Annotated in this window: 51 protein-coding genes, 2 tRNA genes and 1 pseudogene (1 of these 54 running past the window's edge); 22 read left to right on the plus strand and 32 right to left on the minus strand. The window is 67.6% G+C overall.

Annotated features, from left to right (window positions below; translation table 11 throughout):
* Positions 1–256: 256 nt before the first annotated feature.
* Positions 257–502 (minus strand): hypothetical protein, encoded by a 246-nt coding sequence (locus ACF1FZ_RS16190; protein WP_391774033.1) that lies wholly within the window; start codon positions 500–502, stop codon positions 257–259.
* A 344-nt stretch (positions 503–846) separates the two neighbouring features.
* The gene (locus ACF1FZ_RS16195) at positions 847–1,059 is read right to left on the minus strand and encodes a hypothetical protein (RefSeq protein WP_391774034.1); all 213 of its coding nucleotides are present in this window, start codon (positions 1,057–1,059) and stop codon (positions 847–849) included.
* 161 nt (positions 1,060–1,220) lie between these two features.
* On the opposite strand from ACF1FZ_RS16195, the gene ACF1FZ_RS16200 reads away from it, so the two are divergent.
* Positions 1,221–1,385 carry a hypothetical protein gene (locus ACF1FZ_RS16200; RefSeq protein ID WP_391774035.1) on the plus strand — a complete coding sequence of 55 codons (165 nt, stop codon included), beginning with the start codon at positions 1,221–1,223 and terminating at the stop codon, positions 1,383–1,385.
* Positions 1,386–1,557: 172 nt separating this feature from the next.
* Here the strand turns inward: ACF1FZ_RS16200 and ACF1FZ_RS16205 are convergent.
* Positions 1,558–1,630, minus strand: a tRNA-Ala gene (locus tag ACF1FZ_RS16205).
* A gap of 170 nt (positions 1,631–1,800) precedes the next feature.
* Here ACF1FZ_RS16205 and ACF1FZ_RS16210 point away from each other — a divergent pair.
* Both ACF1FZ_RS16210 and ACF1FZ_RS16215 read left to right on the plus strand, forming a co-directional pair.
* Positions 1,801–2,349, plus strand: a complete 549-nt coding sequence (locus ACF1FZ_RS16210) for a helix-turn-helix domain-containing protein (RefSeq protein WP_391774036.1) — start codon at positions 1,801–1,803, stop codon at positions 2,347–2,349.
* 98 nt (positions 2,350–2,447) lie between these two features.
* Positions 2,448–3,887: a serine/threonine protein kinase gene (locus tag ACF1FZ_RS16215; protein WP_391774037.1), complete on the plus strand. Its 1,440-nt coding sequence runs from the start codon at positions 2,448–2,450 to the stop codon at positions 3,885–3,887.
* A gap of 6 nt (positions 3,888–3,893) precedes the next feature.
* Here ACF1FZ_RS16215 and ACF1FZ_RS16220 read toward each other — a convergent pair whose 3' ends face one another.
* The gene (locus tag ACF1FZ_RS16220) at positions 3,894–5,231 is read right to left on the minus strand and encodes a hypothetical protein (protein WP_391774038.1); all 1,338 of its coding nucleotides are present in this window, start codon (positions 5,229–5,231) and stop codon (positions 3,894–3,896) included.
* Positions 5,232–5,611: 380 nt separating this feature from the next.
* Entirely contained in the window at positions 5,612–5,746 is a 135-nt protein-coding gene (locus ACF1FZ_RS16225; protein WP_325750935.1) for a DLW-39 family protein, read from the minus strand.
* Positions 5,747–6,027: 281 nt separating this feature from the next.
* On the opposite strand from ACF1FZ_RS16225, the gene ACF1FZ_RS16230 reads away from it, so the two are divergent.
* The gene (locus ACF1FZ_RS16230) at positions 6,028–6,387 is read left to right on the plus strand and encodes a DUF6344 domain-containing protein (protein ID WP_391774039.1); all 360 of its coding nucleotides are present in this window, start codon (positions 6,028–6,030) and stop codon (positions 6,385–6,387) included.
* 205 nt (positions 6,388–6,592) lie between these two features.
* Here ACF1FZ_RS16230 and ACF1FZ_RS16235 read toward each other — a convergent pair.
* The 9 genes from ACF1FZ_RS16235 to dnaA all read right to left on the minus strand — a co-directional run bounded on the left by ACF1FZ_RS16235 (position 6,593) and on the right by dnaA (position 19,268).
* A tRNA-Ile gene (locus tag ACF1FZ_RS16235) sits at positions 6,593–6,669 on the minus strand.
* A 71-nt stretch (positions 6,670–6,740) separates the two neighbouring features.
* On the minus strand, positions 6,741–7,337 hold the full coding sequence (locus tag ACF1FZ_RS16240; protein ID WP_391774040.1) for a DUF3566 domain-containing protein: 597 nt from the start codon (positions 7,335–7,337) through the stop codon (positions 6,741–6,743).
* 93 nt (positions 7,338–7,430) lie between these two features.
* Positions 7,431–10,058 (minus strand): DNA gyrase subunit A, encoded by a 2,628-nt coding sequence (gyrA, locus tag ACF1FZ_RS16245; protein WP_391774041.1) that lies wholly within the window; start codon positions 10,056–10,058, stop codon positions 7,431–7,433.
* A gap of 46 nt (positions 10,059–10,104) precedes the next feature.
* Positions 10,105–12,174, minus strand: coding sequence for a DNA topoisomerase (ATP-hydrolyzing) subunit B (gyrB, locus tag ACF1FZ_RS16250; protein WP_391774042.1), 2,070 nt, complete (start codon positions 12,172–12,174; stop codon positions 10,105–10,107).
* 413 nt (positions 12,175–12,587) lie between these two features.
* Entirely contained in the window at positions 12,588–13,148 is a 561-nt protein-coding gene (locus ACF1FZ_RS16255; RefSeq protein WP_391774043.1) for a DUF721 domain-containing protein, read from the minus strand.
* Entirely contained in the window at positions 13,145–14,275 is a 1,131-nt protein-coding gene (recF, locus tag ACF1FZ_RS16260; RefSeq protein ID WP_391774044.1) for a DNA replication/repair protein RecF, read from the minus strand. The genes ACF1FZ_RS16255 and recF overlap by 4 nt, the downstream gene beginning before the upstream one ends.
* 78 nt (positions 14,276–14,353) lie before the next feature.
* Positions 14,354–15,232 (minus strand): phosphogluconate dehydrogenase (NAD(+)-dependent, decarboxylating), encoded by an 879-nt coding sequence (gene gnd, locus ACF1FZ_RS16265; protein ID WP_391774045.1) that lies wholly within the window; start codon positions 15,230–15,232, stop codon positions 14,354–14,356.
* Positions 15,233–15,378: 146 nt separating this feature from the next.
* On the minus strand, positions 15,379–16,509 hold the full coding sequence (dnaN, locus tag ACF1FZ_RS16270; RefSeq protein ID WP_391774046.1) for a DNA polymerase III subunit beta: 1,131 nt from the start codon (positions 16,507–16,509) through the stop codon (positions 15,379–15,381).
* A 977-nt stretch (positions 16,510–17,486) separates the two neighbouring features.
* Positions 17,487–19,268, minus strand: coding sequence for a chromosomal replication initiator protein DnaA (dnaA, locus tag ACF1FZ_RS16275; RefSeq protein WP_391774047.1), 1,782 nt, complete (start codon positions 19,266–19,268; stop codon positions 17,487–17,489).
* 382 nt (positions 19,269–19,650) lie between these two features.
* Here dnaA and rpmH point away from each other — a divergent pair, with 382 nt between their 5' ends.
* The 9 genes from rpmH (at position 19,651) to ACF1FZ_RS16320 (ending at position 26,577) form a co-directional block, all read left to right on the plus strand.
* Positions 19,651–19,788 (plus strand): 50S ribosomal protein L34, encoded by a 138-nt coding sequence (gene rpmH / locus ACF1FZ_RS16280; protein ID WP_014047156.1) that lies wholly within the window; start codon positions 19,651–19,653, stop codon positions 19,786–19,788.
* 18 nt (positions 19,789–19,806) lie between these two features.
* Positions 19,807–20,178, plus strand: coding sequence for a ribonuclease P protein component (rnpA, locus tag ACF1FZ_RS16285; RefSeq protein ID WP_391774048.1), 372 nt, complete (start codon positions 19,807–19,809; stop codon positions 20,176–20,178).
* Complete coding sequence (gene yidD, locus ACF1FZ_RS16290) at positions 20,175–20,534, plus strand: membrane protein insertion efficiency factor YidD (protein ID WP_391774049.1); 360 nt, start codon at positions 20,175–20,177, stop codon at positions 20,532–20,534. The genes rnpA and yidD overlap by 4 nt, the downstream gene beginning before the upstream one ends.
* A 3-nt stretch (positions 20,535–20,537) precedes the next feature.
* Entirely contained in the window at positions 20,538–21,812 is a 1,275-nt protein-coding gene (gene yidC / locus ACF1FZ_RS16295) for a membrane protein insertase YidC (protein ID WP_391774050.1), read from the plus strand.
* A gap of 14 nt (positions 21,813–21,826) precedes the next feature.
* Complete coding sequence (locus ACF1FZ_RS16300; protein WP_391774051.1) at positions 21,827–22,336, plus strand: protein jag; 510 nt, start codon at positions 21,827–21,829, stop codon at positions 22,334–22,336.
* A gap of 99 nt (positions 22,337–22,435) precedes the next feature.
* The gene (gene rsmG / locus ACF1FZ_RS16305) at positions 22,436–23,152 is read left to right on the plus strand and encodes a 16S rRNA (guanine(527)-N(7))-methyltransferase RsmG (protein WP_391774052.1); all 717 of its coding nucleotides are present in this window, start codon (positions 22,436–22,438) and stop codon (positions 23,150–23,152) included.
* Between the two features lie 306 nt (positions 23,153–23,458).
* On the plus strand, positions 23,459–24,556 hold the full coding sequence (locus ACF1FZ_RS16310) for a ParA family protein (protein WP_391774247.1): 1,098 nt from the start codon (positions 23,459–23,461) through the stop codon (positions 24,554–24,556).
* Positions 24,553–25,653, plus strand: coding sequence for a ParB/RepB/Spo0J family partition protein (locus ACF1FZ_RS16315; RefSeq protein WP_391774053.1), 1,101 nt, complete (start codon positions 24,553–24,555; stop codon positions 25,651–25,653). The genes ACF1FZ_RS16310 and ACF1FZ_RS16315 overlap by 4 nt, the downstream gene beginning before the upstream one ends.
* A gap of 306 nt (positions 25,654–25,959) precedes the next feature.
* Positions 25,960–26,577, plus strand: a complete 618-nt coding sequence (locus tag ACF1FZ_RS16320; protein WP_391774054.1) for a GNAT family N-acetyltransferase — start codon at positions 25,960–25,962, stop codon at positions 26,575–26,577.
* A gap of 86 nt (positions 26,578–26,663) precedes the next feature.
* Here the strand turns inward: ACF1FZ_RS16320 and trxA are convergent, their stop codons facing one another.
* The 8 genes and pseudogenes from trxA to ACF1FZ_RS16360 form a co-directional block, all read right to left on the minus strand.
* Positions 26,664–26,999: a thioredoxin gene (gene trxA / locus ACF1FZ_RS16325; protein WP_203181424.1), complete on the minus strand. Its 336-nt coding sequence runs from the start codon at positions 26,997–26,999 to the stop codon at positions 26,664–26,666.
* A 45-nt stretch (positions 27,000–27,044) separates the two neighbouring features.
* Positions 27,045–28,016: a thioredoxin-disulfide reductase gene (gene trxB, locus ACF1FZ_RS16330; protein WP_391774055.1), complete on the minus strand. Its 972-nt coding sequence runs from the start codon at positions 28,014–28,016 to the stop codon at positions 27,045–27,047.
* Between the two features lie 126 nt (positions 28,017–28,142).
* Complete coding sequence (locus ACF1FZ_RS16335; protein ID WP_391774261.1) at positions 28,143–28,670, minus strand: hypothetical protein; 528 nt, start codon at positions 28,668–28,670, stop codon at positions 28,143–28,145.
* Between the two features lie 279 nt (positions 28,671–28,949).
* A pseudogene (locus ACF1FZ_RS16340) lies at positions 28,950–29,063 on the minus strand (hypothetical protein); the annotation flags it as partial.
* Positions 29,060–29,764: an RNA polymerase sigma factor SigM gene (sigM, locus tag ACF1FZ_RS16345; RefSeq protein WP_391774056.1), complete on the minus strand. Its 705-nt coding sequence runs from the start codon at positions 29,762–29,764 to the stop codon at positions 29,060–29,062. The gene sigM and the pseudogene ACF1FZ_RS16340, both read right to left, overlap by 4 nt.
* 24 nt (positions 29,765–29,788) lie before the next feature.
* Entirely contained in the window at positions 29,789–31,492 is a 1,704-nt protein-coding gene (locus tag ACF1FZ_RS16350) for a serine/threonine protein kinase (RefSeq protein WP_391774057.1), read from the minus strand.
* 129 nt (positions 31,493–31,621) lie between these two features.
* Positions 31,622–33,781 (minus strand): murein biosynthesis integral membrane protein MurJ, encoded by a 2,160-nt coding sequence (murJ, locus tag ACF1FZ_RS16355; protein ID WP_391774058.1) that lies wholly within the window; start codon positions 33,779–33,781, stop codon positions 31,622–31,624.
* A gap of 49 nt (positions 33,782–33,830) precedes the next feature.
* Positions 33,831–36,128, minus strand: coding sequence for a DUF6049 family protein (locus ACF1FZ_RS16360; RefSeq protein WP_391774059.1), 2,298 nt, complete (start codon positions 36,126–36,128; stop codon positions 33,831–33,833).
* Positions 36,129–36,308: 180 nt separating this feature from the next.
* On the opposite strand from ACF1FZ_RS16360, the gene ACF1FZ_RS16365 reads away from it, so the two are divergent.
* Positions 36,309–37,751: a CCA tRNA nucleotidyltransferase gene (locus ACF1FZ_RS16365; protein ID WP_391774060.1), complete on the plus strand. Its 1,443-nt coding sequence runs from the start codon at positions 36,309–36,311 to the stop codon at positions 37,749–37,751.
* 155 nt (positions 37,752–37,906) lie between these two features.
* On the opposite strand, the gene ACF1FZ_RS16370 is transcribed toward ACF1FZ_RS16365, so the two are convergent.
* From ACF1FZ_RS16370 to ACF1FZ_RS16380, 3 genes are all read right to left on the minus strand, one after another.
* Positions 37,907–39,202, minus strand: a complete 1,296-nt coding sequence (locus tag ACF1FZ_RS16370) for an MFS transporter (protein ID WP_391774061.1) — start codon at positions 39,200–39,202, stop codon at positions 37,907–37,909.
* A 92-nt stretch (positions 39,203–39,294) separates the two neighbouring features.
* Positions 39,295–40,377, minus strand: a complete 1,083-nt coding sequence (locus tag ACF1FZ_RS16375) for an inositol-3-phosphate synthase (protein ID WP_391774062.1) — start codon at positions 40,375–40,377, stop codon at positions 39,295–39,297.
* A 62-nt stretch (positions 40,378–40,439) separates the two neighbouring features.
* Entirely contained in the window at positions 40,440–41,141 is a 702-nt protein-coding gene (locus tag ACF1FZ_RS16380; RefSeq protein WP_391774063.1) for a helix-turn-helix transcriptional regulator, read from the minus strand.
* 386 nt (positions 41,142–41,527) lie between these two features.
* Between ACF1FZ_RS16380 and ACF1FZ_RS16385 the strand changes: the two genes are divergently transcribed.
* Positions 41,528–44,221, plus strand: coding sequence for a transglycosylase domain-containing protein (locus ACF1FZ_RS16385; protein ID WP_391774064.1), 2,694 nt, complete (start codon positions 41,528–41,530; stop codon positions 44,219–44,221).
* A gap of 161 nt (positions 44,222–44,382) precedes the next feature.
* The gene (locus tag ACF1FZ_RS16390; protein ID WP_391774065.1) at positions 44,383–45,897 is read left to right on the plus strand and encodes a glycosyltransferase family 87 protein; all 1,515 of its coding nucleotides are present in this window, start codon (positions 44,383–44,385) and stop codon (positions 45,895–45,897) included.
* Positions 45,898–45,909: 12 nt separating this feature from the next.
* Here the strand turns inward: ACF1FZ_RS16390 and ACF1FZ_RS16395 are convergent, their stop codons facing one another.
* The 3 genes from ACF1FZ_RS16395 to ACF1FZ_RS16405 all read right to left on the minus strand — a co-directional run bounded on the left by ACF1FZ_RS16395 (position 45,910) and on the right by ACF1FZ_RS16405 (position 48,680).
* Positions 45,910–46,941: an alanine racemase gene (locus ACF1FZ_RS16395; RefSeq protein WP_391774066.1), complete on the minus strand. Its 1,032-nt coding sequence runs from the start codon at positions 46,939–46,941 to the stop codon at positions 45,910–45,912.
* 80 nt (positions 46,942–47,021) lie between these two features.
* Entirely contained in the window at positions 47,022–48,140 is a 1,119-nt protein-coding gene (locus tag ACF1FZ_RS16400) for a lipid II:glycine glycyltransferase FemX (protein WP_391774067.1), read from the minus strand.
* 183 nt (positions 48,141–48,323) lie between these two features.
* A complete protein-coding gene (locus tag ACF1FZ_RS16405; RefSeq protein ID WP_391774068.1) occupies positions 48,324–48,680 on the minus strand; it encodes a hypothetical protein in 357 nt (118 codons plus the stop codon).
* A gap of 286 nt (positions 48,681–48,966) precedes the next feature.
* On the opposite strand from ACF1FZ_RS16405, the gene rpsF reads away from it, so the two are divergent.
* The 4 genes from rpsF (at position 48,967) to rplI (ending at position 50,671) form a co-directional block, all read left to right on the plus strand.
* Positions 48,967–49,257, plus strand: coding sequence for a 30S ribosomal protein S6 (gene rpsF, locus ACF1FZ_RS16410; protein ID WP_006604399.1), 291 nt, complete (start codon positions 48,967–48,969; stop codon positions 49,255–49,257).
* Positions 49,258–49,328: 71 nt separating this feature from the next.
* A complete protein-coding gene (locus tag ACF1FZ_RS16415) occupies positions 49,329–49,925 on the plus strand; it encodes a single-stranded DNA-binding protein (RefSeq protein WP_391774069.1) in 597 nt (198 codons plus the stop codon).
* Between the two features lie 44 nt (positions 49,926–49,969).
* Positions 49,970–50,206 (plus strand): 30S ribosomal protein S18, encoded by a 237-nt coding sequence (rpsR, locus tag ACF1FZ_RS16420; RefSeq protein ID WP_003967857.1) that lies wholly within the window; start codon positions 49,970–49,972, stop codon positions 50,204–50,206.
* A gap of 18 nt (positions 50,207–50,224) precedes the next feature.
* Entirely contained in the window at positions 50,225–50,671 is a 447-nt protein-coding gene (gene rplI / locus ACF1FZ_RS16425) for a 50S ribosomal protein L9 (RefSeq protein ID WP_014155197.1), read from the plus strand.
* Between the two features lie 108 nt (positions 50,672–50,779).
* Here rplI and ACF1FZ_RS16430 read toward each other — a convergent pair whose 3' ends face one another.
* Entirely contained in the window at positions 50,780–52,117 is a 1,338-nt protein-coding gene (locus ACF1FZ_RS16430) for an MATE family efflux transporter (RefSeq protein ID WP_391774070.1), read from the minus strand.
* A 475-nt stretch (positions 52,118–52,592) separates the two neighbouring features.
* On the opposite strand from ACF1FZ_RS16430, the gene dnaB reads away from it, so the two are divergent.
* Both dnaB and ACF1FZ_RS16440 read left to right on the plus strand, forming a co-directional pair.
* Positions 52,593–54,050: a replicative DNA helicase gene (gene dnaB, locus ACF1FZ_RS16435; RefSeq protein ID WP_391774248.1), complete on the plus strand. Its 1,458-nt coding sequence runs from the start codon at positions 52,593–52,595 to the stop codon at positions 54,048–54,050.
* 54 nt (positions 54,051–54,104) lie between these two features.
* A complete protein-coding gene (locus tag ACF1FZ_RS16440; protein ID WP_391774071.1) occupies positions 54,105–55,484 on the plus strand; it encodes a serine hydrolase domain-containing protein in 1,380 nt (459 codons plus the stop codon).
* Positions 55,485–55,541: 57 nt separating this feature from the next.
* Here ACF1FZ_RS16440 and ACF1FZ_RS16445 read toward each other — a convergent pair whose 3' ends face one another.
* The 3 genes in view from ACF1FZ_RS16445 to ACF1FZ_RS16455 are tightly spaced (at most 48 nt apart) and all read right to left on the minus strand, a layout consistent with a single transcriptional unit that may run on beyond the window.
* On the minus strand, positions 55,542–56,705 hold the full coding sequence (locus ACF1FZ_RS16445) for a winged helix DNA-binding domain-containing protein (protein WP_391774072.1): 1,164 nt from the start codon (positions 56,703–56,705) through the stop codon (positions 55,542–55,544).
* Between the two features lie 48 nt (positions 56,706–56,753).
* Positions 56,754–57,206 carry a GNAT family N-acetyltransferase gene (locus ACF1FZ_RS16450; protein ID WP_391774073.1) on the minus strand — a complete coding sequence of 151 codons (453 nt, stop codon included), beginning with the start codon at positions 57,204–57,206 and terminating at the stop codon, positions 56,754–56,756.
* A 28-nt stretch (positions 57,207–57,234) separates the two neighbouring features.
* Positions 57,235–57,671: the 3' portion of a MarR family winged helix-turn-helix transcriptional regulator gene (locus ACF1FZ_RS16455; RefSeq protein WP_103760691.1), read on the minus strand. 22 nt of this gene lie beyond the right edge of the window; the window shows 437 of its 459 coding nt (coding positions 23–459); its start codon lies beyond the right edge, outside the window; it ends in the stop codon at positions 57,235–57,237.

The raw sequence follows: 57,671 nt of genomic DNA on the forward strand, positions 1-57,671 counted from the left end.
GTTCCGATCGCTGACCCTGGGCCGGGCTCAGCGCCCCGGGGGTGCTCTGGGCCCACCCCCGGGCCCGCGGCCCCCCCCCCCCCCCCCCCCCCCCCCCCCCCCGGGGGGGGGGGGGGGGGCGCGCCCCCCGCCCCCCCCCCCCGCCCCTCTGCGTTTCACGTGAAACCGACGGGCTCACCAGGCCTCCGCACGGCCGTCCGCACTTCCGTCAGCACGGTGTGGAGCCCTGCTGGCGGCAGATGCGTGTTCACCTCTCTCACCCCGCCCGGCACGGCTTTGGGAGGTTGTTGCGCACGCCTGCCGGTGCATGCTGCTCAGCTCGGTGGAAACGGAGGCCGCGTGCGATGCGCAGGGCCTCGCGGTAGTGTTCCGCAGCCTCGCGGGGGTAGCCGAGCGCGGACATCGCACGTCCCGCCGCATGACGGCACCCCACCCGGGTCCAGGGGACACCGAGTTCCTCCATGGCCTTGTTGCCGGCCAGGCAGAGGGAACGGGCGGCCACACGCTCGCCGCCTTCGCCTCCAAAGCCTCCGGACAGGCCTGGGACAGTGCTTCGGGACGCCGGAGTCCGCGGTTGACCCCGCTGAACGCGAGGCCCGCTTCGAGGGAGACAGACGCGGTGTGCGGGTGATCCAGCGCCTCAGGCGTCAGGCCCAGCTCGACGAGGGTCATGGCTTCGGCCTCGCGGTGCGACTGCGAGCCGCTCAGCCGCAGATGACGGGAGGAGAGACGACAGGCGGCGTCCGGCGCCCCGGCCGGAGTCCGGTTCGACCCGGGCGAGCGCGCCGTGCGCGAGGACGGTCCGCAGATGGCCGGTGCCTGCCGAGTAGAGCCGGATGAATTCCGTCAGATGCCGGCGCGCCTCGTCCAGCGCGCCCGCTCCAGTTCCTGCCGGGAGGCGGCCGGCGGAGCCGGCCAGTCATGGAACTTGCTGAGCCGGAGGGAGCCCTGGACGTGCTGCTCCGCGGTATCGACGCGACCCGCGGCGAGGAAGGCATCGAAGAGACTGAGGGAGAGTTCGTCTCCGCGCGCGGAGACGAACCGCGTTGCGCGGCTCACAGCCCGGCCCGCGCGACGGCGAGCCGTTCGGGGACCCGCGCTCGGCGGCCGGGACACCGGTCGGCCGGTCGTCCTCACGACACACCAGCCCGTGATGGGCGAGGAAGCCGGCCCGGCACGGGGTCGACCTCCAGTTGCCGGGTCACACCCACGGCGGCCAGATGTTTCCGCTCACGGAACTGACCGAGCTCGGCAACCCCGTCCTCTCCGGCCCCGGAAAGATCGACGGCACCCAGCTGTACGTCACCAGCGGCGCTGGAGTCTTCGGCCCGCCGGTGCGGGCCGGCGCCGAGCCGGAGATCACTGTGATCGGACTGCGTGCCTGACGGAATGCCCACGACCCCGCGTCTTTGGGTGGCACCTTTGCACCGGCCGTCCGGCTGAACAGCGCTCCGGGCCCGGAACGACCTGCCACGGCCTGGGAAAGGGCGGCCGAGGGCCCCGATCACAGAAGTGCCCCCCGGACCGCGTTTCCGCGGTCCGGGGGGCACTCGGTCGTGGAGCCTAGGAGATTCGAACTCCTGACATCTGCCTTGCAAAGGCAGCGCTCTACCAACTGAGCTAAGGCCCCGAAAAGCGGACACCGCAGGACACATCCATGCCGCGACGTCCGTCGCAGAACAGAGTACCGGGTGATCCCCCGGATCCTGCAAAAGGATCGGGACTCCCGGCCCGCAACGGCTCTCCGTAAGATGCACGACGAGGTTCGCAGCAGCGAAGCCGCAGCGAAGGGGAGACGCAATGGACGCAGCACAGCAAGAGGCGACGGCTAGAGCCCGGGAGCTCCAGCGCAGCTGGTACGGAGAGCCGCTGGGGGCGCTCTTCCGCAGGCTGATCGATGACCTCGGCCTCAATCAGGCACGCCTCGCGGCGGTGCTCGGCTTGTCCGCACCCATGCTCTCCCAGCTGATGAGCGGGCAGCGGGCCAAGATCGGCAATCCCGCGGTCGTCCAGCGGGTCCAGGCACTTCAGGAGCTCGCCGGTCAGGTGGCGGACGGCAGCATCAGTGCGGGAGAGGCCACCGGCCGGATGGAAGAGATCAAGAAGTCGCAGGGGGGCTCGGTCCTGACCGGCACCGGTCAGTCCTCCACCACCGGTGGAGCCCCCACCGTGCGGCGTGTGGTCCGCGAGATCCAGTCGTTGCTGCGGTCGGTCGCGGCGGCCGGCGACATCATCGATGCCGCGGACTCCCTCGCCCCGGCCCACCCCGAGCTGGCAGAGTTCCTCAGGGTGTACGGAGCGGGACGCACCGCGGACGCGGTCGCGCACTACGAAGGCCACCAGAGCTAGCACGGGCCGCCGGCGCCCGGGGGCCGCCCCGGGGCCGCGGAGCCGTGGCACCGGCTCAGCAGCCGGGCACCAACCGAAACGGGAGCGGGCGCAGCGCAATGGGTGAGGTCTTCGCCGGTCGGTACGAGCTGATCGATCCGATCGGACGCGGCGGGGTCGGCGCCGTCTGGCGCGCGTGGGACCATCGGCGCCGCCGGTACGTGGCGGCCAAGGTCCTGCAGCAGAGCGACGCTCACACGCTGCTGCGCTTCGTCCGTGAGCAGGCGCTGCGGATCGAGCATCCGCACGTCCTCGCCCCGGCCAGCTGGGCCGCCGACGACGACAAGGTCCTGTTCACGATGGATCTGGTCAGCGGCGGTTCGCTGGCCCATGTCATCGGTGACTACGGTCCGCTGCCTCCGCGTTTCGTCTGTCTCCTGCTCGATCAGCTGCTGTCCGGGCTGTCCACGGTGCACGCCGAAGGGGTCGTGCACCGTGACATCAAACCGGCCAACATCCTGATGGAGGCCACCGGCACGGGACGGCCGCATCTGCGGCTCTCCGACTTCGGCATCTCGATGCGTAAGGGCGAGCCACGACTGACGGAGACCAACTACGTGGTGGGTACGCCCGGTTACTTCGCTCCCGAACAGATGATGGGAGCGGAGCCCGACTTCCCGGCGGACCTTTTCGCCGTCGGTCTCGTCGCGCTCTATCTGCTCCAGGGACAGAAGCCCGACTCCAGGGCGCTGATCGAGTACTTCGCCGCACACGGCACCCCCGGCGCCCCCCAGGGAGTGCCGGAGCCACTGTGGCAGGTCCTCGCCGGCCTGCTGCAGCCGGATCCGCACGCCCGTTTCCGTACGGCCACAGGCGCGCGCAAGGCGCTGACGGCGGCGGTCGACATGCTGCCGGAGAGCCGCCCGGACGAGGAGCCGGTGGAGGTGTTCGACCAGATCGGCCCCCTGCCCGCCGGGTTCGGCCCCGACGGCCCCGTCGCCTCCGGCTTTCCTCCCGCCTCCGGCCGCCCCCTCGCCCCCGGGACGCCCGGCGACAGACCGCAGGCGCCCGCACAGGCCTTCGGCGGCACACCACCCGTGCCTCAGCCCTCACAGCAGCCCGATCCGTCGCAGGGCCCGGGGCACCCGTCGTACCCGCCGCCTCAGGACCCGCCGGGGCAACAGCCGTACGCGCCGCCCCCGTCGATGTCGGAGACGGGCAGTTTCCACCTCGCGCCGCCCCCACGCCCCCCCGCGCCCCGCCCGCAGTCGCAGGCGCCGTCCGCCCCGTTCCAAATCCGTACGGCCTCCCCCAGCACCGACGAAGCCGCTTCGGGTCTCGCACATGCCGCCACGGCCGCCGTGCCGTACGGGATACCGCCCACTCGTGCGTACACCGCCCCGCACCCGCAGGTTTCCGGGAACGTCGCACCGCCCGCGCCGCAGCCGCCCGCGAAGCGGACGGGACCGCCCCCGAAGGTTGCGGTCCCGGTGCTGGTGGTGGCGCTGATCTGCTTCGCGGTGGGTATCTGGGCACTCACCCGGATCCCCGGCGTCTGAGGACCTCTACCAGGGCTGTGGCGGGCCGCCGAGGGGTGGCTGCCCGCCCGCTCCCGGCGGTACTGCGGCGGACGCGGGCCGGCGCCTGGCCAGCAGGGTCCATGCCCCGAGCCCCAGGACCAGGACGGATCCCGTGCCGATGCCCACCGCGGCCACCGTCTTCATCGTGGCGCTCTCATCGGCCTCGGACGCGCCCAGGCCGTTTTTGGCCATGTCCCTGTCTTCGTCCGTGATTCCGAAGATGCCGGCGTCCCCTTGGTAGGGCGACGGGCCGCTGTCGTTGACGACCTTCACCTTGAGCGTCAGCCCGATCGCCTCGTCCCCGTAATGCTCCGCGACCTCGGGCGAGAGCGTCACCGACAGGTAGTACCAACCGGCGAAGCGCATGGCGCTGACGTCCGCCGCCGAGTCGTAGCGGTTCTCGTACGCCACCGGTGGCAGTGGGTCCAGTGACACCGAGTTGGGCGCTCCGGAATACGAGAGCGTCGCGTCGTCCACATGTCCGCGTGCCGGGTTGTCCAGTGCCAGTGCCAGTGCGTTGCCGAGGTACTCCGTCGACTTGCTGCTGTTGCTCAGCGCTGCCGTGGCGAAGATCTGCTGGCCCCAGTCCACGGGCACCCGGTAGAAGCGGGTCTGCCCGGGCGCGATGTCGTCCACCCATTCGCCGGTCTCCAGACCGGTGGCGTCGTAGAAACTGCTGCCACCGGTCCGCTTCTGCTTCCCGGCGGGCGGTACCGGCGAGGCGGAGGGCCAGTCCTCCGGCGCCTCGGTGGGTGACGAATCCCTGTCCTTCAGCGCCGGTTCGTTCTCGAACCGCAGCTCCAGGTCCCAGGCGCCGGGGGACGACGTCGCCTTGCTCTCCCTCTCGACCAGGACGTTGTACGTACCGCCCGTCCCACAGGTGGTGCTGTCCTCCTTGACGGTCCGGTGGGCGTACGCGGCGATCGGGCGCGGGAACTCCGCCGACTCGAAGAACGCGTCGTAGGAGCTGCACCGGTTGTCGTCCAGGTCCCTGATGCTGATCGTGATGCCGTCCCCGTAGGCGGCCTTCCCGCCTGTCTCGGGCACGGCCACGGCGGAGACGTACGCATCGGTCGTGTCGTCGAGCTCCAGGCGGTAGTAGAGCTTCTGACCGTGCTCGATGGAACTCTTGTAGACCGACCCGGGCTTGAGCTCCGCCGCATCGGCGTTCGTCTCCGCGCCCCGGACCGCCACGGCCGCGGGATCGAAGGTGTACGCCGCAGGGCCGTCGGCCGCGTGCGCCTGCCCCGGCAGCGCCGCCGCCGCGCACACCGCCGCGATCGTCGCGAGCGCCACCCGGCCCCTGTTGCGCTGCCTGTCCACGCGCTTCCCCTCGTCGTCTGCTGTCGTACCCTGTGCCGGCTGCGTACGAGCAGGAGCACGGCGGTCGGAGCGACCACGGCACCCGCTCCGGCAGCGACCGCGATGCCGGTCCATCCTGCCCCGCCCGCGCCGTTGCTGTCTGCGGCCCCTGCTCGACTGCCGTCCTTGCCCGCCCTCGTGCCACCGGGCCTCTCCGCCGGTGCGGGGGCACCGTACTGCGGGGGCACCGTACTGCGGGGCGTCTCACCCGTAACCGGTGATCGCTTCGCTAGCGCAATGCAATAATTTGCGTGGGTGAAACCACGGATCCGGCCTCCCCGCCGGGGCAGCAGAAAGCCCCGACCGCTCGGCGGCCGGGGCTTGTAGCAGACTGTTCCGTCTCACACACCTGAACCTGCGGGCACGGAGTCGGTCGCCTCCGTCCACAGATCCTGCTCGGCGCGATCCGCCTGGATCTGGCGGTACACGAGGAGCCCGCCGATGGCGGCCAGTGCGACCACGAGAAGCTTCTTCACCGCGCGACCTCGTCTTTCCTTGACGTAAGGGACTTCTGCCGCCCGACTATACACACCGGCCGATACCGATCGGTGACCTCCCCGGAACCCGTCCGCCACCCGCTCCGGCCCCCTCTCGAGGCCCCTCAGCACTCCCGGAGGAGCTTTTCCGAGCCGGTTGAACCATAAGAGTGGTGTTCATCGGAAGATCGGCACACCGGGGGCGTCGGTACCGGTTTCCACGGCCCGGATCCACATCATCGGAAAGGCAAGCAAACCGGACCACCTGAAAGCGAGGGGCCATGAGCACCTTCAGGGTCAAGAGCATCTGGACCGCCTTCGTCACCGCCTTCTTCGCACTCCTCGCGTCGCTGGGCCTCGCCACCGCCCAGGCCGCGGCCGCGGAGCCGGCGGCCACGAGCCACGAGCACACAGGTGCGGCCCCGGCAACCGCGAGCACCCTGTCGGCGCGATGGGCCCTTCCGCGTGACAGCGCGCTGCCACCCACGATGAAGCAGCGCATCCACGCCGAGGCGCACGGCTCCTCACCGGTCACCCGCCAGCTGTCCGCCGACACCACGGACGCCGCGCACGCGGCGGACAGCCCCCGCTCCGCCCACAGCGCCACACCTGCCGGGGAATCGGCCCCACTGCCACCCTGAGGGCGCCGCGAACGCCACCCAGGCCCCTGGTCCGGTCCGCACCGGTGGGGGCCTTTTCCATGCGCCCGGACCCGCACCTGCGGAAAGCCGTGGGAACGATGAACGCGTGACGATGCTCACGGACCTCACCGGGTTCCGGAGATCAGCTGATGTCAGCCGCACATGCACAAGGCCCCCCACCGTTACCGGTGGGGGGCCTTCGTATTGGTGGGGCTAACAGGATTTGAACCTGTGGCCTCATCCTTATCAGGGATGCGCTCTAACCAACTGAGCTATAGCCCCGCCGCGCTGCTGCGCTGACTTCTGAAGATTAGCGCACGTCGGGGCCAGTCCCAAAATCGATACCCGGCGGCCTACTCGTCCTCGGCGAGAGTGAGCTCCACGCCGCCCACGAAGCCGGCCGACAGGTTGTAGATGAAAGCGCCCAGCGTCGCCAGCGCGGTGGCCAGCACCACGTCGATCACCGCGATGACCGAGGTGAAGATGAGGACGCGCGGCAGCGAAAGGAACGACTGCAGATCGAAACCGTTGCTCTCGTTCGAGCCGGTGGCCTCGCTGATCGTGCCTCCCACGGTGGAGAAGACGCCCATCGCGTCCATCACCATCCACAGGACGGCGGCCGCGACCACCGTGCAGATGCCGAGCGCGATGGAGAGAAGGAAGCTGACCTTCATCACCGACCAGGGGTCGGCCTTCGCCACCCGCAGACGCGCCTTACGGGTACGCGGAGTTGTCCGCGCCCCCGTCCGGGGCAGCCGGGTCGCCTGCGTGCCGCCGACGCCCTGTACACCGCCCTGTGTGCCTCCGTCCTGCGTACCGTCCGCGGGGGACCGGTACGCCTGCGGCGGGTGGTAGGGCCCCGCCTGGCCCGCTGCGGGCTCCCGCTCGCCGGGCAACGGCCCGGTCGCGTACCCCTCGTACTGCGGCTGAGGTCCCCGAGTGTCCGTCACTGTGCCCCCTTGGGAGTCCGTGGCAGGGCCACGGGCGCCGCTCTCGCCTGCTCCGGAAGCGGCCGGACCGGCGCCCGTGGCTCCACTCACGCTCTACTCCTCGTGCTCCCCGGCCGAAGGCGCCGTGCCCTCGGCTGTGCCCTCGACCACGTTCTCGGCATGGGCCTCGACCGTGGCGCCTTCGGCCTCATCGGTCCCGTCGACCTCTTCGGCCTCACGACCGGCCTCGGCGTTGCGCGCGATGCCGACGACGGCATCACGCTTGCCCAGATTGATCAGTTGGACGCCCATGGTGTCACGGCCCGTCTCCCTGACTTCATTGACGCGCGTCCGGATCACGCCACCGCCGAGCGTGATGGCGAGGATCTCGTCCGCTTCCTCCACCACCAGCGCGCCGACCAGTGAGCCACGGTCCTCGACGATCTTGGCGGCCTTGATGCCGAGACCGCCACGACCCTGGACGCGGTATTCGTCGACAGCGGTCCGCTTCGCGTACCCGCCGTCGGTGGCAGTGAACACGAACGTACCGGGCCGGACGACATTCATCGAGAGCAGTTCGTCCCCCTCGCGGAAACTCATGCCCTTCACGCCGGAGGTGGCGCGGCCCATCGGGCGGAGCGCGTCGTCCGTCGCGGTGAACCTGATCGACTGGGCCTTCCTGCTGACGAGCAGCAGGTCGTCCTCGGCCGAGACCAGTTCGGCACCGATCAGCTCGTCGTCACTGCCGTCCTGCGTCTCCCGCAGGTTGATCGCGATGACACCGCCCGAGCGCGGGGAGTCGTAGTCCTTCAGCGCGGTCTTCTTCACCAGGCCGCCCTTCGTGGCCAGGATCAGGTAGGGCGCGGCCTCGTAGTCACGGATCGCGAGGATCTGCGCGATCTGCTCGTCCGGCTGGAACGCCAGCAGGTTCGCGACGTGCTGACCACGTGCGTCCCGGCCGGCATCCGGCAGCTCGTACGCCTTCGCCCGGTAGACCCGTCCCTTGTTGGTGAAGAACAGCAGCCAGTGGTGGGTCGTCGACACGAAGAAGTGGTCGACGATGTCGTCTTCCCTGAGCTTCGTGCCGCGCACGCCCTTGCCGCCGCGCTTCTGCGAGCGGTAGTCGTCCGTCTTCGTACGCTTGACATAGCCACCGCGCGAGATGGTGACGACGATGTCTTCCTCGGCGATGAGGTCCTCGATCGACATGTCACCGTCGAAGGGCACCAGCTTGGAGCGCCGGTCGTCGCCGAACTTGTCGACGATCGCCGCCAGCTCCTCACTGACGATCTGACGCTGGCGGGCCGGCGAGGTGAGGATCTCGTTGTACTCGTTGATCTTCGCCTGGAGTTCGTCGTGCTCGGCGGTGATCTTCTGGTGCTCCAGCGCGGCCAGGCGGCGCAGCTGCATCTCCAGGATCGCGTTCGCCTGGAGCTCGTCGATCTCCAGCAGGCCCATCAGGCCCTCACGCGCGATCTCCACGGTGTTGCTGCGGCGGATGAGCGCGATGACCTCGTCGATCGCGTCGAGCGCCTTGAGCAGGCCGCGCAGGATGTGCGCCCGCTCCTCGGCCTTGCGCAGCCGGAACTTCGTGCGCCGGACGATGACCTCGATCTGGTGGGCCACCCAGTGCCGGATGAACGCGTCGATCGACAGCGTGCGCGGCACCCCGTCGACGAGCGCCAGCATGTTCGCACCGAAGTTCGACTGCAGATCGGTGTGCTTGTAGAGGTTGTTCAGCACGACCTTGGCGACCGCGTCGCGCTTCAGCACGACGACCAGGCGCTGGCCCGTGCGCGAGGACGTCTCGTCGCGGACGTCCGCGATGCCGCCGATCTTGCCGTCCTTCACCAGGTCGGCGATCTTCTGCGCGAGGTTGTCGGGGTTGGTCTGGTACGGAAGCTCCGTGACGACCAGGCACTGCCTGTTCTGGATCTCCTCGACCGCGACGACCGCCCGCATCGTGATCGAGCCACGGCCCGTGCGGTACGCCTCTTCGATGCCCTTACGGCCCACGACCAGCGCGCCGGTCGGGAAGTCCGGACCCTTGATCCGTTCCATCAGGGCGTCCAGGAGCTCCTCGTGCGAGGCCTCCGGGTGTTCCAGGTACCACTGCGCGCCGGCGGCCACCTCACGCAGGTTGTGCGGCGGGATGTTGGTCGCCATGCCGACCGCGATGCCCGCGGAACCGTTCACCAGGAGGTTGGGGATGCGCGCCGGCAGAACCGTCGGCTCCTGGTTGCGGCCGTCGTAGTTGTCCTGGAAGTCGACGGTCTCCTCGTCGATGTCCCGGACCATCTCCATGGACAGCGGCATCATCTTGCACTCGGTGTACCGCATGGCCGCGGCCGGGTCGTTGCCCGGGGAACCGAAGTTGCCGTTGGAGTCCACCAACGGCATGCGCATCGACCAGTGCTGTGCCAGTCGCACGAGCGCGTCGTAGATCGAGGAGTCGCCGTGCGGGTGGTACGTGCCCATGACGTCACCGACGACGCGGGCGCACTTGTAGAAGCCCTTCTCGGGCCGGTAGCCGCCGTCGTACATGGCGTACAGCACCCGTCGGTGGACGGGCTTCAGACCGTCCCGCACGTCGGGCAGCGCACGCGACACGATGACGGACATCGCGTAGTCCAGGTAGGAGCGCTGCATCTCCGTCTCGAGCCCCACGGGCTCGACACGCATGCCCACGCCCGGGACGGCGGGCTCCTCTTCGGGCATCACAGGGGTGTTCTCGTCGGCCATTGCTGGTCAAAGTCCTTTCGCGCTGCGGCTTGCTTGTACGGCCGACTCAGATGTCGAGGAAGCGGACGTCCTTGGCGTTGCGCTGGATGAACGAGCGCCGCGCCTCGACGTCCTCACCCATCAGCACCGAGAACAGGTCGTCGGCCTGCGCCGCGTCGTCCAGCGTGACCTGGCCCAGCACACGGTGGTCGACGTCCATCGTGGTGACGCGCAGTTCCTCGGCGTTCATCTCGCCGAGACCCTTGAAGCGCTGGATCGAGTCTTCCCTGATCCGCTTGCCGTTCTGCTTGCCGAGCTCCACCAGGGCATCGCGCTCACGGTCCGAGTAGGCGTACTCGAAGTCGTCACGGCCCCACTTGATCTTGTAGAGCGGCGGGCGCGAGAGGTACACGTGACCGGACTCGACCAGCGGCCGCATGAAGCGGAACAGGAAGGTCAGCAGGAGGGTGTTGATGTGCTGGCCGTCGACGTCGGCGTCCGCCATCAGAATGATCTTGTGATAGCGGAGCTTCTCGATGTCGAAGTCCTCGTGGACCCCGGTGCCGAAGGCCGAGATCAGTGCCTGGACCTCGGTGTTCTGCAGGATCTTGTCGATCCTGGCCTTCTCGACGTTCAGGATCTTGCCTCGGATCGGCAGGATGGCCTGGTACATCGGGTTACGGCCGGACTTCGCCGAACCGCCGGCGGAGTCACCCTCGACGATGAAGATCTCGCACTTCGTCGGGTCGTTGGACTGGCAGTCGCTCAGCTTGCCGGGCAGCGAGGCGCTCTCCAGGAGCCCCTTGCGCCGGGTGAGGTCACGCGCCTTGCGGGCCGCCACACGGGCCGTGGACGCCGCGATGCCCTTGCGGATGATGTCGGCGGCCTCGTTGGGGTTCCGGTCGAACCAGTCCGTCAGCTGCTCGTGGACGACCTTCTGGACGAAGGTCTTCGCCTCGGTGTTGCCCAGCTTGGTCTTCGTCTGACCCTCGAACTGGGGCTCGCCCAGCTTCACCGAGATGATCGCCGTCAGACCCTCGCGGACGTCCTCACCGGTGAGGTTGTCGTCCTTCTCGCGCAGCAGCTTCTTGTCGCGCGCGTAGCGATTGACCAGGGAGGTCAGTGCCGCACGGAAGCCCTCCTCGTGCGTACCGCCCTCGTGCGTGTGGATCGCGTTGGCGAAGGAGTAGACGCCCTCGGTGTACTGCGTATTCCACTGCATGGCGATCTCGGCCGAGAGGAGGCGGTCCTTGTCCTCGGCCTCGATGTCGATCACCGACTGGTGAATGAGCTCGCCCTTGCGGGAGTTCAGGTACTTGACGAAGTCGACGATGCCGTTCTCGTAGTGGTACGTGACCGTGCGGGTCGTCTCCTCGTCGGGGAGGTCGACCGCCTCGGCGCTGTCCGCGCCCGCTGTGGCCTTCGCGGACTCGCGCTCGTCGGTGAGCTTGAGGGTGAGTCCCTTGTTGAGGAACGCCATCTCCTGGAAGCGGCGCGAGAGCGTCTCGAAGGAGTAGTCGGTGGTCTCGAAGACGTCGCCGTCGGCCCAGAAGGTGACGGTCGTCCCCGTCTCCTCCGTGGCCTCGTGACGGGCCAGCGGAGCGGTCGGGACACCGAGCTTGTAGTCCTGGGTCCAGCGGTAGCCGTCCGTCCTGACCTCCACGGAAACCCGTGTGGACAGGGCGTTGACGACGGACACGCCGACGCCGTGCAGACCACCGGAGACGGCGTAACCGCCGCCGCCGAACTTTCCGCCCGCGTGCAGGACGGTGAGCACGACCTCGACGGCCGGCTTGCCTTCGGACGGCACGATGCCGACCGGGATACCGCGGCCGTTGTCGATCACGCGCACCCCGCCGTCGGCGAGGATCGTGACGTCGATGGTGTCCGCGTGCCCGGCCATCGCCTCGTCGACCGAGTTGTCGACAACCTCTTGCACGAGGTGGTGGAGACCGCGCTCACCGGTCGACCCGATGTACATACCGGGTCGCTTACGGACCGCGTCCAGGCCTTCGAGCACGGTGATCGCGCTGGCGTCGTACGAGGCGCTGACCTCGCCGGGCTCACCGGCTGTGGACGGGATGTTCTCGTTGGGGTTGCCGGAATCGGCCACGAAGCGCCCTTTCTGGCACAGCACAGGCCGTTCTCCGGCTGGCGGGAGCGGCTGCGTCGTTCGGCTTGTATCGACGACTCCCGCGAGGAAGCGGGATTGTCCACCAGTCTACCGGTAGCGCTGACATGAATGGGGGTTTGCCGGTGCCTGAGTACGCATGTGCCGCCCTGAATGAGCGACTGACGACTCCCCATATTCGGGAAGGGGCCCTGGGAGGCTCACGACGGCATTGCGCGCTTCGGGCTGTCAACCTCCCGCTACGGTGAGGTCCGCTTCACTCCCACCGCAAGGAACGAACTGCTGCAGAACTACACACAACGGAAACAGCTGGCCATGGGCGAATCGGGACAGAAGCGGGTGAGCCGCACCTCGGGCCGTTCCGGGCGCAGGTGGGGCCCGAAAGCCGTGGACGAATGGCGGATGAGCAAAAGCCCTGCTCAGCCGTAGGTGTCGCCGGGTCCTTTGCTCCCGGGCGTCCGGAGAGGACCGAATCTGCGCTGCGGCCCCCCGGGACCGAGCACCTTGATCATCCGTACGGTGCCGTGGCCCAGGTCCGTGTTCAGCCGTGCCACCAGCTGCGGCGCCAGCAGCCGGAGCTGTGTCGCCCACGCCGTCGAATCGCACTGAACGGTCAGAACCCGCTCCGCCGGATCCTCGTCGTACCGCACCGGTACGCAGTGATTGGCCAGATCGTCACCGACGATCTGCGGCCACCGGCCCATCACGCCGCCGACAGCCGCCGGGGTCTCCCAGCCCCGCTCGGTGATCAGCCGGTTGATCGCCGAGCCCAGGGGCAGCGGGTCCCGTCCGTCGGACCGGGCGCCCGACCGCAGACCGCCGCCGCGCCGCGCCTGCTTCTTCTGCTGCGCCGCCGCGCCCCGGGCACGGGCCTGCTCCTTCGCCGCGCGCAGCGCCACACGCGCCAGGTCCACGCCCGACACCTCCGGCTGTTTCACCGGATCCCGCGTGGGCACGCCCCGCTCGTCCGGGCTGCTCACAGCCGCTCCACCGCCCCCGCGGAGACGGCGTACCGCGCTCCGGCCAGCACCCCCGGGACGTCGTCGTCCACGGCGGCCGTCACCAGCACCTGCTCACCGGGGGCCACCAGCTCCGCCAGCCGCTCTCGACGGCGCGCGTCCAGCTCGGCGAAGACGTCGTCGAGCACCAGGACCGGCTCGTTGCCCTCGGTGCGGAGCAGGTCGTAGGAAGCCAGCCGCAGCGCCAAGGCGTACGACCAGGACTCGCCGTGGCTCGCGTACCCCTTCGCCGGCATTCCGCGCAGGCCCAGCACCAGGTCGTCACGGTGCGGGCCGACGAGGGTCACCCCGCGTTCGATCTCCTGCTTGCGCGCCTGGACCAGGGCCGCCATCACCTGCTCGTACAGCTCCTCGCGGGTGCGCGCGGCCTCCACCTCGGCTCCGGCCGAGCTGCGGTACTCCAGCGTCACCGGACCACCACCGGGGGCCACGTCGGCGTACGCCTTGTCCGCCAGCGGCTGCAGGGTCGCGATCAGGTCCAGCCGCTGCGCCAGAAGCTCCGCCCCCACCCGGCCCAGGTGCTGGTCCCACACGTCCAGGGTGGACAGGTCCATCGAACGGCCGCCGTGCCTGCGGGCCATGGCCGCGGACTTCAGCAGGGTGTTGCGCTGCTTCAGCACCCGTTCGTAGTCGGAGCGGACTCCGGCCATGCGGGGGGAGCGCGCCGTGATCAGCTCGTCCAGGAAGCGCCGGCGCTCACCCGGGTCGCCCTTCACCAGGGCCAGGTCCTCCGGGGCGAAAAGCACCGTCCGCACTATCCCAAGGACATCACGCGGCCTGACCTGCGACGACCTGTTGACACGAGCGCGATTGGCGCGGCCCGGATTGAGCTCGAGCTCGATCAGCTGCGAGCGCTCGCCCTGGGTGACCGCCGCGCGTACGACGGCGCGCTCCGCGCCCATCCGCACCAGCGGGGCATCGGACGACACCCGGTGGCTGCCGAGCGTGGCGAGATAACCGACCGCCTCCACCAGGTTGGTCTTCCCCTGGCCGTTGGCCCCCACGAACACGGTGACGCCCGGATCGAGGGGAACCTCGACCCGGGCGTACGAGCGGAAGTCGGCCAGCGAGAGATGCGTGACGTGCATGGTCGCCGACCCTTCCGACTGCGTGCTCTGCTCCTGTGTACCGCTTGCCGCAGGCCGCCTGTCGCGCGGCCCGCGGACCTACTTCTTGCTCTCGACCGCGTGGCCGCCGAACTGGTTGCGCAGCGCGGCGATCATCTTCATCTGCGGCGAGTCGTCCTGCCGCGAGGCGAAGCGCGCGAACAGGGAGGCGGTGATCGCGGGCAGCGGCACCGCGTTGTCGATCGCTGCCTCGACCGTCCACCGGCCCTCACCGGAGTCCGCGGCGAAGCCACGGAGCTGGTCGAGGTGCTCGTCGTCGTCCAGAGCGTTGACCGCCAGGTCGAGCAGCCAGGAACGGATGACCGTGCCCTCCTGCCAGGAGCGGAAGACCTCGCGCACGTCGGTGACGGAGTCGACCTTCTCCAGGAGCTCCCAGCCCTCGGCGTAGGCCTGCATCATGGCGTATTCGATGCCGTTGTGGACCATCTTGGCGAAGTGGCCGGCACCGGCCTTGCCCGCGTGGACGGAACCGAAGTCACCCTCGGGCTTGAGGGCGTCAAAGACCGGCTGGACCTTCGCGACGTTCTCCTCGGTTCCGCCGTACATCAGGGCGTAGCCGTTCTCCAGGCCCCAGACTCCGCCGGAGACGCCGCAGTCGACGAAGCCGATGCCCTTGTCGCCCAGCTCGGCGGCGTGCTTCTCGTCGTCGGTCCAGCGGGAATTCCCGCCGTCCACGACGACGTCCCCCGGGGAGAGCAGCTCGGCCAGCTCATCGATGGTCGACTGGGTGGCGGCACCTGCCGGGACCATCACCCACACGACGCGCGGGCCCTTGAGCCTGCCCACAAGCTCTTCGAGGCTGTGGACATCGGCGACGTCCGGGTTGCGGTCGTAACCGATGACGGTGTGGCCTGCGCGGCGGATGCGCTCGCGCATGTTGCCGCCCATCTTGCCGAGGCCGACGAGACCGAGCTCCATCAGAGATTCCTTAAGCGTTGTGCCGATTCGTACCCGGGAACGAGCCTACGCCCGGCCGGACCAGCACGGCGGGGTGCAGCACGGTGGGCCCGCTCTGCGCTGAGCCTGCCCGCCTGAAACTGCCATGACAGGAACGACCGGCCGGATCAGCCGGAGAGGCGGACCGGCATGATCAGGTATTTGTACGCGTCGTTCGCCTCGGCGTCGACGGCTGCCCGGCCACTGAGCAGTGCCGGCTTCGTCGACGTGGTGAAGGAGAGCTGGGCGACCGGTGAGTCGATCGCGCTGAGCCCGTCCAGAAGGAAGGTCGGGTTGAAGGCGATCGAGATGTCGTCCCCCTCAAGCACGGCGTCGACGCGCTCCACAGCCTGTGCATCGTCGCTGGAACCTGCCTCCAGGATCAGCACGCCCTGCTCGAAGCTGAGCCGCACCGGAGTGTTCCGCTCGGCGACCAGGGCCACACGCTTGACGGCCTCGACGAACGGGGCGGTCTCGATGACCGCGACCGAGTTGAACTCGGTGGGGAAGAGCGTCCGGTACTTCGGAAGGTCGCCCTCGAGCAGCCGCGTGGTCGTACGGCGGCCGGCGCCCTCGAAACCGATGAGCCCTTCGCCCGCGCCCGAACCGGACAGCGCCAAGGTCACCGTGTCACCGCTGGTCAGTGCCTTGGCGGTGTCCAGGAGCGTCTTGGCGGGCACCAGGGCCACGGCCGAGGCGTCGGGGCTCTCCGGCTTCCACAGGAACTCGCGGACCGCGAAGCGGTAGCGGTCGGTCGAGGCGAGGGTGACCGTGTCGCCCTCGATCTCGATCCGGACTCCGGTCAGGACGGGCAGGGTGTCGTCGCGCCCTGCCGCGATGGCGACCTGAGCCGCCGCGGAGGCGAAGACCTCACCCGGGACGGTGCCCGTGGCGGTCGGCATCTGCGGCAGTGCCGGGTACTCCTCCACAGGAAGGGTGTGGAGTGTGAATCGCGAGGAGCCGCAGACCACCGTGGCCCGTACACCGTCTGTGGAAATCTCCACCGGCCTGTTCGGCAGCGCGCGGCAGATATCGGCGAGCAGGCGGCCGGAGACGAGCACCGTGCCGTCCTCCTCGACCTCCGCGTCCACCGAGACCTTGGCCGAGACCTCGTAGTCGAAGCTCGAGAAGCTGAGGGCGCCGTCCTCAGCCTTCAGCAGTAGGCCCGCGAGAACGGGCGCCGGCGGACGGGCCGGGAGGCTGCGGGCCACCCAGGCCACAGCCTCCGCGAGTACATCGCGCTCCACCCGGATCTTCACCGGAACCGCCTCCTGCTGTTGCTCGCTCGCCCTGCTGGCCTTCGTCGTCTGACCGGGGCTCCCGGCGAAGGGCCGGGGATGCCACCGGGGTCCAGTCTGACGTACGGCACCGACACTCGTTGCTGCTCGGGGTCAAGTCGCGCCGAGAGGTTCGCCGAGCTCGCCGCTCAAGTTGTGCACAGGCCCCACTTCGAAGCGGATTCCTGGCTAACTCTGAGTGGTAGTAGTAGTAGGCCCTGTGGAAACCGTGGATAACGTCATTTGCACAGGTCAGATGCTGTTTTTTGTCCACTGCTCCTGTGGGCGACACCGGTGGACAACCAGGCGTTTCTGTGGACACGCGAAAGTTCTGCACACCCGATGCACAGGGCAGGGCGACTTCTCCCCAGGCCTGTCCCCAGGTTTACCCACGTTCCCCACAGCTCAACCGAGGCCCCTCATGTGACGCCTTTCACTCTTGGCGGTGAAAGACGGTGTCGGGTTGCCGAACAGTGGACAGGGGTGTGGAGAAGCTGGGGACAACAGGGCTGAGCCTGTGGGCCGACGGTGGACAACATCATCTGGGCCCTGTGGACGAACTTTTTATCCACAGGCTGTGGATCACCGTTGATCACAATTCCCCAGGCATGTGACCTGGACTGATGGAGTATCGACAGCGGTCCCTGTGGACGCAATCTGGACAACTTTCCAGTCCCCAGGCTGTGGACGCCAGATTCTCGTACTTCTGTGGAGAAAGGCTCGTCCTCGGCTCGCATTCGAACACTCCGGCCCGGCCCAGCCGTCTCGCGTGTCGTCGATCGGGGCGGAAGCGGGTCCGGGGAGCGGTCTCGGGAAGGGCCCGGAAGCGGCTCCGGGCCCTTCCCGGAGCGGATCCAGGAAGCTCCTGACGACGAAGGGCGCCTCCCGAGGACCTCGTACGGCCCTCGGGAGGCGCCCTTGGCGCGCTGTGCGGCCGGCCCCGGCCGCACAGCCTGGCGTCAGCCGTTCTTGATGCGGTTGGTGAGCTCGGTGACCTGGTTGTAGATGGAGCGCCGCTCCGCCATCAGGGCACGGATCTTCCGGTCGGCGTGCATCACCGTGGTGTGGTCGCGACCGCCGAACTGGGCGCCGATCTTGGGCAGGGAAAGATCGGTCAGCTCACGACAGAGATACATGGCGATCTGGCGTGCCGTCACCAGGACGCGACTGCGGGACGATCCACAGAGGTCCTCCACCGTCAGTCCGAAGTAGTCCGCGGTCGCCGCCATGATGGCCGGTGCGGTGATCTCGGGAGCCGAGTCCTCGCCGCCCGGGATGAGGTCCTTGAGCACGATCTCGGTCAGGCCGAGATCCACCGGCTGCCGGTTCAGGCTCGCGAAGGCGGTCACACGGATGAGAGCGCCTTCCAGCTCACGGATGTTGCGTGAGATGCGGGAGGCGATGAACTCGAGCACCTCGGGCGGGGCGTTGAGCTGCTCCTGCACGGCCTTCTTGCGGAGGATCGCGATACGCGTCTCCAGCTCCGGTGGCTGCACATCGGTGGTGAGGCCCCATTCGAACCGGTTCCGCAGCCGGTCCTCGAGGGTCACCAGCTGCTTGGGCGGGCGGTCCGACGACAGCACGATCTGCTTGTTGGCGTTGTGGAGCGTGTTGAAGGTGTGGAAGAACTCCTCCTGCGTCGACTCCTTGCTCGCGAGGAACTGGATGTCGTCGACCAGGAGGATGTCCACGTCGCGGTAGCGCTTGCGGAAGGTGTCGCCCTTGCCGTCACGGATCGAGTTGATGAACTCGTTGGTGAATTCCTCGGAGCTCACGTACCGCACCCGGGTACCCGGGTACAGGCTCCGCGCATAGTGCCCGATGGCGTGCAGCAGGTGGGTCTTGCCGAGTCCTGATTCCCCGTAGATGAAGAGGGGGTTGTACGCCTTCGCGGGAGCCTCGGCGACGGCGACCGCCGCCGCGTGCGCGAAGCGGTTGGACGCGCCGATCACGAAGGTGTCGAAGAGGTACTTCGGATTCAGCCGGGCATGCGGCTCGCCGGCCCCGGGTGGGGGCGCGACCTGGCCCATGGGGCCGCCGCCGGCCCTTCCGGTACCGGGTCCGCCCTGGCGGTGCTGGGGCTGCTGGTCCTGCAGATCGTGGCGGTCGTGGTTGTCCCGCTGCTGCTCGTATCCCTGGTGTTCGGGCGGCTGCGGACGGTAGTCGTGCTGAGGCTGCTGGGAGCGCGGGCTCGCGTACGGGTCGCGGTCCTGGTATCCGCCGTGGCGGGGCTGCCAGGAGAGGTCCTCCTGGGCGCGGGGCCAGGCGCCGGGCTCGGGGCGGTGCTGCTGGTAGTCCGGGTAGGCGGGGCGGGCCGTCGGCATTCCGTCGTCGGAGGGCCTGGGGCCGTAGCTGTCGTACCCGTCGTTGTGCGAGGGCTCGTCGTGCTGCGGCCCCTGGTAACGGTGGGACTGCTGCCCCTGATGGGACTGGTGCATCGGAGGTGCGGGCGGAGCGGGAGGCTCACCCGCGGAATCGTCGACCGTGATCGCGATCCGGATCGGCCGCCCGCACTCACGGGTGAGCGTCTCGCTGATCAGCGGTGCGAGCCGACCCTCCAGGACACGCTTGCCCCACTCGTTGGGCACGGCCAGCAGCGCGGTGTCAGCGACGAGTGCCAGGGGCTGGCAGCGCTCGATCCACTGCTTGTCCTTCGGCTCGATGCCCTGTTGGCCCTCCCCGAGGAGTTGTTCCAGCACTCGCGGCCACACTGCGGCAAGATCGGCAGGTACGTCAGCCACAAGGCACGCTCTCTCGCATGTCCCACGAATGTGTGCTTCTCGGGACGGGATAGGTCGGGTCGGGTGAGGCCCGGCAGACAGGAAGGAAAAGAATCCGGAGTTCAGCCACGGTAGTCAGCCCGACCCGTGCGGTTCAAGTTGTTGTCCACAGGCTGTGTACAGAACGGGGTGGCGCGGAGCCGGTTTGACCGGATGGCGTAGCCGCGCGTACCGTGACCAGGTCGAGTTGTCGATGGCTGCTGCCGCCTGCCTCCGATGGGCAAAGATCACGATCTGTGATTGTGAAGCGGTGCACTAAGGCGTTTACGCGAGTTCCTCGTGGGCGCACGGTGACAGCCAGGCGATGTCCCGCCAACACACGAATCATTTCTGGAGCCCCCGAGTGAGCAAGCGCACCTTCCAGCCGAACAATCGTCGTCGCGCCAAGACCCATGGCTTCCGACTGCGTATGCGTACCCGTGCCGGCCGCGCGATTCTCGCGAACCGTCGTGGCAAGGGTCGCGCCAACCTGTCCGCCTGATCGCGGCCAGGTCATGACGTGCTGCCTACCGAGAATCGGCTGAGGCGGCGCGAGGACTTCGCAGTCGCTGTACGCCGGGGTCGTCGGGCCGGTCGCCCGCTACTCGTCGTGCATCTACGCAGCGGTGTTACGGACCCGCACGTGACAGGGGAGAGTGTTCCCCCGCCACGTGCGGGTTTCGTTGTCAGCAAAGCAGTGGGTGGAGCGGTCGTTCGCACCGCGGTGAAGCGGAAGCTTCGCCATCTGGTCCGCGATCGGCTTGCTCAGCTGCCCCCCGGTAGCCTTGTTGTCGTACGAGCGCTACCCGGATCGGGTGACGCCGCCCATGCACAGCTGGCCCGAGACCTGGACGCCGCCCTTCAGCGGCTGCTGGGAGGGGGTGCGCGATGAAGTACCCGCTGCTGGCCCTCATCAAGCTGTACCAGTGGACGATCAGCCCGCTCCTCGGGCCTGTCTGCCGTTACTACCCGTCGTGTTCCCACTATGGATATACGGCGATCGACCGGCACGGTGCGATCAAGGGAACAGCGCTGACCGCATGGCGCATCCTGCGTTGCAACCCGTGGTCACCCGGCGGCGTGGATCACGTACCGCCACGCAAGCGTCCGCGTTGGCACGAAATGCTGCGCAGCTGTGTGCGTGGAGGGAAGGGCGGGGACTCCGCCTCCGATGTGCCTTCCCGGGGGTCGGTCTCCGAACCCCTGAGCCCGGCCACAGAGACCTCGCCCAAAGCTCAAGGAGCCTGATTAGTGGACACGATTGCCAGTCTGTTCAGCTTTATCACCACACCTGTTTCGTGGGTCATCGTCCAGTTCCACAAGCTGTACGGAGCGCTCTTCGGCGATGACACGGGGTGGGCCTGGGGCCTGTCCATCGTGTCCCTGGTGGTCCTGATCCGGATCTGTCTGATCCCGCTTTTCGTCAAGCAGATCAAGTCGACCCGGAACATGCAGGTGCTCCAGCCGAAGATGAAGGCGATCCAGGAGCGCTACAAGAACGACAAACAGCGCCAGTCCGAAGAGATGATGAAGCTGTACAAGGAGACGGGCACCAACCCGCTCTCCTCGTGCCTTCCCATCCTGGCGCAGTCCCCGTTCTTCTTCGCCCTGTATCACGTGCTGTCGTCCATCGCCTCGGGCAAGACGATCGGGGTCATCGACCAGCCGCTGTTGGACAGCGCACGCCAGGCACACATCTTCGGTGCCCCGCTGGCCGCGAAGTTCATGGACAGCGAAGAGAAGGTCGCGGCGCTCGGTGCCTCGCTGACCGATGTCCGTGTCGTCACCGCGATCATGATTGTGATGATGTCCGCGTCGCAGTTCTTCACCCAGCGCCAGCTGATGACGAAGAACGTCGACCTGACGGTGAAGACCCCGTACATGCAGCAGCAGAAGATGCTGATGTACATCTTCCCGGTGATCTTCGCCGTCATGGGCGTCAACTTCCCGGTCGGTGTCCTCGTGTACTGGCTGACCACCAACGTCTGGACCATGGGTCAGCAGATGTACGTGATCAACCAGAACCCGACTCCGGGCAGCAAGGCCCAGGACCAGTACTTGAGCCGTGTACTGAAGGGCGTGAGTTCTCACGGGCAGGTACGGGGCAGGACGCGGCGCAACACCGTGAAGGCGATCGTCGCCAAGGGCCCTGACCGCAACGACATCGAGCGGAAGTTCATCACCGGTCTGTCCAAGATGGGTCTCGCCGCCCAGGAGGACGGGACGGTGGTGAAGAGCGACGCAGCCGTACTCGAGGCCGAAGGCGGGGCCGCACCCAAGCGTCAGCAGCCCAAGCGCCAGCCCAAGGCGAAGCGTCACACTGCTGCTGCCACCCACCACCCCGGCACGGCGAAGAGCTCCGGTTCCACCGGCTCGGACTCCAAGACCTCGCTGAAGAAGCAGGACGCATCGCAGGACGACAAGCCGAAGGCAGCGGGCAAGCCCGCCGCTTCCGGCTCCTCACGCCAAGCCAAGTCCGGACAGCGCAAGGGCCCGCAGCGGCCCAAGCACCCGTCCAAGAAGTAAGAAGGAGTCCATCCGTGACGGAAGGCACCATCACCCCGGCCGCTGAGGGCAGCGACACTCTGACCCGCCTCGAGCAGGAGGGAGAGATCGCGGCTGACTACCTCGAAGGCCTGCTCGACATCGCCGACCTCGACGGCGACATCGACATGGACGTGGAGGCGGACCGGGCCGCGGTTTCGATCATCAGCGATTCGGCGCGTGACCTGCAGAAGCTTGTGGGACGTGACGGTGAGGTGCTGGAGGCGCTTCAGGAGCTGACGCGCCTGGCCGTCCACCGTGAGACCGGTGACCGCAGCCGCTTGATGCTGGACATCGCCGGCTTCCGTGCCAAGAAGCGTGAAGTTCTCGCCGCACTGGGTGCCAAGGCCGCAGACCAGGTCAAGGGTTCGGGCGAGCCGGTGAAGTTGGAGCCGATGACACCGTTCGAGCGCAAGGTTGTGCACGACGCGGTCGCGGCAGCAGGTCTGCGCAGCGAGTCCGAGGGCGAGGAGCCGCAGCGCTTCGTCGTCGTTCTCCCTGCCTGACCGGAACCTTGTACTGTCGGCCCCGTCTGTTCACAGGCGGGGCCGATCTTTGTCAGCCTGATAGTCAGCGTGCTAGAGCGGTACGGAAGGACGGTCCCCGTGACGGAGGAAGCAGAGCTCCCTCAGGCGCCCAAGGAGGCGCAGGCGGTATTCGGTGAGTTCTTTCCAGAGGCTGTCAGGTACGCGGAGCTGCTCGCGGACGCAGGCGTCGAACGAGGGCTGATCGGTCCTCGCGAGGTGCCGCGCCTGTGGGAACGCCATCTGCTGAACTGTGCGGTGCTCTCCGAGGTGGTTCCCGAGGGGGTCACGGTGTGCGATGTGGGATCAGGGGCCGGGCTTCCTGGCATTCCGCTGGCACTGGTACGCCCCGACCTGAAGATCACGCTGCTCGAACCACTGCTGCGACGTACGAATTTCCTTCAGGAGGTCGTCGAGCTCCTGGGGCTGGATCATGTGACAGTCGTCCGTGGCCGGGCTGAAGAGGTGCTCGGGACGCTTCAGCCCGTGCATGTGGTGACGGCCAGGGCGGTTGCACCGCTCGACCGGCTCGCCGGATGGGGAGTGCCTCTGCTCCGCCCGTACGGGGAGATGTTGGCGCTCAAGGGAGGCACGGCCGAGGAGGAGATCCAGGGAGCTCGTGCCGCGCTGAGCAAGCTCGGAGTCGTGGAGACCGAAGTGCTGCATGTGGGTGAAGGGCTGGTTGATCCCGCGTCCACGGTGGTACGTGTGGTGGTCGGAGAGAGCCCGGGTGGTGTGAGGTTCGCCGCAAAACGAGCCAAGGCCGCCAGGGTGGGCCGGACGCGTCGGCGTCGATGAGGACGGCCTGCGACGACTGATCGCGAGGTCGGGTTCATTTAGTTTTGATGCATTCGGTACTTCTTTGCGCTGATGCTCCATGTAATCAGCGATATGTGGTGCCTGCGGAGTGTCGGGAGCCCGCCGCTCAACTGCAGAGGCATCGTGTTTCACGTGAAACATCGCCCTCTGCTCCAGGGAATCATCGGCCGCGGTCGTGCGGCTGCCGCACCATGCGACCGTAAGCCTGTGCGGGTTGCCGAGTTGTCCACAGAACTGGATTCATCCACAGAACAGTCGGCCTCGCTGGTTCATGAGCCCGAAAGCATGACAGGCTCTGTTCATTGCGAGCCTGAAGTCGAGGAGAGTGAATCCTTGCGGTCCGACGCCGACATCGCGGGACCGATGACCGATCCGGTCCCCGGTCCCCGTACCGAGTCCCTGGGAGACGGCGTTTCACGTGAAACGCCGCCGCCGATGGACGACACGCCCATTGGTCGTGCGGCCCAGCTGGCGGTTGAGGCCCTTGGCCGTGCCGGCGAGGGACTGCCACGACCGGACCGGACACGCGTCATGGTCGTTGCCAACCAGAAGGGCGGCGTAGGCAAGACGACCTCGACGGTCAACCTTGCCGCCTCGCTCGCGCTGCACGGTGCGCGCGTCCTGGTGGTGGACCTTGACCCGCAGGGGAATGCCTCCACTGCTCTGGGGATCGACCATCACGCGGAAGTCCCTTCCATTTATGACGTCCTGGTGGAGAGCATGCCGCTCTCCGAGGTCGTTCAGCCGGTCCCGGACGTCGAAGGTCTCTTCTGTGCACCGGCGACCATCGATCTCGCCGGTGCGGAGATCGAACTGGTGTCGCTGGTGGCGCGGGAGAGCCGGCTGCAGCGGGCGATCCAGGCGTATGACCAGCCGCTGGATTACATCCTCATCGACTGCCCGCCCTCGCTCGGCCTGCTGACGGTCAACGCACTTGTGGCCGGAGCCGAGGTGCTCATCCCGATTCAGTGCGAGTACTACGCACTGGAGGGTCTCGGTCAGCTTCTCCGCAACGTCGACTTGGTCCGAGGGCATCTGAACCCCGATCTCCACGTTTCGACGATCCTGCTCACCATGTATGACGGCAGGACCAGGCTTGCTTCACAGGTCGCGGAGGAGGTGCGTAGCCATTTCGGCAAGGAGGTGCTGCGGACCAGCATTCCGCGCTCCGTACGCATCTCGGAGGCGCCGAGTTACGGGCAGACGGTATTGACGTACGATCCGGGCTCCAGCGGGTCCCTGTCCTACCTCGAGGCGGCCCGCGAGATCGCGCTGAGAGGCGTCGGAGTGCATTACGAGGGGCAGCACGCCCCGGCGGCGGGCGGGCCTGCCCGCACGGGCGTCCAGAACAGCCAGCAGAGTCATTCGGAGGGCATGCAGTGAGCGAGCGTCGTAGAGGACTGGGGCGTGGGCTCGGTGCGCTGATTCCCGCAGCTCCGCAGGAGAAGCAGATCGCAAGTCCCGCAGCCGGTGCGAACACGGCGGGTGCGTCACCCGTAATGACCGCCGAGCGCGGGGTAGCTGCTGCGAAACTGGCCGCTCTCTCCTCTGGCACGTCGGTACCGGAGCCGAGTGCTCCTGTGGGAGAGCTGCAGCCCACCGAGGGACAGACCGACTCGGCCGGGGCGTACTTCGCTGAGATCCCCCTTGCTTCGATCAAGCCTAATCCCAGGCAGCCTCGCGAGGTCTTCGACGAGGAGGCTTTGGCAGAGCTGGTCACCTCCATCAAGGAGGTGGGTCTCCTCCAGCCCGTCGTCGTACGCAAGGTAGCCGAGGAACGCTATGAACTGATCATGGGGGAGCGCCGCTGGAGGGCATGCGGCGAGGCCGGCTTGGAACGTATCCCGGCCATCGTCCGTGCGACCGATGACGAGAAGCTGCTTCTCGACGCGCTCTTGGAGAACCTGCACCGGGCTCAGCTGAATCCCTTGGAGGAAGCGGCGGCGTATGACCAGCTGCTGAAGGATTTCAAGTGCACTCATGATCAGCTGGCGGACCGGATCGGACGATCCCGTCCACAGGTGTCGAACACCCTCCGTCTGCTGCGGCTCTCTCCGCCGGTGCAGCGCAGGGTCGCGGCCGGAGTGCTCTCGGCCGGGCATGCGAGGGCCTTGTTGTCCGTGGACGACTCCGAGGAACAGGACCGGCTGGCTCACCGAATCGTCGCCGAAGGGCTGTCGGTACGTGCGATCGAGGAGGTCGTGAATCTACTCGGATCCGAGCCCACAAGTTCCGCCAAGCCCCGGGGGCCCAGGGCCGGCGGCCGGGTTTCACCGGCATTGACCGATCTTGCTTCGCGCCTCTCCGACCGGTTCGAGACGCGGGTGAAGGTCGACCTCGGACAGAAGAAGGGGAAGATCGTCGTCGAGTTCGCCTCGATGGAGGATCTGGACCGCATCCTCGGCAGCCTTGCCCCGGGTGAAGGACGGGTGCTGGAACGAAGCATCGAAGAGAAGCAGACCGAGGCCGACGAAGCCTGAGCCTGCTGGACGGCGAAGGGCGGGGCGAGTCCCGGAAAGTTCTCCGGGACTCGCCCCGCCCTTCGCCGTCTCTCGGTGTCCCCACCACCTCTGGGTGGATACGATGCGTTCTGGTAGGGCGTATCCACCACCGTGATCCACCTCAGAGGAGGCGGCGGCCGTGCGATCAGTGAATCGCAGCCACCTGGTGTCAGTCGGGTTGGGACTTGGTGCTGTCGGGGGGTTCGTCGGCAGCCTGTTCCGAGAACGGAGTGCGCTGGCAGCCGCACGTGATGCGGCGGGCGTAGGAAGTGAGGAACCGCCTACATGGGGCGTCGGCTCGTACCGCTCACATTGGACAACCTTACGGATCTCCCCAGACGTTGCCGCTCGTGTGTCTTCTGGGAACTTGATCCGGTCAGCGGAGAAGCTGCGGTAAAAGCAGGCAGGCCCGAACTCGAGAAAGAGGCATGGATCTCCGCCGTGCTGCTGGAGTGGGGGTCCTGCGGCCGGGTCGTCTATGTGGACGATGTCGCGGCGGGGTTCGTTCTCTATGCGCCCCCTGCGTATGTTCCCCGGTCCACGGCGTTTCCCACCAGCCCCGTGTCCCCCGATGCCGTGCAGTTGATGACGGCCTTGATCCTGCCTGGCTTCCAGGGGCAGGGGCTGGGACGCGTGATGGTACAGACGGTTGCCAAGGACTTGCTGCGACGCGGGTTCAAGGCGATCGAGGCTTTTGGTGATGCACGGTGGAAGGAACCAGCGTGTGTGCTGCCGGCGGATCATCTGCTCTCGGTCGGCTTCAAGACGGTGCGACCTCACCCCGCGCATCCACGTCTGAGGCTTGAGCTGCGTACCACGCTCTCCTGGAAGGAAGACGTCGAACTGGCATTGGACAGGCTGCTGGGCGCCGTGCAGAAAGAACCGGCTCTGCGGCCTCTCTGACCATCGCGTCCGATCCGACGGGGGCAGGAAAGCGCAAACGGGCCCGCCCCGGAGGGCGGGCCCGTTTCACGTGAAACAGTCAGCTGTTACTTCTGGACGATGAAGCCCTCGAGGTCGCGAAGAATTGCGGCCTTCGGCTTGGCGCCGACGATGGTCTTGGCGACCTCGCCTCCCTGGTACACGTTGAGTGTGGGAATCGACATCACACCGTACTTTGCCGCAGTGGCCGGGTTCTCGTCGATGTTGAGCTTGACGATCTCGATCTCGTCGCCGTATTCAGCCGCGATGGCCTCCAGCGACGGCGCGATCTGACGGCACGGGCCGCACCAGGCGGCCCAGAAGTCCACCAGCACAGGCTTTTCGTTCTTCAGGACGTCCTCGTCGAAGGAGTCGTCGGTCACGTTCTTCAGGGCGCCGGCCACGGCGGCCTCCTTAACTTCGCGGGAGTGGGGGTTCGGGGGGAGCAGTCAGACTGCCGGGGTCTTATCCGGCTCGGCAAGCTGCTCGTCGGAGAGCGCGGCCAGGAAGCGCTCCGCATCAAGAGCTGCCGAGCAGCCGGTACCGGCTGCGGTGATGGCCTGTCGGTAGGTGTGGTCGACCACGTCGCCGGCGCCGAAGACCCCCTTCAGATTGGTGCGCGTCGAAGGGGCCTCGACCTTGAGGTAACCCTCGTCATCGAGGTCGAGCTGCCCCTTGAAGAGCTCCGTGCGGGGATCATGGCCCACAGCGATGAACAGGCCCGTCACCGGAAGCTCGGACGTCTCGCCGGTCTTGGTGTTGCGCAGGGTGAGGCTGGAGAGCTTCTGGTCCCCGTGGACCGTGGCGACCTCGCTGTCCCACGCGAACTTGATCTTCGGGTCGGCGAAAGCACGCTCCTGCATGGCCTTGGATGCGCGCAGGGAGTCACGGCGGTGGACGATCGTGACTGACTTGGCGAACCGGGAGAGGAAGGTCGCCTCTTCCATGGCCGTGTCACCGCCACCGACCACGGCGATGTCTTGGTCCTTGAAGAAGAATCCGTCACAGGTGGCACACCAGGAGACACCTCGTCCGGAGAGCGCGTCCTCGTTGGGCAGGCCGAGCTTGCGGTGCTGGGATCCTGTGGTGACGATGACGGCCTTGGCGCGGTGCACCGTGCCCGCGGTGTCCGTGACGGTCTTGATCTCGCCGGAGAGGTCGACGGAGACCACGTCGTCGGGGATCAGTTCGGCGCCGAAGCGCTCAGCCTGGGCGCGCATGTTGTCCATGAGCTCAGGGCCCATGATTCCGTCCTGGAAGCCCGGGAAGTTCTCCACGTCGGTGGTGTTCATCAGCGCACCGCCGGCGGTGACGGCGCCCTCGAACACCAGCGGCTTCAGCGACGCGCGAGCGGTGTACAGGGCGGCGGTGTAACCAGCCGGCCCGGAGCCGATGATGATCACATTACGGACGTCGCTCACGGGTTCTTCCTCGTCTCTGCAGACTGCCTACTGCCTACTGGGGTCGGTTCCACGACTCTCACCCCACCCAACGGATCCTACGGGGCGTGCATTCCCGAAATACCGGTCCGGCTCCAGCCGTGGCTCTCAGGGGCGGGTGTAGGAGTGCGTGAGCAGTAGTTGCCCCTTTGCCGTGGGCGTGGAGGCTACGCATGCTGCGTCGACCACATAGGCCTGGACACGAGTCGAGTCGGTTGCATGAGGCAGTACCACGAGGAAGGCGGCGGCTCCCTGGTAAGTGCCCCGCTCCACAGCCAAGGCAGGGGCGTTCCGGCCTGTTCCTTGCTGGACGCAGGGTGGAACGTCCACGACCGGAGCACGCAAGGGGGTCCGGGGGGACGCGTCACCGGGGGGCAGGTCCTCCGGTGACGATTTTGTGTCCAGGTGAGGCTTGCCCGGGTCGTGGCCCGGAGTTCCGGAAGCCGTTGTTTCGCTCAGGAGCGTGCGGACGCGGTCTTCCAGGGTGTTCTCCGAGAAGCTCTTCTGGCTCTTCTCCACGGCACTCACTCCGCGGTCGGGCACGGTGCCGGCCGAGTCGTGGGACGACTGGAGGGACTGGAGCAGGAGGAGGCTCATGCCGATGGCCGCCGCACCGAAAGCGGTACCGAGGATCACCGTGCGACGCCGACGCCGGGCCGGTGTCCGGCCAGGGCCGGTAGCGCCGCGCGGTCGGCCTGCGGGCCGAGGAGCGGTCACACCCTCATCTCTTGTTTCACGTGAAACAAGAGCTGTTGTTGTGGCGGGTACCGAGGCGGCAGCCGCAGCTTCCGATGCCAGTGCCGCGTCGATCCGGTCAGCTACGTCGTCAGGCATGCGCTCGTGCAGAGGAAGCGCTGTCCCCAGCATCGAGCGGATCTCTTCCAGCGAGGAGTGAATTTCGGTGCACTCTTCGCAAGCGTCGAGGTGGTGGCGGAGTGCTGCCCTGCGGGACGGCGGGAGGAGACCTTCGGTGAGGTCGGAGATCTCCGGAACGTCCGGGTGCTGAGTCGTGTCGCCTGCAGATGTCATGCGAGTCCACCTCCGCCCTGTACGCCGGCAGGATCACCGTCACCTGCATCTCTTGGCCCTGACGCCGGTGGGACGGATGGCCTCTGTGTCCGGTTCCTTTCCACGGCCACGTCCTTGCCGTCCTCTCTGTGGCTGCGCAGATGAGACAGCAAGGGAAGCAGCCGGGCCCGGCCTCTCGCACAGCGGCTCTTCACGGTGCCGGTAGGTACGTCGAGAACGCGGGCAGCTTCGGCCACGGGGTAAGCCTGCATGTCCACCAGGACGAGTGCGGCGCGCTGTTCGGCGGGCAGGGTGGCCAGTGCGGCAAGGAGTTCTCGGTGCAGGTCCTGCCGTTCAGCGGGAGCCTCGGCGGATTCGTGAGGTTCCATGAGCTGATCGAGCCGCTCGGCGTCATCGACCGGTGCGGTCTTGCGCGAGGCCGCCTTACGGGCACGGTCGAGACAGGCGTTGACGGTGATCCTGTGCAGCCATGTGGTGACGGCGGACTGGCCACGGAAGGTATGAGCCGCGCGGAACGCGGAAACCAGGGCGTCCTGCACGGCGTCGGCAGCCTCCTCGCGGTCTCCGAGTGTGCGCAGGGCCACGGCCCAGAGGCGGTCACGGTGTCGTCGTACGAGCTCACCGAAGGCGTCCGCTTCACCTGCGACGTGCTGGGCCAGGAGGTCCTGATCGCTGATGTCGGCGAAACCGGCGTCGTCCAACGGTGAGCCCCTCCCTTGGTCCCGTCAGTTGGTGATCTTGATGTTCGAGACCTTGCCCCGGTACCTGCCGTCGTCGTTACTCAGCGGCAGGCTGGTCAGCCAGACCAGAACGTACCGTGCCTGCACCGCCTTGTCGGGCTTGAGGGACACGTTTGTTCCGGAGCCCTGTGCGACTGTGGTGAAACCGTCGGGTTTCTGCGGAATGGATGAGCCGTCGGTCGTCCTCAGTTCCACCGAGGTGGTGCCGCCGAGGAAGGAGACGTCGACGTTGCGCACCTCCTGGACCTCGCCCAGGTCGAGGACGATGCCCACGCCTTCCTTGAGGTTGCCGAAAGCGGCGGTGTAATAACCGTCGGTGTTCCAGTACGAGCTGGGGTCACCGTCGTAGGCGTTGCTTATCGCTGCGGGCTTTTCCGATCCGTCCGTGCCCTGAGGGTCGTAGTCCCGGGCGCCGACGATGCTGACGGGCTTGCCGGGACCGCCTGCTTTCTTGTCGACGCTGCCGTCCTCGGCGGTCTGTGTGGGGGTCGGCTCCCCCGAGTCGTTGCCCCGGTCGAGAACGGTTTCCGCCAGCTGCCAGCTCCCGAGGCCCAGAGCCGCGATGAGCAGAGCGGACACCGCCCACTTGAGCGCTTTGCCTGTGCGGCTCTGCAGAGGGGGCGGCGGGGCTGCGATCACCGGCTGGGCGGCGGCATTGGGCCGTGCGGACGGGCGCCCGTAAGTGCCTTGCTGATAGGTCGTTCGCTGGTACTCCGGCGGGGCGGTGAAGACGGGCTCCGGGGGGAGGACGCGAGGCATGGACGCGACGGCTTTCGCCAGCTCGTCCGGGGTGGTGCACGGCTGTTCCTGCCGCGACGCGGTGGCGCCGTCGTTGGCAAGCGCGCGCATGGCGAGTTCGGACAGTCCCCGGTGGACACCGGCCCGTACCTGGTCCGGGGGAATCAGGCCCACGTCCTTGGGGAGCCCGGAAAGGCCGTAGGCGTCGCTCTCGTACGGCCAACGGCGGGTCAGCGCGGCATAGAGGAGTGCACCGATGGCCTCGGTGTCCGTGCGCAGAGGCTGTTCGGCGGTGATTCCGCGCAGAGCAGCGTTCACGGCCAGGCCACGGATCCGGTACTGGCCGGTCGAGCTGCGCAGTACGGCTCCGGGCGTGAGGCACAGATGTGCGAGCCCTTCGCGGTGTGCGGCGGCCATGGCCTGGGAGATCTGACTCACGAGCTGGTACGCGTCGTGGGCTTCCAGGGGGCCGGCGGCCAGCAGCGCTGTGAGTTCGGTGGCGTCAGGGAGCCATTCGTGGACGACGTAGACGAGATCATCCTCCTCCACGGCGTCCAGGACCTGGACGAAGCGCGGGTCACCGAGCAGCGCGGAGGAGCGGGCCGCGGCCAGCACCGAGCGTGCACGCGGGTGATCGGCGGGCAGCAGATGAACACCTACGGCACGTCGCAGCTTCTCATCGACAGCGCGCCAGCTGCTGAATCCGTCCAGTCGGGTGACGCATTCCTCGAGGCGATAGCGTCTGGCCAGTTTGTGACCGCTGTGCAGGTCGGGCGACGCCGGTGTGCCGTCAGAGCTGTCACGCGCACTCGCATCGTCCTGCGGGCTTGCGTCCCCTTCGTCCTGGGTTTGTGCCGTCCCGTCGGTCGTGGCCGCGTCCGCCTTGGCGGTCAGCGGCTCGTCGCCGCTGTTGTCGGCCACGTCGACAGCAGCCGTGCTACGTTCCGCCACCGTCGTTCCTGCCTCCCCATCCGTTGCGCGATGCCAGCCAGCTCTGCACAGTCACGCCAATTGTGCCCACACTCCGGCGCTATGCACGACACGCGGTGTCCAGCGATGGTTGTGCGGCGTGCAGCTCATTCAGCGGCCGAGCCGTCCCCGGACCATGCCGACCATGCCGTTGAGCTCCTCGATCCGCATCTTCTTCGCGGCGACGAAGAAGATGCCCAGCAGGACGACGCTGCCACAGACCAGTGCCACCACCGAGCCGCCGGCTCCGTCACCGAGGGTCGTCAGGAGGGCGAAGCCCACGCCGCCGCCGACTGCTGCCGCGGGGATCGCGGCGAGGCAGAGGCGGGCGTAGGTGCGCACCACACGGGCGCCGTCGAGGTCGCCGCCGAGCCGCTTGCTCAGGCGTCGCCAGGCGATGCCGACGCCGACCGCGTAGGCCAGCCCGTAGGAGGCAGCCATTCCCACGACTGCCCACCGGGCCGGAAGAATCAGGTAGCAGAGCGCGGAGGCCGCGGCGTTGACCACTGCGACGATGACCGTGTTGTAGAAGGGGGTGCGGGTGTCCTCGTACGCGTAGAAGCCGCGCAGCACGACGTACTGCACGGAGTACGGGATGAGACCGAGACCGAACGCCATCAGGATGAATCCCATGGACCGTGCGGCCTCGGTGCCGCTGGAGGCGTAGAGCAGGGTGCACATCGGCAGACCGAGCGCCAGGAAGGTGAAGGCGACGGGCACGATGGCCACTGCCGAGTTCCGCAGGCCCTGCGAGATGTCGTCGCGGACGGCCCCGGGGTCGTTGTCATGGGCGGCACGGGAGATGCGGGGCAGCAGAGCCGCCATGACCGAGACGGTGATGATGGCCTGAGGCATGCCCCAGATCAGCTGGGCGTTGGAGTAGGCGAGGAAGCCTGAGCCGTCCTTGTCCGCGATTTTGCCGGCGGAGGTGGCCAGCTGGGTGACGACCAGTACGCCGGCCTGGTTGGCGAGGACGAACAGGACCGTCCACTTGGCGAGCTTGATCGTTTTTCCGAGCCCGTGACCCTTCCAGTCGAAGCGCGGACGGAAGCGGAACCCTGCCTCGCGGAGATACGGGATCATGGCCAGGGCCTGGACCACCAGGCCGAGCAGTGTGCCGACGCCGAGGAGCCGGACGCCCTCGGGCGGGATCGTCTCCACGCCCATCCGGGATTCGGCCGAGGCGCCGTAGACCCAGATGAACAGACCGAACGTGAAGATCATGACGATGTTGTTGAGGACCGGGGTCCACATCATCGCGCCGAACTTTCCGCGGGCGTTCAGGATCTGGCCCATCACCACGTGGATGCCCATGAAGAAGATGGTGGGCAGGCAGTAGCGCGCGAACGTCACAGCAACGCTGTTGGCTGCCGGTTCGTTCGCGATCGGCAGTGACATCATGCGGATGAGCATCGGTGCGGCCAGGACCGCCAGAGCGACGATCAGGCCGAGCGCGACCATGACGAGTGTCAGCAGCCGGTTGGCGTACGCCTCGCCCCCGTCCTCGTCGTCCTTCATGGACCGGACGAGCTGAGGAACGAAGACCGAGTTCAGTCCACCGCCCACCGTGAGGATGTAGATCATCGTCGGCAGGGTGTACGCGACGGTGAAGGCGTCACCGAGCATCGCCGCGCCCAGCGCTGCGGTGATCACGAGGCTGCGGACGAAGCCGGTGAGCCGGGACACCAGGGTGCCCGCCGCCATCAGGGCACTGGACTTCAGTATCCCGGCGGCCCGGCCGCCGGACTTCGACGGGACGGGTGCCGGAGCCGCCTCGGGCTCGGCGGGAGGTCCGGGAGGACGGCCAGAACCTTCCTGGTCACGGAAGAGGTGAGCGAAGGCGTCCTGCTCCCCACGGCCGCCGGAAGCCTGGGTGACCAGGTCGTCCACCCCTACGTACTGGGTGGTCGCGGCGTTGTCGCCGTAGGGAAGGTGGCGGGAGGGGCCTGAGGGCTCCGGGGGCGGTGTCTGGGCCCAGATGCGGGGGTCGGGGGCGTACTGGGCTGCGGGAGGCTGCTGGTAGAGGGCCTGGGGTTCCTGATAGGCGCCCGGAGGTGGTGGAGGATGCGAGGCGCGGTCGTAGAGCGCCTCGGCCACCGGGTCCTGCGCGGTGAGGTCCTGGGCACGGTACGGATCGTGCTCGTACGCGTGCTGCAGGTAGGGATCGGGCCCCTCCTCGGCCTGGCCGGCGCCCGGCGGCACCGGAGGGCCACTGGAAGACCCAGCTCCGCCCGCCCCCTGGTCACGGTCACCGTCGTACGGCGCGTTCATCGAAACCCCACCTCATTGTCCCCGGCCGACAGGCCCCGACAGACATCGCTCAACGGTCCACTTTCTCACCCGGGCCCGATGGGCTATCGCTTTCCGGACCGGTGTCCGGCGTCGGGTCACTCGGCTGCTCGGGTTCGCCGCCGTCGTTCTCCGTTGTTCCGCCCGCGACGGTGCGCTTGCGGTGGGTGTACATCCTGATGCCTGCCAGGACCAGCAACAGCAGTCCACCGGCGATCACCAGGAGCACGGTCGGCGTGACTTCCGAGACCTTCACCGTGAAGGTCATCTCCTCACCGTACGGTGCTCCGTCCGCGGTGAAGAGCCGTGCTGTGACCTGTGCCTGCCCGTTGGCATTGGCCGAGGCGTCGAACTTCACGGACTGGCTGTGCCCGCCCGCGATCTCGACAGGCTGTTCGGCGACTGCCGCGCCGTCGTTGAGCTTGAGCCGGGTGGCATTGCCCGACGTGAGACGGAGCACGAGGTGATCGACACCCTGCACCAGTTTGTTCTGCACGGTCACAGGGATCGTCGCGCTGCGTCCGGACAGAGTCACATCCGACTTCGCGATCAGCTGGACCTCGTTGGTGAGGCCTTGAAGATAGGTGCGGACCGCGTCGCGGTACTGCTGCGCCTCCAGCGGCCGGCCGCGCCACGACGTCGACACGGACCGGTTGACCGCGTTCCCGAAGGGGGTCACCACCCGGTCGGGCTGCTTGAGGATGACCTGGAAGCTGTCGAGCGAATTCTGCGTCGTCCGGATGTCCTGGAACGCCTGGGTGGGCAGCTCCTGGCTCCGCAGCTTCTTCGGGTACTGGGAAGCGCCGGGCACCTTGGTGGTGGCCCGGGCGTCAGGCTTCTGTTCGGCTGCCGCCGTCAGATCCAGAGGCTGTGTCCAGTGCTCGGTCGTGAGGGCCTGCAGGGCGCGTGCCATGGTCTGGGCCTGGGCCGCGGTGGGGGTCCGCTGCGGGGCGACGACGATGCTGCGTTCCTTGTCGGGCACCTGCTCCGTCACTGCCAGCGTCTGGGCCAGGAATTTCTGGACGGCCAGCGTCGAAGCGCCGGCCTTGGACATGTCGCCGGTGAACGCGGTGGAGAGCCGGTGGTCGGAGACGACAGCGGTGGTGCCACCACCGATGGGGCGGGCCGCGGTCGGTGTGTAGGGCAGCCCGCCGGTTTCCTTCAGGCTGTCGCTGCGGGCGATCACCTTGTGGGCGCCGGCCGAGGTCGCGACGTCGACGACCGAGGGATCGATCGCGCCGTCCACCGGCCAGGCGAAGTCGGTGGACGGCTTCGTGTGAAGGACGGTTTCCACTGTCGCGCTTGCGACCTCGGTCGCCGTCTGCAGATGGCTGAGGGCCCCCGAGACGTTCTTGCCGCGGTGGGCGATGGAGGCGAGGTCCGGGTCGGCGAACGGCAGGGCCACCACCTTCCCGTCCTTCACGGCCGCTTGGAGATCTGTGAGCCACTTCTTGGCGATGGTCTGGTTCGTCCCCGCGACGATGGTGTCACCGATTCTGACGCGGTAGTTCTTCGTCATCGCATCGACGGAAGCCAGCAGGTCCGGGTCGATCACCCACGTCACAGGAAGCTGTCGTCCCAGCGAGACCAGTTGTTCCAGGCGCCCGCCGGGAGCCAGCTCGAGTGCGAGATCGTCATTGGCGAACACGGGGGTCTGCTGCTCGTCGGAACCCGTCTCGGCGGTGACGTGAGCCGACGCGATCAAGGGCCAGAGGAAGGTGAGCTTCGTCCTGCTCCCGGTGTCCTCCGGCTGCCAGGGCAGAAAGGTCCGCTGGATGCCGAGTACCTGGTCGTAGGCGTAATCGGTGGTACGCCCCGTGACGGAGACTCCGAGCTGATAAACGCCCTCGGCGTCCAGATCCAGCTTGTCCACCGGAACGGCGAGGCTGAAGTCCTGGCTGACTCCGGACGCGAGCGAGGGGACCTTCAGCGTGTACGCACCGCCGAGCTTGGCCGGGTCGCTGCCGGGCTGGTAGCCGACGCGCCCGGCGGCCTCGTCGATCGCGCCTCTGCCGGACAGCTTCGGCCCGACGCGCAGGTCGACCTCGGCGTCGGTGACCGTCTTCTTGCCCTTGTTGGTCAGGGTGCCGGAGACGGTGAGTGTGTCGCCTTCGACCGGTGCGCTGGGAGCGAGCGTGTCCAGGGACACGTCGACGGTGCGCGAACCGGTGGGGGCCTTCGTCACCGCCTCGGCCTGGGCCGAGGGCGCTGAGGGGCCGGCCAGGAGGCCGGCGATCAGTGGCGCCCCGACGATCAAGGAGGCTGTGCGCCGGAGCCACCGGCGGGCAGGGGTGGGAATCATCCCCTGAAAGTGTGCCGCCTCGGCCACGCGTATCCGTCCCTCGTCGTCGTCAGCTGGTACCGGCGCTGCCGGTCTCTGCGTCCACGCATGGTAACGATGTGCCCGACACCTGAGTGCCGGGGACCGTGCCACATGATCGGGAGAGTCTCCCAGGGCCGCAAGAAACGATGACGTCCGGGCCGGTCGGTGCACGTACCCTTTTCTGTTGTGCCGAATGCCAACGAAGACAGCCCCCGTGCACTGAGTCAGGTGCAGCACCGCGCAGTCAGCGAACTGCTGCGGGTGTCCCCCGTCGCCGATGACCTCGCCGTCCGATTCCAGGAGGCCGGATTCGGCCTTGCCCTGGTCGGCGGTTCGGTCCGGGACGCGTTGCTCGGCAGGCTCGGAAACGACCTCGACTTCACGACCGACGCCCGTCCGGAGGACGTACTCAAGATCGTCCGCCCTTGGGCCGATTCCGTCTGGGAGGTCGGCATCGCGTTCGGCACGGTCGGTTCGCAGAAGGACGGCTACCAGATCGAGGTCACGACCTACCGGTCGGAGGCGTACGACAGGTCCTCGCGCAAGCCTGAGGTCTCCTATGGTGACTCGATCGAGGAAGACCTCGTACGCCGTGACTTCACGGTCAACGCCATGGCTGTCGCACTGCCGCGTAAGGAGTTCATCGATCCGCACGGCGGCCTCGACGACCTGGCTCAGCGTGTGCTGCGTACTCCGGGCACACCCGAGGAGTCCTTCTCGGACGACCCGCTGCGCATGCTGCGCGCCGCTCGTTTTGCCGCCCAGCTGGACTTCGAAGTCGCTCCCGACGTGGTCGGGGCCATGACCGACATGGCGGGACGTATCGAGATCGTCTCCGCCGAGCGGGTACGTGAGGAACTCAACAAACTGCTGCTCTCCGGCCACCCTCGTAAGGGTCTGGGGCTTCTCGTGGACACGGGCCTGGCTGACCGGGTGCTGCCCGAGCTTCCCGCGCTGCGTCTGGAAAGTGATGAGCATCACCGGCACAAGGACGTCTACGAGCACTCCTTGACGGTCCTGGAGCAGGCCATCGACCTGGAGGAGGGCGGTCCGGACCTCGTACTGCGCCTCGCGGCTCTGCTCCACGACATCGGCAAGCCGCGGACCCGACGCTTCGAAAAGGACGGTCGGGTCTCGTTCCACCACCACGAGGTGGTGGGAGCCAAGATGGCCAGGAAGCGGATGGCCGAGCTCAAGTACTCCAACGACATGGTCAAGGACGTCTCGAAGCTGGTGGAGCTGCATTTGCGCTTCCATGGGTACGGCGATGGGGAATGGACCGATTCCGCGGTGCGCAGGTATGTGCGGGACGCGGGGCCGCTGCTGGACCGGCTGCACAAGCTGACGCGTTCCGACTGCACGACTCGGAACAAGCGCAAGGCGAACGCTCTGTCGCGCACCTACGACGGGCTCGAGGAACGCATCGCACAGCTGCAGGAACAGGAGGAGCTGGAGGCTATCCGGCCCGACCTGGACGGCAACGAGATCATGCAGATCCTGGGCGTGGGGCCCGGTCCTGTGATCGGCAAGGCCTATTCGTTCCTGCTGGAGCTGCGGCTGGAGAACGGCCCGATGGAGCGTGACGTCGCGGTCGCGGCCCTCAAGGAATGGTGGGCCGCGCAGGACTGACGCGGGCCTCCGCGCGAGACCGGCCGGCCTGTGTCCAGCGGGGCGGGCGCAGGTCGGGACGGGGGGCCCGTCGCGTTTCACGTGAAACACGACGGCGAGCCAGGACACTTCGGCGAAAGCGGTGAGGGGCGTTGTTTCACGTGAAACAACGCCCCTCACTCATCCTTGTTGCGGGCGGGTCGAAACGCGAGACGCGCAGGTCGCCGACGGAACACGGCCACCGAGACAAACGCGTAGAGCGCGGCCACGGTAAGCACCACGGTGACGGACCGGCCGTCAGGAGGAAGCGCGAGGGCGGACATTGCCGCGGCGGCGACGAAGGCGACGTTGAACAGTACGTCGTAGAGCGAGAAGACCCTGCCGCGGTAGGCATCGTCCACGGAGGTCTGTACCTCGGTGTCCGTGGCGATCTTCGCCCCTTGGGTGACGAGTCCGAGGACGAAGGCCGCAGTCAGCATGGGGGCAGGCGCGAACGTGAGTCCCAGTGCGGGCTCCAGGAGGGCAGCGGCCCCGGCGCACCCGCCCAGCCAGCCGTATCGCCCGAAGTGGCCGACTGCCCAGGGGGACATCACGGCGGCCATGAAATACCCCGCAGCGGAGGCGCCGAGTGCCAGACCGAGGAGGGTCAGGCCGTCGGACTCGCTGTCGGACCAGGTGTAGCGGCACAACATCAGCACCATGACGGTCAGCGCTCCGTAGCAGAAGCGGATCACCGTCATGGCGGCCAGCGCGTGTGCTGCGTCCCGCCGCTCGGACAGGTGGCGCAACCCCGCGACGAGCCCTCGCGCGGTAGTGGTCAGTGCCTCCCGCAGCCGTACGTGGTGCAGGACTGTATCCGGCCCGAGGAGCGTGCGGGGCAAGGTCAGGGAGGTCAGTGCCGAGAGAAGGTAGAGGGCCGCGCCCAGTAGGACCACGGCGGCGTCGGACCCGTCCGTCAGCAGCCGGATCGCCAGGGCGAGGCCCCCGCCCGTAGTAGCGGCCAGCGTGCCGGCCGTAGGGGAGAGGGAGTTGGCCAGGACGAGCCGTTCGGTGTCGACGACGCGGGGAAGGGCTGCCGACAGCCCGGCCAGCACGAAGCGGTTGACGGCTGTGACACAGAGGGCGGAGGCGTAGAACAGCCAGTCCGGAGCGGAGCTGCTGAGGAGCAGCAGGGCCGTGCAGCAGGCCAGCGTGGCGCGTAGCAGGTTTCCGTACAGGAAGACCTGGCGCCGGGGCCAGCGGTCCAGCAGGACGCCGGCGAACGGACCGATCAACGAATAGGGCAGCAGCAGGACGGCCATGGCGGACGCGATGGCACCCGGCGTCGTCTGGTTCTCCGGTGAGAAGACGACGTAGGTGGCGAGGGCGACCTGGTAGACCCCGTCGGCCGACTGGGAGAGAAGTCGTACGGCGAGCAGGCTACGGAAGTTCCGAAGGCGCAGGAGTACACCCAGATCACGCACGACAGACATGTGCGCAAGGGTCACACATGTGGGGGGCCTCCGGGCGCATTGCCTGGGAGCCCCCCACATGGAAAAGCGTCACGGAGCGGTGACCGCCCGGATCAGCGCTCGACGTCGCCGGCGATGAACTTCTCGACGTTCTCGCGGGCCTCGTCGTCGAAGTACTGGACCGGCGGGGACTTCATGAAGTACGAGGAGGCCGAGAGGATCGGGCCGCCGACGCCACGGTCCTTGGCGATCTTCGCGGCGCGCACGGCGTCGATGATGACACCGGCGGAGTTCGGGGAGTCCCAGACCTCGAGCTTGTACTCCAGGTTGAGCGGGACGTCACCGAAGGCACGGCCCTCGAGGCGCACGTACGCCCACTTGCGGTCGTCCAGCCAGGCCACGTAGTCGGACGGACCGATGTGGACGTTGTCCGCACCGAGTTCGCGGTCACGGATCTGCGAGGTGACGGCCTGCGTCTTCGAGATCTTCTTGGACTCCAGGCGCTCACGCTCGAGCATGTTCTTGAAGTCCATGTTGCCGCCGACGTTCAGCTGCATCGTGCGGTCCAGGACGACGCCCCGGTCCTCGAAGAGCTTCGCCATCACGCGGTGCGTGATGGTGGCACCGACCTGGGACTTGATGTCGTCACCGACGATCGGGACACCGGCCTCGGTGAACTTGTCGGCCCACTCCTTGGTGCCCGCGATGAACACCGGAAGGGCGTTGACGAAGGCGACCTTGGCGTCGATGGCGCACTGCGCATAGAACTTCGCAGCAACCTCGGAACCGACCGGCAGGTAGCAGACGAGGACGTCGACCTGCTTGTCCTTGAGGACCTGGACGATGTCCACGGGGGCCTCGGCGGACTCCTCGATCGTCTCGCGGTAGTACTTGCCCAGACCGTCGTGGGTGTGGCCGCGCTGAACGGTCACGCCGGTGTTCGGCACGTCGGCGATCTTGATGGTGTTGTTCTCACTGGCGCCGATCGCGTCCGCGAGGTCGAGGCCGACCTTCTTCGCGTCGACATCGAAGGCGGCGACGAACTCGACGTCACTCACGTGGTAGTCGCCGAACTGGACATGCATCAGACCGGGCACCTTGCCGGCCGGATCGGCGTCCTTGTAGTACTCGACGCCCTGCACCAGCGAGGCGGCGCAGTTTCCTACGCCGACGATGGCTACGCGAACCGAACCCATGCCGATTGCTCCCTGTGTGTTCTCGGTGTTCCCCGATGACGCCTTACGGATCTGCGGGGGTGTCACTTCGTGTCGTCGGACGGATCCGGCCGGGAGTCATCCCTGTGCCGGGGCAGGCCGCCCGTCTCTCCTGATGTGTCGTGCTGAGCGGAGCTCTCGGGCGAGGATCGTCGCTGATCCCGTCCCGACCGCTCGCTCTCGATGAGCTCGTTCAGCCAGCGCACTTCGCGCTCCACGGACTCCATGCCGTGTCGCTGCAGCTCAAGCGTGTAGTCGTCGAGTCGTTCACGGGTGCGGGCGAGGGAGGCGCGCATCTTCTCGAGGCGTTCCTCCAGCCTGCTGCGGCGGCCTTCGAGCACACGCATCCGCACTTCGCGCTCGGTCTGTCCGAAGAAGGCGAAACGAGCCGCGAAGTGCTCGTCCTCCCAGGAGTCCGGACCGGTCTGCGAGAGCAGCTCCTCGAAGTGCTCCTTACCTTCCGCCGTCAACCGGTAGACGATCTTGGCGCGGCGCCCGCTCAGCGAGGACGCGGGGGTTCCCCCGCGTCCTGTCGCGGGTGGCAGAGCTGGAGCACTGCCCGGTTCCTCGATCAACCAGCCGTTGGTGACCAGCGTCTTGAGGCAGGGATAGAGGGTGCCGTAGCTGAAGGCGCGGAAGATCCCCAGCGAAGTGTTGAGGCGCTTGCGCAGCTCGTATCCGTGCATGGGGGCTTCGCGGAGCAGGCCGAGTACGGCGAATTCGAGGATGCCGGAGCGTCTGCTCACCTTCGCCTCCCGTTCCGCTTGGTACGTCCGCGGGCCGTCGGTCCCGCCTCACGCCGTGCTGATGTATCGACTCGATACATCAGCACGATAGATCGACTCGTGATGTTCGACAAGGGGGCGGTTCGTGAGCGGCGTCACATCCCCGATTCATAGGGAGTGACTTGCGTAATTTGGGGTGAAGTTCGGTCCCCGGAGGTTTTTGACCGTGCGTAGTCTGTGCGGCATGCAGACCACCGGGAACCGTGAGACGCCTTCGTGCGTCAGTAATCGCGGACTGCCGGATGTACTGCGGGTGGGCCTTCCGCAGGGCTTGTCCGTAATTCGGGGGGACCGGATCTCAACTGCCGCTTCCAGGCGCTCTCGCCTGCCCGAGGAGTAGTCGTTCGATGAGCGAGCACCGTCGCAAAGCGTCGCAACCGCAAGGTGGCGGGCGCGCAGCGGCCAGACGAGCCGCCCAACAGCCTGCTGGACGTCGCACCGATTCGTCACGCAGAGCTATGAATTCGTCACCTTCCGACGCGCACGGGGAAGAGCCGTCGTACGGTGGCCGTGCCGAGGCCCGTCGCGCGGCGCAGCGCGGCGGAGGCGGTGGCAGGCGCCGGGGAGGTGGCGACAGCAGCGGTCGGGTCCACGAGGGCTCCGGCAAGAAGCGCTTCATCGACTACCCGCGGGCCGGCCGGTACGGCTTCCGCCGCTGGGTGCCGTCGTGGCGGCTGGTTTCCGGTCTGTGCCTGGGTTTCCTGGGTCTCATGATGGGCGCGGCCGGCATCGCCTACGCGCTGGTGGTCCCGCCCGAGCCCAAGGACCTCGCCACCGCGCAGAACAACGTCTACTACTGGGCCGACGGCAGGCAGATGGTCGCCACGGGCGGTTCCGTCAACCGTCAGTCGCTCGACTACGCACAGATTCCCGAAGCGATGCGGAACGCCGTCATCTCGGCCGAGAACAAGTCGTTCGAGACCGACAGGGGCATCGACCCCGTAGGCATCGCCCGCGCCGTCTACAACATGGCGCGGGGAGGTGACACCCAGGGTGGTTCGACCATCACCCAGCAGTACGTCAAGAACTCCATGCTCACCCAGGACCAGACCCTGACCAGGAAGGTCAAGGAACTCTTCATCACGCTCAAGGTCGGTGAGACGGTGAGCAAGAAGAAGGTCATGGAGGGTTACCTCAACGTCTCCTACTACGGCCGGGGCGCATCGGGGCTTCAGGCGGCGGCACGTGCGTACTACAACAAGGACGCAGCGGAGCTGAACGAGAGTGAGTGCGCCTTCCTGGCGACGCTGCTCAAGGGCGCGAGCTACTACGACCCGGCGGGTGCCCCCGACGTCGACCCGGTGAGGGCCTCCGCCAAGGAGAACACCAAGCGGGCCAAGGCGCGCTGGAGCTGGATCCTCGACGAGCAGGTCAAGGACGGCCGGCTGAGCGCGGCGAAGCGCGCGACCTTCACCGACTTCCCCATGCCCGAGCCGCCGAAGAAGGACGCCAAGCTGGGCGGCCAGACCGGATACCTGGTCGACCTCGCCACGAAGTACTTCCTCGCCCACAACGAGGAGGGCGTCACCGAGAAGGAACTGGCGCGGGGCGGCTACGAGATCCACACGACCTTCGACGAGGACAAGGTCGACCAGCTCGAGGAGTCGGTCCAGAAGGTGTACGACGCCAAGATCGACCCCGAGAAGCGGCCCGACAAGGACACGCACGTCGAGTTCGGCGGCGCGTCGGTCGACACCAAGACGGGTGCCATTGTCGCCACGTACGGCGGCCAGGACGCGACGCAGCACTACACCAACAACGCCGACGCGACCGGCGCGCAGGTCGGTTCGACGTTCAAGCCGTTCGTGCTGGCAGCCGCCATGGAGGTGGGGAGGCGCAACCCCGAGCTCGGTCCCGAGCAGAGCGCGTCGGAGCGCACCCTCGTCTCGCCGAACAGCATCTACAACGGCGACAACAAGCTGAAGATCAAAAAGTACGACGGATCGGTCTGGCAGAACAAGGACGGCAAGGAGTGGCTCCAGACCAACGACGGGGACGAGTCCTACGGAGACATGACCCTCCGCCACGCCATGCAGGAGTCCGCCAACTCCCCGTTCGTCCAGCTCGGAATGGACATCGGCACCGACAAGGTGAAGGAAGCCGCCGTCGACGCGGGGCTGCGTGACGACGAGTACATGGCGGACTCGAGCGTCCCCTCGTTCTCCATCGGCACCTCCTCGCCGAGCGCCATCCGGATGGCGGGCTCGTACGTCACCTTCGCCACCAGCGGCAAGAAACGGGAGCCCTTCTCGGTCACCGAGGCGAAGCACAAGGGCAGGGTCATCTACCGGCACGAGACGAAGACGGAGACGGTGTTCCCGAGCAACGTCGCGGACAACGTCACCGACGTGCTGAAGAACGTCGTCGAGAACGGAACGGGTACGCCCGCCCGGCTGCCCGGACGTGACGCGGCCGGCAAGACGGGCACCACGGACGGCAACAAGTCGGCCTGGTTCGTCGGTTACACCCCGCAGCTGTCGACGGCTGTCAGCATGTTCCGGATGGACGACGACGAGACCCAGAAGAACCGCGAGTTCCTGGAGATGTACGGCACCGGTGGCGAGAAGTCGATCCACGGTGCCTCGTTCCCCGCGCAGATCTGGCAGGACTACATGACCGACGCGCTGGAGGGCACGAAGGCACTCAGGTTCCCGAAGCCGGAACCGATCGGGGAGACGGTCTTCGGCGGTGGCGCGGTCAGTCCCAGCCCGACTCCGAGCCCGACGCCTTCGCCCTCGGAGTCCAGCGAAGCGCCCGAGTCGCCCTCTCCCACTCCGTCGTCCCCGTCCCCCTCGCCGAGCGAGACGTGCAGGCCGCTCGACTGGGAGTGCAAGAACGACCAGAACGGCGGGACGACCGACGGCAACGACAACGGAGGGACCACGGACGGAACCACCGGCGGTGGAGCGGACGGGGGGACCACGGACGGCGGGACCACGGACGGCGGGACCACGGACGGCGGCACGACCGAAGGCACGACCGAAGGCGCGACCGAGGGTGAGGAGAACGGCCGCGGCGGGATCTTCGGTGGCGGCGGGTAACGCCGCACAGGACGGCGCGCGTGACGCCGCCGTCCTCCGGAAACCCCGCCAGGGGGCTGCCGGACACGGATGACGAGGGCCGTCGGAACCTGCCAGGTGCCGACGGCCCTTTCGTGTGTCCCGTACGCGGGCCGTCTCCGCGCACAGCGCCGTACGGCAGGATGTGCGGCATGCCAAGCGCAGAAGACACGAGCGTGCACCAGGAGCCGTCCGTCGTACCGCCCACGCGACAGGACGAGATCGCCGCGGCGGGCAGTGAGCTGATCGGCGGGCCCGCGGGCCGCTGGGCACGGTTCGGATCGGGGCCGCTCACACCGGTGCGCGTCATCGCGCTCGTGGCGATCGGGATGTTCGCGCTCGGCATGGTGCAGAAGATCCCCTGCTACGACTGGGCATGGTTCCGCGGCGCCAGTTCGCAGTACACGCACGCGTGCTACTCCGACATCCCGCACCTCTTCGTCGGGCGTGGGTTCGCGGACGGCCTCGTGCCCTATGCCGACCGGCTCGGCGGCGACATGGCGTACCTCGAGTACCCCGTCCTGACCGGCCTCTTCATGCAGGTCGCGTCCTGGCTGACGCTGACTCCCTCCTCGGACCCCGTGCAGCAGCGCGAGCAGATGTACTGGATGGTCAACGCGGGCATGCTGATGATCTGCGCCGTGATCATCGCGGTGTGTGCCGCCCGTACGCACCGGCGCCGCCCCTGGGACGCCCTCCTCGTCGCGCTCGCCCCGGCCTTCGCGCTCACCGCGACGATCAACTGGGATCTGCTCGCCGTCGCCCTGACAGCCGCTGCGATGCTCATGTGGTCCCGCGGCAGGCACCTCGCCTTCGGCATCCTCATCGGCCTGGCGACCGCCGCCAAGCTGTACCCCGTGCTGCTCCTCGGCCCGCTGCTGGTGCTGTGCTGGCGGGCCGGGAAGTGGCGGGAGTACGGGGTGGCGCTCCTCGGCGCGGCGGCGGCCTGGCTGGTGGTGAACCTGCCGGTGATGCTGTACGCCCCCGAAGGATGGAAGAAGTTCTACACGTTCAGCCAGGAACGGCCGGTCGACTACGGCTCGTTCTGGCTGGTCATCACCCAGCGCACCGGCCGGTCCGTCGACGTGAGCACGGTGAACACGGCCTCGGTGCTGTTGATGATCGTGCTGTGTGCGGGAATCGCGGGGCTGGCGCTCACCGCCCGGCACCGGCCGCGCTTCGCGCAACTGGCGTTCCTGGTGGTGGCCGCGTTCATCCTGACGAACAAGGTCTACTCACCGCAGTACGTGCTCTGGCTGATCCCGCTGGCCGCGCTGGCCAGGCCACGCTGGCGGGACTTCCTGGTCTGGCAGGCCTGCGAGGTCGCGTACTTCCTGGGGATCTGGTCGTACCTCGCGTACACGACGAGTGGCGACAAGCACCAAGGGCTGCCGCAGGAGGGCTATCAGATCGCGGTCGTCCTGCACCTGGCGGGCACGCTCTACTTCTGTGCCGTGATCGTCAGGGACATCCTGAGGCCGGACCGGGACCCTGTGCGGAGCGACGGGTCCGACGATCCTTCGGGCGGGGTGCTCGACGGGGCACCGGACCGGGTGGCACTCCTGCGGGCGCACCCGGATCCGGCCCGGCACGCGGCGCACACGGTCGAAGGACCGCGGGTGGAGTGGGGCACCGCGCGCGGGGCGGCCTCCGGCTGAGGGAGGCCGGGGCTACCGGTCCACGAGGCGGTCGAACTGGGTGGTGGTGTGCCGCAGGTGGGCCACCAGCTCGTCGCCGACCTTCGGCTCCTGGGCGTCCGAAGGCACGAAGAGGATCGACACCTGCATGTGGGGCGGCTCGGCGAACCAGCGCTGCTTGCCCGCCCAGACGAACGGTGACAGGTTGCGGTTGACCGTGGCCAGCCCGGCACGCGCGACTCCCTTCGCGCGAGGCATCACCCCGTGCAGGGCCTTCGGTGCTTCCAGGCCGACACCGTGGGAGGTCCCCCCGGCGACGACCACCAGCCACCCGTCGGACGCGGCCTTCTGCTGGCGGTAGCCGAAACGGTCCCCCTTGACGACCGGTGTGACGTCGAGCACCGCACCGCGGTACTCCGTCGCCTCGTGGTCGCCCAGCCACAGCCGCGTGCCGATGCGGGCGCGGAAGCGGGTCTGCGGGAACTGCTGCCGCAGCCGCGCGAGTTCCTCGGCCCTCAGGTGGCTGACGAACATGGTGTGCAGCGGCAGCCGGGCGGCGCGCAGACGGTCCATCCAGGTGATGACTTCCTCGACCGCGTCCGAACCGTCCGTGCGGTCGAGCGGCAGGTGCAGCGCGAAACCCTCGAGGCGCACGTCCTCGATGGCCGCGTGCAGCCGGCCGAGCTCCTCCTCCTTCACACCGTGGCGCTTCATCGAGCTCATGCACTCGATGACCACGCGTGCGCCCACCAGGGCGTGCACACCGTCCACGGAGGAGACGGAGCGGATGACGCGGTCGGGGAGCGGTACGGGCTCCTCACCCCGGCGGAAGGGCGTGAGCACCAGCAGGTCGCCGCTGAACCAGTCCTTGATGCGCGCGGCCTCGTACGTGGTCCCGACGGCCAGCGTGTCGGTACCGAAGCGGATCGCCTCGTCGGCCAGCCGCTCGTGGCCGAAGCCGTATCCGTTGCCCTTGCAGACCGGCACGAGACCGGGGAACTGGTCCAGGACGGACTTCTGGTGCGCCCGCCAGCGCGCGGTGTCGACGTAGAGGGAGAGCGCCATGGCCGGCCCGGAACCTTTCTGGTGGCTGCGGTGTAAGTGAGGGAGAGGAGAGGAGCTGATGGACGGTGGTCGGGATGCGGTCAGCGGCGCGACATGTACATATCGAGCGCCTTGTGCAGCAGCTTGTTGAGGGGGAAGTCCCATTCACCGACGTACTCGACGGCTTCACCGCCGGTGCCCACCTTGAACTGGATCAGGCCGAAGAGGTGGTCGGTCTCGTCCAGCGAGTCGCTGATACCGCGCAGGTCGTAGACGGTCGCGCCCATCGCATACGAGTCGCGGAGCATCCGCCACTGCATGGCGTTGGAGGGACGGACCTCACGCCCGATGTTGTCCGAGGCGCCGTAGGAGTACCAGACGTGTCCGCCGACGACGAGCATCGTGGCGGCCGACAGGTTCACGCCGTTGTGGCGGGCGAAGTACAGCCGCATGCGGTTGGGGTCCTCGGAGTTGAGCACCGACCACATGCGCTGGAAGTACGAGAGCGGGCGCGGCCGGAAGTGGTCGCGCACGGCAGTGATCTCGTACAGACGCTGCCATTCCGCGAGATCCTCGTAGCCGCCCTGGACCACCTCGACACCGGCCTTGTCGGCCTTCTTGATGTTGCGCCGCCAGAGCTGGTTGAAGCCCTTCAGCACGTCCTCGAGGGAGCGGTTGGCCAGCGGTACCTGGAAGACGTAGCGGGGCTGTACGTCACCGAAGCCGGCGCCGCCGTCCTCGCCCTGCTGCCAGCCCATCTTCCGCAGGCGGTCGGAGACCTCGAAGGCACGCGGCTCGATGTGGCTGGCCTCGACGTCACGAAGCCGCTTCACATCGGGGTCCTGGATCCCCGACTTGATGGCGGCCGAGTTCCAGCGGCGGATGACGACGGGAGGGCCCATCTTCACCGAGAAGGCGCCCTGCTGCTTCAGGTGGGCGAGCATCGGCTGGAGCCACTCGTCCAGATTCGGGGCGTACCAGTTGATGACCGGTCCCTCGGGGAGGTAGGCCAGATAGCGCTTGATCTTGGGCAGCTGGCGGTAAAGCACCAGGCCGGCGCCGACCATCTCACCGTTCTTGTCGAACCATCCCAGGTTCTCCGAGCGCCATTCGGTTTTCACATCAGCCCACGCCGGGACCTGGCAGTGACTGGCCGAGGGCAGGCTCTGGATGTACGCCAGATGCTGTTCTCGGCTGATGGTCCTCAGGGTCAGGCTCATGCGGGGCGCTCCTCGGCAGGTGTGTCCCCATCGGTCAGGGGCTCCGGCTCTCGCGCCGAAGCCTACTGTGACCGAGGGGTGCCCGGTCTGGCCCGTCTGGACCGGACCGGGCGCCACCCGCACAGGACCGCTCGGCCGTGCACCGTTCGGGACGGCCGGCCGCGTCGGCCAGGGCTCTGCCGGTCAGGTGACGACGCCGCCGAAAAGGCCGCCGTGCGCCATGCCGAGGAAGAAGCCGAGGGCGGACGCGCCGAGCCCCATGATCAGACCGAACCGCTGCCAGGTGGTCCTGGAGATGTACTGCCCGTAAGCACCGGTCAGGATGCCGAGCAACCCGGCCCACGAGCTGATCAGGTGCAGGCCGTGGAACATCGCCGTCACGAACGCGAGGACACCGAGGACTCCGGTCACCGCCATCAGCGCTTCCTGGAGCGGGTGGGGTCTGCCGTCCGTGGCGAAGAGGGACCCGGTGGCCGGACGGGCATCGGCCGCAGGACGGTGAGCGGGCCGACGACCGACAGGCCGGACTGTCTGTGCCATGGAGCACCTCCTGGCGAGAAGGACGGCGCAATGTAGCGCCTCTCACACCGCATCTGTCTTGATTGTGCGCCCTGAACACCGGATTTCAACCGGAAGCCGGTCTGCGGGTAGTCTGTACGGTCTGCACCGGTGTCTGCCCTGAGTCAGCACTGCGGCTCCCCTCGACTCTCGAAGACGGGCGTTGTCAGTGGCGGCTGTTTTACTCGGGGACACTGTTGCTCACGCATCACGACCCTCCTGCCACGGAACGACCGTGGCCGCTGAGTCCAAAGGAGGTGGGTTCCACATGCGTCACTACGAAGTGATGGTCATCCTCGACCCCGATCTCGAGGAGCGAGCAGTCTCCCCGTTGATCGAGAACTTCCTCTCCGTCGTCCGTGAGGGCAACGGAAAGGTTGAGAAGGTCGACACCTGGGGCCGTCGTCGTCTCTCTTACGAGATCAAGAAGAAGCCTGAGGGCATCTACTCGGTCATCGACCTGCAGGCCGAGCCTGCGGTCGTCAAGGAGCTCGACCGACAGATGAACCTGAACGAGTCGGTCCTCCGGACCAAGGTCCTCCGTCCCGAGACCCACTGAGCATCTAGCTCAGCGGTCATCGGGTTCGAGTAGCAAGCAGCCAGAAGCAATCCCCGCCGAGAGGTTCACCCATGGCAGGCGAGACCGTCATCACGGTCGTCGGCAATCTCGTCGACGACCCCGAGCTGCGCTTCACCCCGTCCGGTGCGGCGGTCGCGAAGTTCCGTGTCGCGTCCACTCCCCGCATCTTCGACCGGCAGACCAATGAGTGGAAGGACGGCGAAGGCCTGTTCCTCACCTGCTCGGTCTGGCGTCAGGCGGCGGAGAACGTCGCGGAGTCGCTCCAGCGAGGCATGCGCGTTGTCGTGCAGGGCCGGCTGAAGCAGCGGTCGTACGAGGACCGTGAGGGCGTCAAGCGCACGGTCTACGAGCTGGATGTCGAGGAAGTCGGCCCCAGCTTGAAGAACGCCACGGCCAAGGTCACCAAGACCACGGGTCGCGGTGGCCAGGGCGGTGGCCAGCAGGGCGGCGGCAACTGGGGCGGCGGTCCCGGTGGCGGTGGCCAGCAGGGCGGTGGCGGTACTCCCGCCGACGACCCGTGGGCCACCAATGCCCCGGCCGGCGGCCAGCAGGGGGGCCAGCAGGGGGGCCAGCAGGGCGGCGGGGGTGGCTGGGGCGGAAGCTCCGGCGGTTCCGGCGGCGGCTACTCGGACGAGCCTCCCTTCTAAGGGCCGGCTCGTACCCAACTTCTTGATCACACAGGAGAAACACCATGGCGAAGCCGCCTGTGCGCAAGCCTAAGAAGAAGGTCTGCGCGTTCTGCAAGGACAAGACCCAGTACGTGGACTACAAGGACACGAACATGCTGCGGAAGTTCATTTCCGACCGCGGCAAGATCCGTGCCCGCCGCGTCACCGGCAACTGCACGCAGCACCAGCGTGACGTCGCCACGGCAGTCAAGAACAGCCGTGAGATGGCGCTGCTGCCCTACACGTCCACCGCGCGATAAGGGAAGGGTGACCGAATCATGAAGATCATCCTCACCCACGAGGTCACTGGCCTCGGTGCCGCCGGCGACGTCGTGGACGTCAAGGACGGGTACGCCCGCAACTACCTGGTTCCGCGTGGCTTTGCCATTCGCTGGACCAAGGGCGGCGAAAAGGACGTGGCGCAGATCCGCCGCGCCCGCAAGATCCACGAGATCGCGACGATCGAGCAGGCCAACGAGATCAAGGCCAAGCTCGAGGCCGTGAAGGTCCGTCTGGCTGTTCGCTCCGGCGACGCCGGTCGCCTCTTCGGTTCCGTCACCCCGGCTGACATCGCTTCGGCGATCAAGTCTGCCGGCGGTCCGGACGTCGACAAGCGCCGCGTCGAGCTCGGCTCGCCGATCAAGACGCTCGGTGGGCACCAGGTGTCTGTCCGCCTGCACCCCGAGGTTGCCGCGAAGCTCGGTATCGAGGTCGTTGCTGCCTAAGGGCACAGCTCGGCAGAGCTGAATTGAAGGGCCGCACCTCCGGGTGCGGCCCTTCTTCGTTTCCCGCGGAACCTGGCAGGACGATTGCACCGGGTCAGGCGCTGGGTTTCAGCGTGTGGCGCCGGTCACGATCCATCGGCCGGACCGCATGCGCAGCCACAGCGTCACCAATCGAATGGTCATCATCAGCGTCATCGCGGCCCAGAGGGCAGTGAGACCGCCTCCGAAGCTGGGGACGAGGAGAGCGACCGGGGCGAAGACGGTCAGGGTGACCACCATGGCCCAGGCGAGGTAACGGCCGTCTCCTGCCCCCATCAGTACTCCGTCGAGGACGAAGACCACACCGGAGACCGGCTGGGAGAGCGCTACGACCAGTAGCGCCGGGAGCAACGTGTCCTGGACGGAGGTGTCGGCCGTGAACAGCGGGACGAAAAGTGGTCTGGCGAGCACGATGATCACTCCGAGAACCACCCCGGACACGATGCCCCACTGGACCATCCGGCGGCACGCCTCACGGGCACCCTGGGGATCATCGGCCCCCAGGTAACGGCCGATGATGGCCTGTCCGGCGATGGCGATCGCGTCGAGCGCGAAGGCCGTGAGACTCCAGAGCGACAGGATGATCTGATGTGCGGCGATATCCGTATCGCCGAGCCGTGCGGCGACAGCGGTGGCGATCATCAGGACCGCGCGCAGCGAAAGGGTACGGACCAGCAGGGGCACCCCCGCCTGGGCGCTGGCCCGGATACCTGAGGCGTCGGGACGCAGTGACGCTCCGTGCCGGCGGGCCCCGCGGACCACGACGATCAGGTAGGCCAGCGCCATACCCATCTGGGCGATCACGGTCCCCCAGGCGGAGCCTGCGATCCCGAGTCCGGCACCGTAGACAAGTCCGACGTTGAGAACGCCGTTGGCCGCGAAGCCGCCGATGGCGACGTAGAGCGGCGTCCGGGTGTCCTGCAGTCCGCGCAGCACTCCCGTTGCTGCGAGCACTACGAGCATCGCGGGGATGCCGAGGCTGGAGATCCGCAGATATGTAGTGGCGTACGGGCTCGCGGTGTCGGACGTGCCGAAGATACCGATCAGCCACGGAGCAAGGGGGAGCGTGACGGCGACGACAGCGGCACCGATCAGCAGCGCGAGCCAGATGCCGTCCATTCCCTGGCGGATGGCGGACGCCAGATCGCCCGCACCGACCTGGCGGGCGACCGCGGCTGTGGTGGCGTAGGCGAGAAAGACGAAGACGCTCACCGCCGTCGTCAGAAGGGCCGCTGCGACGGCCAGGCCCGCAAGCTGCGGGGTGCCCAGGTGGCCGACGATGGCACTGTCGACCATGACGAAGAGCGGCTCGGCGACAAGTGCGCCGAAGGCCGGAACGGCAAGGGCGATGATCTCGCGGTCGTGCCGGCGGCGGGAGGGCGGCTGGGCTGCGGGCGCCTGGGTCATGAAGACCAATCTAATCTTCCACAGGTAAGAGATGCAAAGCGATAGCAGCACTTACTTTCTTCGGGTTCGCGGATCCGGCGGGAAGCCGCTTGCCGTGATCTTGAGCCGCAGGTGAAAGTTTTTCTCTCCCACAGCCGGTGGATGGAGAAGTAGCAGGTCAGAGGCTTCTTCGATAGGCGGATATGAGTTTGTCCACAGCGCTGTCCCCCGGTCCGTGCACAGGATCGGATGGGTTCTCCACAGCATCTGGTTCGTCGTCCACATGGCCTGTGGATAACCGGATTGGCTGACGGTGCGGAGCGGCCTACCGTGGTGCGGCGCCCGCACTCCGTTTTGGCTCGGAAGTCCGCAGAACTTGACGCGCCGGAACCGGAGTCGGGCGTCTTGTTTGTCGGTGCCGTGCCGTAAGAAGAGTGGCATGGCTAGGTCCGCGAAGCGGACGGGAGGAGGTGGCCCGGTGAGCATTCCCGAGCCTTTGGACGATCCCTGGGCCGACGTCGGTCCCAGCGACCGTCTGCCCGTCTCCCGTCAGCGCCGCGGAGAAGGCAAGGGGCGCGACGAGCAGCACGAGCGGGGGCGGGAGAGCAGCTGGGAAGGCGGATCGTCCGGCTTCGAGCGGGTGCCTCCGCAGGATCTCGACGCCGAGCAGTCCGTTCTCGGAGGCATGCTGCTGTCCAAGGACGCCATCGCGGACGTCGTGGAGATCATCAAGGGGCATGACTTCTACCGCCCGGCCCACGAGACCGTCTATACGGCGATCCTCGACCTCTACGCCAAGGGCGAGCCGGCCGACCCGATCACGGTGGCGGCCGAGCTGGTCAAGCGCGGCGAGATCACCAAGGTCGGCGGAGCCCCGTATCTCCACACGCTGGTCCAGTCCGTGCCTACGGCGGCCAACGCTTCGTACTACGCGGAGATCGTCCACGAGCGGGCGGTGCTCAGGCGTCTCGTGGAGGCCGGCACGAAGATCACCCAGATGGGATACGCGGCAGACGGTGACGTGGACGAGATCGTCAATTCGGCGCAGGCCGAGATCTACGCCGTCACGGAGCAGCGCACGAGCGAGGACTACCTGCCGCTCGGCGACATCATGGAGGGTGCTCTCGACGAGATCGAGGCCATCGGTTCCCGCAGCGGTGAGATGACCGGTGTACCGACCGGGTTCACGGACCTCGACGCCCTCACCAACGGGTTGCATCCCGGTCAGATGATCGTCATTGCGGCCCGGCCCGCCATGGGTAAGTCCACTCTCGCCCTGGACTTCGCCCGAGCCTGCTCGATCAAGAGCAATCTGCCGAGTGTGATCTTCTCCCTGGAAATGGGGCGCAACGAGATCGCGATGCGCCTGCTGTCGGCCGAAGCCCGGGTGGCCCTCCATCACATGCGTTCCGGCACCATGACCGACGAGGACTGGACACGGCTCGCCCGCCGGATGCCGGATGTGTCGGCCGCCCCGCTCTACATCGACGATTCGCCGAACCTCTCGATGATGGAGATCCGTGCGAAGTGCCGTCGTCTCAAACAACGCAACGACCTCAAGCTCGTGGTCATCGACTACCTGCAGCTGATGCAGTCCGGCGGAGCCAAAAGGGCGGAGAGCCGTCAGCAGGAGGTCTCGGACATGTCCCGGAACCTGAAGCTCCTCGCCAAGGAGCTGGAGCTTCCCGTCATCGCCCTGTCCCAGTTGAACCGTGGGCCCGAGCAGCGCACGGACAAGAAGCCCATGGTCTCCGACCTGCGTGAGTCCGGTTCCATCGAGCAGGACGCGGACATGGTGATCCTGCTGCATCGCGAGGACGCTTACGAGAAGGAGTCACCGCGCGCCGGCGAAGCGGACCTGATCGTGGCGAAGCACCGTAACGGCCCGACTGCGACGATCACCGTGGCGTTCCAGGGCCACTACTCCCGCTTCGTGGACATGGCCCAGACCTGACGCGGGTGGACCACCTCCCGTTTCCGCTGCCCCCTGCACACGTCATCCTTGGGCATGACCTCTTCCGAAGTTCTGCTCCCCGCTACCCGGCGCGCCCTGCTGCACCGCATCGCCACCGCCCAGTCCGAAGGCCGGGCCCCCTCCCTCGTCGCTGCGGTCCAGCGGGAGGGCCGTGTCGCCTGGAGCGGTGCACGCAGCTGTGTGGACGGTCATGAACCGGATGGTGATACACAGTTCAGGATCGGATCCCTCACCAAGACGTTCACCGCCGTGCTGGTGATGCGCCTGCGCGACGAGGGGCGGCTGGATCTGGATGATCCTCTGGAGAAGTACCTGCCGGGCACGGACGTCGGGCAGGTGACCGTATTCCAGCTGCTGGGCCACAGCGGAGGCCTGGGGGCCGAGACGCCCGCCCCCTGGTGGGAGAGGACACCCGGGAACTCGCGTCCGAAGCTGGCGGATGTGCTCGGTGAGAGGCCGTTGACCCAGGCCTCCGGCCATGGGCACCACTACTCGAACCCCGGTTACACGCTGCTCGGTTCGCTCGTCGAGAGGCTGCGCGGTGATTCCTGGGCCGAGGTGCTGCACCGCGAGATCCTGGAGCCTCTGGGGATGGACCGTACGACTCCGCAGGCGCGCGCGCCTCACGCGGGCGGCTGGGCCGTCCATCCCTGGGCCGACGTCATGCTGCCCGAGCCGGCTGAAGACCTCGGACTGATGGCACCGGCCGGCCAGCTCTGGTCGACCACCACCGATCTTCTCCGTTTCGCGGCCTTCCTGGCGCAGGGAGACGAACGGGTACTGAGCACGGCCTCCGTCGCGGAGATGCGCGCTCCCGCGGCTCCGCCCGAGGCGGGCGACTGGGCCGGCACCTACGGCCTCGGCCTCCAGGCCGTACGGCGGGGGAAACGCACCCTCCTCGGTCACTCGGGTTCGCTTCCCGGCTTCCTGGCCACGCTGTTGTTCAGTGTCGAGGACGACGTGGCAGCCGTGGTGCTCTCGAACGCCACCTCCGGCCCGCTGACCGGTACGGTCGCAGCGGACCTCGTGCAGATCGTCGCAGACGCAGAACCGAGGATTCCGGAGCCATGGCGCCCGCTTCCTGAGGTCGACCAGGATCTGCTGGCTTTGACCGGACCCTGGTACTGGGGAACGCAGGTCCACGCTGTGAAGCTGCTCGCGGACGGGGGGCTCGAGTTCCAGCCGTTGCGGGGCGCCGGTCGCGCGGCGCGGTTCCGGCGTCGCCCTGATGGGTCTTGGACGGGCCTCAACGGTTATTACGCGGGGGAGACGCTCCGGATCGTGCGTGCCGAAGACGGCACGGTCGATCATCTCGATCTGGGGTCGTTCGTCTTCACCCGGGAGCCGTACGACCGGAACGCGGCCATCCCCGGCGGCGTGGACGCCGGTGGCTGGCGAGGGCTCGCCCCCTGAAGAGGGGGCGGGGTTTCACGTGAAACCCCGCCCCCCGGGCCCCTCGGGCCGACCGGATCAGGCCGCCAGCTCACGTTCCAGAGGCGTACGGAAACGAGGGGTGATCCGGGTGCCGCCCACCCATGCCGACAACCTGGCCGCCTCTGCCTCGATGAGCTGTGAGGCCTCCCCGCCCACGTCGGAAAGGAGCCGCCACACCAGCTCGCCGTCTGCCCGCTGGGCCCAGCCGCCGACGATGCCGCCGTTCCACCACACTGTGGGCCCGATGTTGCCGGCGCGGTCGAAAAGGGCGGCACGGTGGCCTGTGGGCAAATGGAAACCACGGTCGGCCCAGCCCATGGCGCTCGGATCGAGACCGGGCAGCAGGGCCGCCCAGGGTTCCGGGGAAGGTTCGGCGAGGAGATCCCCGGGGGCGACCCAGCCGACGGCCCCGCTGTCGAGCAGGACCTCCTCCGCGCCGACGGCTACCAGAGCCGCACGCGTCTCACGGATCCCCCAGCCGGTCCACCACTTCAGGTCTTCTTCGGTTGCGGGGCCGTAGGAGTGCAGCCAGCGCCGGGCCACTTCCGTCCGGGCTTCGGCGGGATCCGAAGCGGGCCAGGGTTCGGAGGCCGTCCAGCGGAACTGGCTGGAGGTCCACGAACCGCGTGGCCGGTCCCGCCGGATGCGTCCGTCGGCCGCCAGTACCCGGATCACGCGAGAGGCGATTCCCTGCACCGCCTCCTGCCTCGTCCCCGGAAAGACCGTGATCTTCGTGCGCAGGGCGGGTAGTTCAGCCGAAAGTTCGTTCCCCGTGGCACGGTCACGGGCGGACAGAACGGCGAGCGTCTGCTGCTCGGTCTCGGCGAGCCACCGCTCGTCCAGGCCCTTGCCGTCCTCCCGCAGATGTTTGAGGAGTCCTTGTCGTTCCTTGGCCGCCACGGCCCGGGCGTTCGAGGCGTCGACGACAGGCGCGACGTCCATGGACATGGCGAACAACGTGTTGCGCATGGAGAGCAGCCGCACCAGAGAGACGTCCTCATAGAGTGCCTGCTCCACCGCTTGGACCCCGGGGGCGGCCAGCCGTGCGCAGACGGAGAGGTGGACCGTTGCGGGGTCGGTCGCGTGCAGGGCGACGAGGGCGTCGGCCACGGCGACGGCGGAGGTGGTCCGCGAGGAGGGGAGCAGCAGATGTCGTCGGCCGAGTCGGGCCCTGCGCTGTTCGTCGTCGAAGCGGTACACGTGATGTCTCCCGGGGCGCGGAGCTGCCTGGAACCGCACGGTTCAGGTTCAGAGGGTGAGCTTGAAACCCACATGGCTTGCGGCGAAGCCGAGACGCTCGTAGAAGCGATGGGCGTCCGTGCGGGTGGAGTCCGAGGTCAACTGCACCAACTGGCAGCCCTGACGTCTTGATTCGTCGACCGCCCACTGGATCAGCTGGGTGCCGAGGCCGCTGCCGCGCTCGTCCGCGTGGACGCGGACACCCTCGATGACGGAACGGGTCGCACCACGGCGGGACAACCCGGGAACGATGGTGAGCTGGAGGGTCCCCACAGCGCGGCCCTCGCGCACGGCCACGACCAGATGCTGATTCGGATCGTCGGCAAGCCGCCGGAACGCGAGGTGGTACGGGGCGAGGTCGTCCGGAGATTCACGCTGCGCCCCCAGCGGGTCGTCGGCGAGCATGGCCACGATTGCGGGGAGGTCGACGAGGGCTGCGGGACGTATGTCGAGATCGCTCATGATCGGCAGACTACGCATCCCCACCGGTTCAGGCGGGGACCTTCAGTGCCTCGACCGTCCGGACCAGGGGGGCGAGTTCCGGGTTTTCGGCAGCCTCGTCCAGAGCGGCGCGGAGCGCGGTGTCGTTGGTCGGCCTGGCCTCGCTCAGCAACGTGAGGCCTGCTTCTGTGACGTCGGTGTAGATGCCCCGCCGGTCCGTGTCGCACAGATACCGGGTGAGCAGCCCACGGTCCTCGAGCCGGGTGACCAGCCGGGTGGTGGCGCTCTGGCTCAGCACCACGGCGTCCGCGACCTGCTTCATCTGCAGATGCCCGCCCGTGCCGCTGTGCTGGCGACTCAGGACGTCGAGCAGGGAGAACTCACGTGCGCTGAGGCTGTGGCGGGACTGCAGGGCCCGTTCGATACGGGCCTCGATCTTCCCGTGGAGCAGTGAGAGGGCGCACCAGCTCTGTGCGAGGGACGTCA

Origin of the sequence: Streptomyces sp. NPDC014623 (assembly GCF_043088245.1) — a bacterium.
Lineage (GTDB): Bacteria > Actinomycetota > Actinomycetes > Streptomycetales > Streptomycetaceae > Streptomyces.

Coding starts and splice junctions, on each gene's coding strand:
- ACF1FZ_RS16385 (WP_391774064.1), top strand. CDS start 41,528: ATGAGCGAGCACCGTCGCAAAGCGTCGCAACCGCAAGGTGGCGGGCGC.
- ACF1FZ_RS16390 (WP_391774065.1), top strand. CDS start 44,383: ATGTGCGGCATGCCAAGCGCAGAAGACACGAGCGTGCACCAGGAGCCG.
- ACF1FZ_RS16310 (WP_391774247.1), top strand. CDS start 23,459: ATGACAGGCTCTGTTCATTGCGAGCCTGAAGTCGAGGAGAGTGAATCC.
- ACF1FZ_RS16450 (WP_391774073.1), bottom strand. CDS start 57,206: ATGAGCGATCTCGACATACGTCCCGCAGCCCTCGTCGACCTCCCCGCA.
- rplI (WP_014155197.1), top strand. CDS start 50,225: ATGAAGATCATCCTCACCCACGAGGTCACTGGCCTCGGTGCCGCCGGC.
- recF (WP_391774044.1), bottom strand. CDS start 14,275: ATGCACGTCACGCATCTCTCGCTGGCCGACTTCCGCTCGTACGCCCGG.
- yidD (WP_391774049.1), top strand. CDS start 20,175: ATGAAGTACCCGCTGCTGGCCCTCATCAAGCTGTACCAGTGGACGATC.
- murJ (WP_391774058.1), bottom strand. CDS start 33,781: ATGAACGCGCCGTACGACGGTGACCGTGACCAGGGGGCGGGCGGAGCT.
- ACF1FZ_RS16430 (WP_391774070.1), bottom strand. CDS start 52,117: ATGACCCAGGCGCCCGCAGCCCAGCCGCCCTCCCGCCGCCGGCACGAC.
- ACF1FZ_RS16215 (WP_391774037.1), top strand. CDS start 2,448: ATGGGTGAGGTCTTCGCCGGTCGGTACGAGCTGATCGATCCGATCGGA.
- ACF1FZ_RS16405 (WP_391774068.1), bottom strand. CDS start 48,680: ATGGCACAGACAGTCCGGCCTGTCGGTCGTCGGCCCGCTCACCGTCCT.
- gyrA (WP_391774041.1), bottom strand. CDS start 10,058: ATGGCCGACGAGAACACCCCTGTGATGCCCGAAGAGGAGCCCGCCGTC.
- rpsR (WP_003967857.1), top strand. CDS start 49,970: ATGGCGAAGCCGCCTGTGCGCAAGCCTAAGAAGAAGGTCTGCGCGTTC.
- ACF1FZ_RS16400 (WP_391774067.1), bottom strand. CDS start 48,140: ATGAGCCTGACCCTGAGGACCATCAGCCGAGAACAGCATCTGGCGTAC.
- ACF1FZ_RS16440 (WP_391774071.1), top strand. CDS start 54,105: ATGACCTCTTCCGAAGTTCTGCTCCCCGCTACCCGGCGCGCCCTGCTG.
- gnd (WP_391774045.1), bottom strand. CDS start 15,232: ATGGAGCTCGGTCTCGTCGGCCTCGGCAAGATGGGCGGCAACATGCGC.
- ACF1FZ_RS16370 (WP_391774061.1), bottom strand. CDS start 39,202: ATGTCTGTCGTGCGTGATCTGGGTGTACTCCTGCGCCTTCGGAACTTC.
- ACF1FZ_RS16395 (WP_391774066.1), bottom strand. CDS start 46,941: ATGGCGCTCTCCCTCTACGTCGACACCGCGCGCTGGCGGGCGCACCAG.
- ACF1FZ_RS16375 (WP_391774062.1), bottom strand. CDS start 40,377: ATGGGTTCGGTTCGCGTAGCCATCGTCGGCGTAGGAAACTGCGCCGCC.
- ACF1FZ_RS16415 (WP_391774069.1), top strand. CDS start 49,329: ATGGCAGGCGAGACCGTCATCACGGTCGTCGGCAATCTCGTCGACGAC.
- rpsF (WP_006604399.1), top strand. CDS start 48,967: ATGCGTCACTACGAAGTGATGGTCATCCTCGACCCCGATCTCGAGGAG.
- ACF1FZ_RS16320 (WP_391774054.1), top strand. CDS start 25,960: ATGGGGCGTCGGCTCGTACCGCTCACATTGGACAACCTTACGGATCTC.
- ACF1FZ_RS16200 (WP_391774035.1), top strand. CDS start 1,221: ATGTTTCCGCTCACGGAACTGACCGAGCTCGGCAACCCCGTCCTCTCC.
- ACF1FZ_RS16230 (WP_391774039.1), top strand. CDS start 6,028: ATGAGCACCTTCAGGGTCAAGAGCATCTGGACCGCCTTCGTCACCGCC.
- ACF1FZ_RS16210 (WP_391774036.1), top strand. CDS start 1,801: ATGGACGCAGCACAGCAAGAGGCGACGGCTAGAGCCCGGGAGCTCCAG.